51 protein-coding genes and 1 tRNA gene (1 of these 52 only partly in view) are annotated in these 56237 nt (G+C 71.5%); 12 read left to right on the top strand and 40 right to left on the bottom strand.

Annotated features, from left to right (window positions below):
• Window positions 1–424: the 3' portion of a hypothetical protein gene (locus ACOWU6_RS02680; RefSeq protein ID WP_421074628.1), read on the top strand. It extends 689 nt beyond the left edge of the window; 424 of the gene's 1113 nt are visible here — the last part of the coding sequence; its start codon lies off the left edge, out of view; the stop codon is at window positions 422–424.
• 28 nt (window positions 425–452) lie between these two features.
• The gene (locus tag ACOWU6_RS02675) at window positions 453–1235 is read left to right on the top strand and encodes a DUF429 domain-containing protein (protein WP_421074627.1); all 783 of its coding nucleotides are present in this window, start codon (window positions 453–455) and stop codon (window positions 1233–1235) included.
• On the opposite strand, the gene ACOWU6_RS02670 is transcribed toward ACOWU6_RS02675, so the two are convergent.
• On the bottom strand, window positions 1136–2707 hold the full coding sequence (locus ACOWU6_RS02670) for a DUF222 domain-containing protein (RefSeq protein ID WP_421074626.1): 1572 nt from the start codon (window positions 2705–2707) through the stop codon (window positions 1136–1138). The two genes, ACOWU6_RS02675 and ACOWU6_RS02670, sit on opposite strands and share 100 nt — an antisense overlap.
• Before the next feature lie 385 nt (window positions 2708–3092).
• Between ACOWU6_RS02670 and ACOWU6_RS02665 the strand changes: the two genes are divergently transcribed.
• Entirely contained in the window at window positions 3093–4262 is a 1170-nt protein-coding gene (locus ACOWU6_RS02665) for an RtcB family protein (protein WP_421074625.1), read from the top strand.
• Window positions 4263–4292: 30 nt separating this feature from the next.
• On the opposite strand, the gene ACOWU6_RS02660 is transcribed toward ACOWU6_RS02665, so the two are convergent.
• Window positions 4293–5330: a LacI family DNA-binding transcriptional regulator gene (locus ACOWU6_RS02660; RefSeq protein ID WP_421074624.1), complete on the bottom strand. Its 1038-nt coding sequence runs from the start codon at window positions 5328–5330 to the stop codon at window positions 4293–4295.
• On the bottom strand, window positions 5309–7333 hold the full coding sequence (locus ACOWU6_RS02655) for an aldo/keto reductase (RefSeq protein ID WP_421074623.1): 2025 nt from the start codon (window positions 7331–7333) through the stop codon (window positions 5309–5311). Before ACOWU6_RS02655 ends, ACOWU6_RS02660 begins: the two co-directional genes overlap by 22 nt.
• A 189-nt stretch (window positions 7334–7522) precedes the next feature.
• Between ACOWU6_RS02655 and ACOWU6_RS02650 the strand changes: the two genes are divergently transcribed.
• The 4 genes from ACOWU6_RS02650 to ACOWU6_RS02635 are packed head-to-tail and all read left to right on the top strand — an operon-like array spanning window position 7523 to window position 9745.
• Window positions 7523–7855, top strand: a complete 333-nt coding sequence (locus tag ACOWU6_RS02650) for a PadR family transcriptional regulator (protein WP_421074622.1) — start codon at window positions 7523–7525, stop codon at window positions 7853–7855.
• A 2-nt stretch (window positions 7856–7857) separates the two neighbouring features.
• Window positions 7858–8223: a DUF1048 domain-containing protein gene (locus ACOWU6_RS02645; RefSeq protein ID WP_282978956.1), complete on the top strand. Its 366-nt coding sequence runs from the start codon at window positions 7858–7860 to the stop codon at window positions 8221–8223.
• Window positions 8220–8987 (top strand): ABC transporter ATP-binding protein, encoded by a 768-nt coding sequence (locus ACOWU6_RS02640; protein ID WP_421074621.1) that lies wholly within the window; start codon window positions 8220–8222, stop codon window positions 8985–8987. The genes ACOWU6_RS02645 and ACOWU6_RS02640 overlap by 4 nt, the downstream gene beginning before the upstream one ends.
• Window positions 8984–9745, top strand: coding sequence for an ABC transporter permease (locus tag ACOWU6_RS02635; protein ID WP_271173098.1), 762 nt, complete (start codon window positions 8984–8986; stop codon window positions 9743–9745). Before ACOWU6_RS02640 ends, ACOWU6_RS02635 begins: the two co-directional genes overlap by 4 nt.
• Before the next feature lie 75 nt (window positions 9746–9820).
• Here the strand turns inward: ACOWU6_RS02635 and ACOWU6_RS02630 are convergent, their stop codons facing one another.
• The 3 genes from ACOWU6_RS02630 to ACOWU6_RS02620 are packed head-to-tail and all read right to left on the bottom strand — an operon-like array spanning window position 9821 to window position 11426.
• Entirely contained in the window at window positions 9821–10360 is a 540-nt protein-coding gene (locus ACOWU6_RS02630) for a YaeQ family protein (protein WP_271173099.1), read from the bottom strand.
• Window positions 10361–10393: 33 nt separating this feature from the next.
• The gene (locus ACOWU6_RS02625) at window positions 10394–10723 is read right to left on the bottom strand and encodes a branched-chain amino acid transporter permease (RefSeq protein ID WP_421074620.1); all 330 of its coding nucleotides are present in this window, start codon (window positions 10721–10723) and stop codon (window positions 10394–10396) included.
• On the bottom strand, window positions 10716–11426 hold the full coding sequence (locus tag ACOWU6_RS02620) for an AzlC family ABC transporter permease (protein ID WP_421074619.1): 711 nt from the start codon (window positions 11424–11426) through the stop codon (window positions 10716–10718). Before ACOWU6_RS02620 ends, ACOWU6_RS02625 begins: the two co-directional genes overlap by 8 nt.
• A gap of 62 nt (window positions 11427–11488) precedes the next feature.
• Here ACOWU6_RS02620 and ACOWU6_RS02615 point away from each other — a divergent pair, with 62 nt between their 5' ends.
• The gene (locus ACOWU6_RS02615; RefSeq protein WP_421074618.1) at window positions 11489–11941 is read left to right on the top strand and encodes an Lrp/AsnC family transcriptional regulator; all 453 of its coding nucleotides are present in this window, start codon (window positions 11489–11491) and stop codon (window positions 11939–11941) included.
• 6 nt (window positions 11942–11947) lie between these two features.
• On the opposite strand, the gene ACOWU6_RS02610 is transcribed toward ACOWU6_RS02615, so the two are convergent.
• The 8 genes from ACOWU6_RS02610 to ACOWU6_RS02575 form a co-directional block, all read right to left on the bottom strand.
• A complete protein-coding gene (locus ACOWU6_RS02610) occupies window positions 11948–13270 on the bottom strand; it encodes a DUF3500 domain-containing protein (RefSeq protein WP_421074617.1) in 1323 nt (440 codons plus the stop codon).
• Between the two features lie 70 nt (window positions 13271–13340).
• Complete coding sequence (locus ACOWU6_RS02605) at window positions 13341–14879, bottom strand: molybdopterin-dependent oxidoreductase (protein WP_421074616.1); 1539 nt, start codon at window positions 14877–14879, stop codon at window positions 13341–13343.
• Between the two features lie 75 nt (window positions 14880–14954).
• Complete coding sequence (locus tag ACOWU6_RS02600; RefSeq protein WP_271173104.1) at window positions 14955–15968, bottom strand: LacI family DNA-binding transcriptional regulator; 1014 nt, start codon at window positions 15966–15968, stop codon at window positions 14955–14957.
• Window positions 15969–16046: 78 nt separating this feature from the next.
• Window positions 16047–17264: an endo-1,4-beta-xylanase gene (locus ACOWU6_RS02595; protein ID WP_421074615.1), complete on the bottom strand. Its 1218-nt coding sequence runs from the start codon at window positions 17262–17264 to the stop codon at window positions 16047–16049.
• The gene (locus ACOWU6_RS02590; RefSeq protein WP_271173106.1) at window positions 17261–17944 is read right to left on the bottom strand and encodes a hypothetical protein; all 684 of its coding nucleotides are present in this window, start codon (window positions 17942–17944) and stop codon (window positions 17261–17263) included. Before ACOWU6_RS02590 ends, ACOWU6_RS02595 begins: the two co-directional genes overlap by 4 nt.
• Before the next feature lie 3 nt (window positions 17945–17947).
• The gene (locus ACOWU6_RS02585; RefSeq protein WP_416383275.1) at window positions 17948–18862 is read right to left on the bottom strand and encodes a carbohydrate ABC transporter permease; all 915 of its coding nucleotides are present in this window, start codon (window positions 18860–18862) and stop codon (window positions 17948–17950) included.
• A complete protein-coding gene (locus ACOWU6_RS02580) occupies window positions 18856–19881 on the bottom strand; it encodes an ABC transporter permease (protein WP_421074614.1) in 1026 nt (341 codons plus the stop codon). Before ACOWU6_RS02580 ends, ACOWU6_RS02585 begins: the two co-directional genes overlap by 7 nt.
• Window positions 19882–19943: 62 nt before the next feature.
• On the bottom strand, window positions 19944–21617 hold the full coding sequence (locus ACOWU6_RS02575) for an extracellular solute-binding protein (protein WP_421074613.1): 1674 nt from the start codon (window positions 21615–21617) through the stop codon (window positions 19944–19946).
• A gap of 194 nt (window positions 21618–21811) precedes the next feature.
• Here ACOWU6_RS02575 and ACOWU6_RS02570 point away from each other — a divergent pair, with 194 nt between their 5' ends.
• A complete protein-coding gene (locus ACOWU6_RS02570; RefSeq protein ID WP_421074612.1) occupies window positions 21812–22606 on the top strand; it encodes a DNA/RNA non-specific endonuclease in 795 nt (264 codons plus the stop codon).
• 8 nt (window positions 22607–22614) lie between these two features.
• Here ACOWU6_RS02570 and ACOWU6_RS02565 read toward each other — a convergent pair whose 3' ends face one another.
• Genes ACOWU6_RS02565 through ACOWU6_RS02540 form a run of 6 tightly spaced genes read right to left on the bottom strand, consistent with a single transcriptional unit; the run spans window position 22615 to window position 27765 of the window.
• Complete coding sequence (locus ACOWU6_RS02565; protein WP_421074611.1) at window positions 22615–23835, bottom strand: aspartate transaminase; 1221 nt, start codon at window positions 23833–23835, stop codon at window positions 22615–22617.
• On the bottom strand, window positions 23832–24518 hold the full coding sequence (locus tag ACOWU6_RS02560; RefSeq protein ID WP_421074610.1) for a 4-carboxy-4-hydroxy-2-oxoadipate aldolase/oxaloacetate decarboxylase: 687 nt from the start codon (window positions 24516–24518) through the stop codon (window positions 23832–23834). Before ACOWU6_RS02560 ends, ACOWU6_RS02565 begins: the two co-directional genes overlap by 4 nt.
• Before the next feature lie 10 nt (window positions 24519–24528).
• A complete protein-coding gene (locus ACOWU6_RS02555) occupies window positions 24529–25290 on the bottom strand; it encodes an SDR family oxidoreductase (protein ID WP_421074609.1) in 762 nt (253 codons plus the stop codon).
• On the bottom strand, window positions 25287–26285 hold the full coding sequence (locus ACOWU6_RS02550; protein WP_421074608.1) for a biotin-dependent carboxyltransferase family protein: 999 nt from the start codon (window positions 26283–26285) through the stop codon (window positions 25287–25289). The genes ACOWU6_RS02555 and ACOWU6_RS02550 overlap by 4 nt, the downstream gene beginning before the upstream one ends.
• Entirely contained in the window at window positions 26282–26992 is a 711-nt protein-coding gene (locus tag ACOWU6_RS02545; protein ID WP_421074607.1) for a 5-oxoprolinase subunit B family protein, read from the bottom strand. The genes ACOWU6_RS02550 and ACOWU6_RS02545 overlap by 4 nt, the downstream gene beginning before the upstream one ends.
• On the bottom strand, window positions 26989–27765 hold the full coding sequence (locus ACOWU6_RS02540; RefSeq protein WP_421074606.1) for a LamB/YcsF family protein: 777 nt from the start codon (window positions 27763–27765) through the stop codon (window positions 26989–26991). The genes ACOWU6_RS02545 and ACOWU6_RS02540 overlap by 4 nt, the downstream gene beginning before the upstream one ends.
• Window positions 27766–27972: 207 nt before the next feature.
• On the opposite strand from ACOWU6_RS02540, the gene ACOWU6_RS02535 reads away from it, so the two are divergent.
• On the top strand, window positions 27973–28986 hold the full coding sequence (locus ACOWU6_RS02535) for a LacI family DNA-binding transcriptional regulator (RefSeq protein ID WP_421074605.1): 1014 nt from the start codon (window positions 27973–27975) through the stop codon (window positions 28984–28986).
• Window positions 28987–29034: 48 nt separating this feature from the next.
• Here the strand turns inward: ACOWU6_RS02535 and ACOWU6_RS02530 are convergent, their stop codons facing one another.
• The 5 genes from ACOWU6_RS02530 to ACOWU6_RS02510 all read right to left on the bottom strand — a co-directional run bounded on the left by ACOWU6_RS02530 (window position 29035) and on the right by ACOWU6_RS02510 (window position 35439).
• Window positions 29035–30378, bottom strand: coding sequence for an MFS transporter (locus tag ACOWU6_RS02530; protein ID WP_421074604.1), 1344 nt, complete (start codon window positions 30376–30378; stop codon window positions 29035–29037).
• Between the two features lie 462 nt (window positions 30379–30840).
• A tRNA-Ser gene (locus ACOWU6_RS02525) sits at window positions 30841–30931 on the bottom strand.
• A gap of 45 nt (window positions 30932–30976) precedes the next feature.
• Window positions 30977–32017, bottom strand: coding sequence for an alpha-hydroxy acid oxidase (locus ACOWU6_RS02520; protein WP_421074603.1), 1041 nt, complete (start codon window positions 32015–32017; stop codon window positions 30977–30979).
• Between the two features lie 40 nt (window positions 32018–32057).
• Window positions 32058–34208, bottom strand: coding sequence for an alpha-galactosidase (locus ACOWU6_RS02515; RefSeq protein WP_421074602.1), 2151 nt, complete (start codon window positions 34206–34208; stop codon window positions 32058–32060).
• Between the two features lie 79 nt (window positions 34209–34287).
• Entirely contained in the window at window positions 34288–35439 is a 1152-nt protein-coding gene (locus ACOWU6_RS02510; protein ID WP_421074601.1) for an ROK family protein, read from the bottom strand.
• Window positions 35440–35552: 113 nt separating this feature from the next.
• Here ACOWU6_RS02510 and ACOWU6_RS02505 point away from each other — a divergent pair, with 113 nt between their 5' ends.
• On the top strand, window positions 35553–37664 hold the full coding sequence (locus ACOWU6_RS02505; RefSeq protein ID WP_421074600.1) for a glycoside hydrolase family 36 protein: 2112 nt from the start codon (window positions 35553–35555) through the stop codon (window positions 37662–37664).
• Between the two features lie 74 nt (window positions 37665–37738).
• On the opposite strand, the gene ACOWU6_RS02500 is transcribed toward ACOWU6_RS02505, so the two are convergent.
• The 14 genes from ACOWU6_RS02500 to ACOWU6_RS02435 form a co-directional block, all read right to left on the bottom strand.
• Window positions 37739–38632 carry an ABC transporter ATP-binding protein gene (locus ACOWU6_RS02500; RefSeq protein WP_421074599.1) on the bottom strand — a complete coding sequence of 298 codons (894 nt, stop codon included), beginning with the start codon at window positions 38630–38632 and terminating at the stop codon, window positions 37739–37741.
• The gene (locus tag ACOWU6_RS02495; protein ID WP_271173131.1) at window positions 38629–39516 is read right to left on the bottom strand and encodes an ABC transporter ATP-binding protein; all 888 of its coding nucleotides are present in this window, start codon (window positions 39514–39516) and stop codon (window positions 38629–38631) included. The genes ACOWU6_RS02500 and ACOWU6_RS02495 overlap by 4 nt, the downstream gene beginning before the upstream one ends.
• Complete coding sequence (locus ACOWU6_RS02490; protein ID WP_421074598.1) at window positions 39513–40526, bottom strand: ABC transporter permease; 1014 nt, start codon at window positions 40524–40526, stop codon at window positions 39513–39515. Before ACOWU6_RS02490 ends, ACOWU6_RS02495 begins: the two co-directional genes overlap by 4 nt.
• A 1-nt stretch (window position 40527) precedes the next feature.
• A complete protein-coding gene (locus ACOWU6_RS02485; protein WP_421074597.1) occupies window positions 40528–41517 on the bottom strand; it encodes an ABC transporter permease in 990 nt (329 codons plus the stop codon).
• 40 nt (window positions 41518–41557) lie between these two features.
• Window positions 41558–43261 carry an ABC transporter substrate-binding protein gene (locus ACOWU6_RS02480; protein ID WP_421074596.1) on the bottom strand — a complete coding sequence of 568 codons (1704 nt, stop codon included), beginning with the start codon at window positions 43259–43261 and terminating at the stop codon, window positions 41558–41560.
• 200 nt (window positions 43262–43461) lie between these two features.
• Window positions 43462–45900: a glycoside hydrolase family 2 protein gene (locus tag ACOWU6_RS02475; RefSeq protein ID WP_421074595.1), complete on the bottom strand. Its 2439-nt coding sequence runs from the start codon at window positions 45898–45900 to the stop codon at window positions 43462–43464.
• A gap of 106 nt (window positions 45901–46006) precedes the next feature.
• Window positions 46007–46654 (bottom strand): VOC family protein, encoded by a 648-nt coding sequence (locus ACOWU6_RS02470; RefSeq protein WP_421074594.1) that lies wholly within the window; start codon window positions 46652–46654, stop codon window positions 46007–46009.
• Entirely contained in the window at window positions 46651–47274 is a 624-nt protein-coding gene (locus tag ACOWU6_RS02465) for an alkylhydroperoxidase domain protein (protein WP_421074593.1), read from the bottom strand. Before ACOWU6_RS02465 ends, ACOWU6_RS02470 begins: the two co-directional genes overlap by 4 nt.
• Window positions 47271–47873: a CMD domain protein gene (locus ACOWU6_RS02460; protein ID WP_271173138.1), complete on the bottom strand. Its 603-nt coding sequence runs from the start codon at window positions 47871–47873 to the stop codon at window positions 47271–47273. The genes ACOWU6_RS02465 and ACOWU6_RS02460 overlap by 4 nt, the downstream gene beginning before the upstream one ends.
• The gene (locus ACOWU6_RS02455) at window positions 47870–48937 is read right to left on the bottom strand and encodes a putative FMN-dependent luciferase-like monooxygenase (RefSeq protein ID WP_421074592.1); all 1068 of its coding nucleotides are present in this window, start codon (window positions 48935–48937) and stop codon (window positions 47870–47872) included. The genes ACOWU6_RS02460 and ACOWU6_RS02455 overlap by 4 nt, the downstream gene beginning before the upstream one ends.
• Window positions 48934–50583, bottom strand: a complete 1650-nt coding sequence (locus ACOWU6_RS02450) for a dipeptide ABC transporter ATP-binding protein (RefSeq protein ID WP_421074591.1) — start codon at window positions 50581–50583, stop codon at window positions 48934–48936. The genes ACOWU6_RS02455 and ACOWU6_RS02450 overlap by 4 nt, the downstream gene beginning before the upstream one ends.
• On the bottom strand, window positions 50580–51419 hold the full coding sequence (locus tag ACOWU6_RS02445; RefSeq protein ID WP_271173141.1) for an ABC transporter permease: 840 nt from the start codon (window positions 51417–51419) through the stop codon (window positions 50580–50582). Before ACOWU6_RS02445 ends, ACOWU6_RS02450 begins: the two co-directional genes overlap by 4 nt.
• A complete protein-coding gene (locus tag ACOWU6_RS02440) occupies window positions 51416–52378 on the bottom strand; it encodes an ABC transporter permease (RefSeq protein WP_271173230.1) in 963 nt (320 codons plus the stop codon). Before ACOWU6_RS02440 ends, ACOWU6_RS02445 begins: the two co-directional genes overlap by 4 nt.
• Window positions 52379–52385: 7 nt before the next feature.
• Window positions 52386–54035, bottom strand: coding sequence for a TIGR04028 family ABC transporter substrate-binding protein (locus tag ACOWU6_RS02435; RefSeq protein ID WP_421074590.1), 1650 nt, complete (start codon window positions 54033–54035; stop codon window positions 52386–52388).
• A 178-nt stretch (window positions 54036–54213) separates the two neighbouring features.
• Here ACOWU6_RS02435 and radA point away from each other — a divergent pair, with 178 nt between their 5' ends.
• Complete coding sequence (gene radA / locus ACOWU6_RS02430) at window positions 54214–55572, top strand: DNA repair protein RadA (RefSeq protein WP_271173143.1); 1359 nt, start codon at window positions 54214–54216, stop codon at window positions 55570–55572.
• Window positions 55573–55594: 22 nt separating this feature from the next.
• Here the strand turns inward: radA and ACOWU6_RS02425 are convergent, their stop codons facing one another.
• Window positions 55595–56008, bottom strand: a complete 414-nt coding sequence (locus tag ACOWU6_RS02425; RefSeq protein WP_421074589.1) for a dehydrogenase — start codon at window positions 56006–56008, stop codon at window positions 55595–55597.
• Window positions 56009–56237 lie beyond the last annotated feature (229 nt).

The raw sequence follows: 56237 nt of genomic DNA, 5'->3' as shown, positions 1-56237 counted from the left end.
GCACGATGCGCTGCTCGAGACCGCGATCCCCGCGCATCCCGATTCGCTCGACGATCGTCGGCTCGGCGACGAGGCTCGCGCCATTCTCGAGGATCGCCGCCGGGCCGCGACCGAGCAGTGGAAGGAGCGCTTCGGCGAGCTGCGCTCGCAGGGCCTCGCGACGTCGCGCCTCGAGGAGGTCGCGGCCGCCGCGGCGGCGGCGGCAATCGCGGAGCTGCGATTCGACCACGCGGCCGATCTGCCCGGGAAGCTCGACGAGTTCGGTCGCGTCGTGGAGGACGGCGAGGATGCGGCCCTCATCGAGGACGTCATCGCGCGCGTCCTCGAATCGGGCGGCGAGGTCCGGGCTGTCCGACGCGAGGATCTCACCGACGGCGCCCCGCTCGCTGCGGTGCTGCGGTTCGCTGTGCCGACGCCGCGATAGGCGGCTCTGGCGCCCATAGGGTGGGGGCGTGCTCACGATCGGCGTCGACCTCGCAGCGGAGGCCCAGCGGACGGCCGCGGCCGGGATCGAGTGGACGGATGGCTCCGCTCGGCTCACGAGCCTCGCCGTCGGGATCGACGATGTGCAGATCGTCGCGCTCGCGCAGGGGGCGGACGTCGTCGCGATCGACTGCGCATTCGGCTGGCCGGCCGAGTTCGTCGCCTTCGTCTCCGCGCACGAGCGCGGTGAGATGTCGCCGCGATCGCTCTCCGGGAGGGACTGGCGCCGTCGGCTCGCCTATCGTCACACCGATCGGGCGGTGCGGGAGGTGACCGGGCGGTGGCCGCTCAGCGTCTCGACGGACCGACTCGGGATGACCGCCATGCACTGCGCGGAGCTGCTCGCCGCCTTCGAGGCGGCAGGCGAGCGCATCGACCGCTCGGGCGCGGGAAGGCTGGTCGAGGTCTACCCCGCCGCGGCCCTGCGACTCTGGGGTGTGCAGACAGCCGGCTACAAGACCCAGCCGGACGCGCGGATGCGGGCCGCGGAGTCGCTCCTCGGCCTCGCCCCGTGGCTCGACGTCGACGACGGTCAGCGCGATCTGCTCGGCCGTTCCGACGACGCACTCGACGCGCTCGCGGCGTCGCTCAACGCGCGCGCCCACGCGCTCGGGCACACCCTCCCCGTACCGGACGAGCTGCGCCCCGCGGCTCAGACCGAGGGATGGATCGCACTCCCGACCGCGCCGCTCGACTCGCTGACGAGCAGGTCGAACTCGTCCGCCTCGATCTCGGCGACCCATTCGTCGTAGAGCAGCTGCTGCCAGGCCTCATCGAACGGAGGCGCGTCCGGCAGCACATCGGGGATCGGGACGTCGACCTCGAGGTCAGCATCGATCTCGTCCTCGTCCTCGAGAGACGGCCACTCCCCCGGCGGCGCGGCGCCGGATCTCGCCCTCGGCTCCGGGAGGGACTCGAACCGTACCTGGGGTCTCGGGCGGTCGACCGAGGTCCGCCCGATCGGGCTGACCCACTCGAGCACCCCGGGGCTGATCTGGCGGACGGTCCACGGCGAGTGGTGCTTGTCGAGATGACATCCCTCGCACAGGCACTCCAGATTGCCCACGCACGTCTCCCCGCCGCGCAGATACGGGATCGTATGGTCGAGATCCGCCGTCGCCGCTCGGTTCTCGCACCCCGGGCTACGGCACGTTTCGTCCCGCGCGAGGAGGAACCGGCGCTGCGCCGCGGTGGGGGCGTATCGGTCCACCGTGAGGAGGGCTCCGGTGTCAGGACGCAGGAACACCCGGTCCCACCCCGCCGCGTGTCCGGCCAGGCGCCGCGCCGTCTCGGGGTCGACCGGACCGTGCCCGGCGACGAAGGCGGCCTCGTCGTCGAGCCCCACCAACGTCTCGACGCGAATGACGATCTGCACGTTCGCCTGGATCACGTCGAGCGCGCCGCCCTCGCGGAGCGCGTGCGCGGACGGCCGGCCCGTCAGCGCCAGGTCCATCCACAGGTCCGCCTCGATCTGCGACTGCGTGCGCGGGTCGACCTCCGCTGCCGCCTCCGGCCCGCCTTCCGCTTCCGCCGCCTTCCGCGCGCGGCGGTTCTCGGCGACGATCGCTCGGGCCATGCTCCGGATGCGGTCCCGCGCCGCGTGGACCTCGGCTGTGGAGGTGATCAGCTCGAATCTGCTCACGCCGTCTTCGAGGTCATCCACGCGGACCCGTCGACGCGCGCGTGCGGCGGCATGCCGGTCGGCGATCGGCGTCGGGCACAGTCGCTCAGCGAGCTCGATCGCGAAGGCCCGCAACTGGCCGGGCGAGGCGGTCTCGGCGAACCCGATCGCCGCCTCCTCGTACTCCTGGTCGAGCCCTTCGGGCAGCCGCTCCCCCGCCCGCCGGATCACGTCGACGTGCCGCACGGTGATCCGGCCTTCAGCCAGCGCCTGAACCGTCGCGGGGTACCGCTCGACCAGCACCTCCGCGTCTGCGAGCTTCGTCATCATCCGCGACTTCGCCTCGTGCAGCACGCCCGCGGTCTCGCTCGCCATCGAGCGGAACGGGAAGTCGTGCGACGAGGGTCCGCCCGCGCGCTCCCGCTGCACCCGAGCGATCCGTGCGGCCTCGGCAAGCGCCTCGATCTCCATCGCATCGGCCTGCGCGCGCAGTCGCCGCGAGGTCTCCAGGCGCCCGCACAGCGCGCGGGTCGACGCGATCTCGTCGTCCGTGAACTCCCACGGAACGCTCGAGAACCCGCTCGGCGACGTCGTCTTCGACATGCCTCCAGAGTACCGACCGCCTCGGACATTTCACCGAAGAATCTCGATCTGTGGATAACTCACGTGCGGACATCCGTTCGCATCGGTTCGCGATTCCGAGGCGGCCCCTTGCGCGCCGACACGGCCCGCCGGTAGGGTCGCAAGGCTGTGCCGACCGGCACACGCAGCGAGTCGAGAGGTCGACGCGATGAGCCCGCAGCGGGAGCTTCGCCAGGCGGTCCTGGGCAGCAAGCCCCAGAACCGCTCTTCGTCGACCCCTCCGGCGCCGGCCGTGTAGCAGCACCCGCTCGCATCACGCCCCGCACCGCACAGGTCCGGGGCGTCTCCTTTCCGTCACGCGGAGGAGGTCCGGGGACCAGGACCCGCGGATCGAAGGAAAGGAATCATGGAGAGGCTCTCGGAACGCCTGCTGTCGTGGGCGAGCCTGATCGACTCGCAGACCGTCGAGCAGGCGCGCACGTCCTCGCGCATGCCGTTCATCCACCCCCACGTGGCGCTCATGCCGGACGCGCATCTCGGGCTCGGCGCGACCGTCGGATCGGTCATCCCGACACGCGGCGCGATCATGCCGGCCGCGGTCGGCGTCGACATCGGCTGCGGGATGATCGCGGTGCGCACGCCGTTCACGCGCGCGAATCTCGCCTCGCGCGATCTGCGCGAGCTCCGCGAGCAGATCGAGCGCGCCATCCCGCTCTCGGCAGGGCACGACAACCGCAAGGTCGTCGCGACCGCCGAGCCGCGCGTGGCCGAGCTCGAGAAGCTCGCCGCCGAGGCGGGCTTCGATCCCGCGAAGCGGGCGAGGAGATGGCGGCTGCAGCTCGGATCGCTCGGCAGCGGCAACCACTTCATCGAGGTCTCGGTCGACGAGACGGATGCCGTGTGGATGTTCCTGCACTCCGGCTCACGCGGGGTCGGCAACCGGATCGCGCAGCATCACATCGCCGTCGCCAAGGGCCTGGCCCGGCGCGACGAGCTCGACCTGCCGCACATCGACCTGGCGTACCTCGTCGAGGGAACGGACGAGTTCGACCGCTACATCAGGGAGCTGCGGTGGGCGCAGCGGTTCGCGCTGCTCAACCGCGAGGAGATGATGGACCGCGTCGCGAATCAGCTCGGCCGCTTCCTCGACGCCGAGGTCGACGAGCTCGAGCGCATCAACTGCCACCACAACTTCACGGAGTCGGAGGTGCACTTCGGCGAGCGCGTCTGGGTGTCCCGCAAGGGAGCGATCCTGGCGGACGCCGGTCGGCCCGGGCTCATCCCGGGATCCATGGGGACCGCGTCGTACGTTGTCGAAGGCAGGGGGAACGCGCTCGCGCTGAACTCCTCGCCGCACGGCGCCGGCCGCGAGTACTCGCGGTCGGCTGCGCGCCGCACGTTCACGCGCGAGCAGCTGCGCGAGGCGATGGCCGGCATCGAGTACCGCGACACCGAGGCGTTCATCGACGAGATCCCGCAGGCGTACAAGCCGATCGATCAGGTGATGGCCGACGCGGCCGATCTCGTCTCGGTGCGGCACACGCTGCGCCAGCTCGTGAACGTGAAGGGCGACTGAGGCGAGGGCGGGGCGGCGGCCCCGCCCTCGCTACGCCGACTCGCGCAGGACGAGACGGTGCGGGACGACGCGGAAGCGGTCGACCTCGGCGTCGCCGTCGCGAAGCGCGACGGCGAGCTCGAGCGTGTGCCGCGCGACCTCGTCGAAGTCGACGGCCAGCGTCGTCAGCGTCGGCGCGACGAGCGTGCCGATCGTGAGACCGTCGACCCCGGCCACGCGGATGTCGCGCGGCACGTCGAGGCCCGCATGGCGGCAGGCCGACAGCGCGCCGAGCGCCATGAGGTCGTTGAACGCCAGAAGCGCGTCGGGAGGCGCTGCCCGCCGCACGATCTGCGCGGTGACGGCGGACGCATGCTCGGCGCTCGACGACGCCGCGTGCACGACCTCGGCCTCCACGCCGTGCTCGCGGAACGCCGCCGCCATCGCCGCGCCGCGCGCGCTGGGCTCGCGCGGCGCGGAGGCGTCGAGCACGACGGGGCGCCGCACGCCCACCGCGACGAGGTGCGCGACGAGATCGCCGATCGCGGCGACGGGGTCGAGCCGCACGCCCGCGTGCTCGGTGGTCTCGCCCGCATCCAGCTGGATGAGCGGCGTCGTCGCGAGGCCGCTCCCCCACCCGGCCGACCATTCCCCGAGATAGCCGACGACGACATCCGCCTGCTCGCGCAGCGATGCGAGGAGGCGATCCGCGTCGCTCGCGAGACCGATGTCGACGAGCATCACGTTCCATCCCTCGTCCGCCGCGAGCCGCACGACGGCCGCGGCGAGCTCGGGAGAGTACGGGTTGCGCAGGTCGTTCACGACGAGACCCAGCTGCCGCGCGCCGCCCGTCACAAGGCCTCGGCCGAAGCGCGACGGCCGATACGACAGCTCGCGCGCAGCCTCCATGACCCGCCGTTTGGTCTCGGCGCTGATGCCGCTCATGTCGTTCATGGCGCGCGTCACGGTCTGCCGCGAGACTCCGGCGGCAGCGGCCACGTCGAGGATCGTCGCGCGTCGGCGCCCGGCGGCGGACGACCCCGCGGGCGCGGGGTCGTCCGCTCCCGTCAGCTGCGAAGGTCCAGCCATGCCACCTCTTCGGCCGTGAGCTCGATGGACAGGCCCCGCATCGACGACCGGGCCTCCTCGATCGTACGCGGGCCGAAGAGGGGGAACGTCGGGAAGGGCTGCGCGAGCACGTACGCGAGCGCGATGGCGGTGGCGGGCACGCCCCGGTCGGCGCCCAGCTGCTCGGCGCGACGCAGCCGCTCGAAGTTCTCGTCGCTGTAGTAGCAGCGCACGAGCTCCGGGTCGCTGAGGTCGTCGGGGCGCGCACGCCCTGTGAAGAACCCGCGGGCCTGCGACGACCACGGCAGCAGCGGGATGCCGCGCTCGGCGAGCCAGCGCTTTGACGCGGCGTCGGTCGCGTGCACGCAGCCCTCCCACGGGACGTCGAGCGCCTCGGCGAGCCCGAAGTGGTTGCTCACCACCGTGAAGCCCTGGCGCCCGTTCGCGCGCGCGTAGGCGTTCGCCTCGTCGATGCGCGCGGGGGTCCAGTTCGAGCCGCCGTACACGCGGATGCGCCCGGCGCGGAAGTGCTCGTCCAGCACGTCGACGAACTCGCCCACCGGCACGTCGGGATTGTCGCGGTGCAGCATGTAGATGTCGGCGTAGTCCGTGCCCTGCCGCTCGAGGCTCTCGAGCAGCTGACGCGACACCGACTCAGGGTCGCAGTGCGGCGTGTGGCCGCCCTTCGTGATGACGACGACGTCCTCGCGCACCCCGCGGTTCGCGATCCACCGGCCCAGGCGCCCCTCCAGCGCGCCGTCGCCGTAGATGTACGCCGTGTCGAACGCGTTGCCTCCGTGCGCGAAGTAGTGGTCGAACATCGCCGACGCGTGGGCGAGGTCGGGCTGGTTGTCGACGCCCATGACGAGGCGCGAGACGCGCTTGCCGACGCCCGGGATCTCGCCGTACCGCATCGCCGCGTCCGAGACGACGAGCGGGCGCACGGGCGGGATGTCGGCGGTCTCCGCCTCGAAGGGGTAGCGGAGGCGGATGGCCGCACGCCAGCGGTCGAGGGTGCGCGCGGTCGCGAGGGTCTCGGCCGACGTCATCTCGGCCGCCTCGAGAGCGCCGTCGCGCAGGGCCGCGAGCGTCGCCTGCGCCTCGAGCGCGTAGGCCGGCGCCGCGTCGATCTCGATGACGCGCTCCCCCTCGTCGACGGTCGTGAGCTCGATCGTCGTCGCGCCCGTGGGCACCCAGGGCTCCGGGATGCGGATGCGCCCCTTCTCGCCGAGGATCGTGACGTCGTTCGGCGCGGTGGCCCGGACGCCGGCAGAGAGCGTCGCCGTGATGCCGCCGCGATAGGTCGCGCGCGCGACCGTCCACTCGTCGACCCCCGTGGGGCCGACGACGCCCGTCGCCGAGAGGTCGACCGGCTCCGACGCGTGCGCGCCCTCGGCCGCATCGACGATCGCGGAGACCATCGTCGCGGGGTAGCCGCCGACGTCGAGGATGCCGCCGCCGGCCACCGCCGGATCGAAGAGGCGGCCCCCACGCTGCGGGACGCGGAACGCGAACGACGCGTCGACGTGCACGACCCGGCCGATCGCGCCCTCCCGGACGAGGTCGAGCACCGCGTGGGTCTGCGGGTGGAACCGGTACATGTACGCCTCGACGAGCGGCACGCCGGCCTCGCGGGCCGCGTCGACGAGGGCCATCGACGTGCCGTGGTTCACCGAGAGCGGCTTCTCGCACAGCACGGCCTTCCCCGCGTCGAGCGCGGCGACGACGAGCGCCGGGTGCGCGGTGTGCACGGCGGAGACGTAGACCGCCGCGACACGCGGGTCGGCGAGCGCCTCCTCGTACGTGCCCGCGGTCACATCCGTCGCCCCGCGCTCCTCCGCCTCGTCGGCGAACGCGCGGGCACGGCCGCTGTCGGAGCTGCCGACGGCGACGAGGCCGCCGCCGTTCTCGGAGAGCTCGCCGAGGAACCGTCGCGCGATCTGCCCGGGGCCGAGCACCGCCCATCCGCCCGTGGTCGGTCGCGTCGAGGGGTCTGCGGAAGCCAGCTGAGGAGAGGTCACCATCGTCCTTTCGATCGGAGGCCGTGAACGTTCACGGCGTGCACCACGATAGGGACACCGTGCAGCGAGGTCAAGAGTTCCGTGAACGCTCACGGCATGTTCGGCGGAAATCGGTATTCAGTGTTGCCAAGTACCGGTACTCAGTGTTACCGTCTAGTGGTAGTCAGCAACACAGAGTAGAGGAGGTGAGCGATGGGCAATCAGATGACCGAGATGCTCAAGGGCACGCTCGAGGGCATCGTGCTCGCGCTCCTGGCCGGGCGGCCCGCGTACGGCTACGAGATCACGGCGCGGCTGCGCGAGCAGGGGTTCACGGACCTCGCCGAGGGCACCGTCTACGCCCTGCTCGTCCGGATCGAGCAGAAGGGGTTCGTCGACGTCGAGAAGGTCCCGTCGGAGAAGGGCCCGCCGCGCAAGGTGTACTCGCTCAACCCGCAGGGGCGCGAGCAGCTTGCCGAGTTCTGGAGGACGTGGAGCTTCCTCGCAGAGCGCATCGAACAGCTCCACGACGACAAGGAGAGGTGACCATGGCAGCGAAGTGGATCGAAGCCCTCACGGGCTCGCTCGAGCAGAAGAAGCAGTACCGGCAGTACAAGGCGCGGATCGAGGAGCTCCCCGAGCCGCACCGCACGGTCGCGCAGGCGGTCGACCGCTACCTCATGTACCAGGGCGGCATCACCGACGGCGACACGATGATCACGATGCTCGGCGACCTCGCCGACCTCTTCGAGCGCGCGGCGGTCGACGGGATGGCCGTGCGCGAGATCGTGGGCGACGACCCGGTCGAGTTCGCGGACGACTTCGTGCGCTCGTATCGGAGCCGTCAGTGGATCGACCGGGAGCGCGAGCGGCTCCGCAAGGCCGTCGACGACGCGACGGGAGGGCGATCATGACCGCGCCGGCCATCCGCGTGCAGGGGATCGAGAAGTCCTACAAGGACCTCGCCGTCCTGCGCGGCGTCGACTTCGAGGTGGCGCCCGGCAGCATCTTCGCGCTGCTCGGGTCGAACGGCGCGGGCAAGACGACGCTCGTGAGGATCCTCTCGACCCTGCTCGCGGCCGACGCCGGCCGCGCGCAGGTCGCGGGGCTCGACGTCGCGACGCAGGCCGGGAAGGTTCGCGAGGCGATCAGCCTCACGGGCCAGTTCGCGGCAGTCGACGAGGTGCTGACGGGCCGCGAGAACCTCGTGCTCGTGGCGCGGCTGCGTCACCTGGCGAACCCGCGCGCCGTCGCGGACGAGCTGCTCGAGCGCTTCTCGCTCACGGCCGCGGCCGACCGCAAGGCGGGCGAGTACTCGGGCGGCATGCGCCGCCGCCTCGACATCGCGATGAGCCTGATCGGCGATCCGTCGATCATCTTCCTCGACGAGCCGACCACCGGTCTCGACCCCGAGGCGCGCATCGAGGTGTGGGAGACGGTCAGGGAGCTTGCGGCCGGCGGCACGACCGTCCTGCTCACGACGCAGTATCTCGACGAGGCCGAGCAGCTCGCCGACCGCATCGCCATCCTGCACCGCGGCCGGATCATCGTGAACGGCACGCTCGCCGAGCTCAAGCGGCTGCTGCCGCCGGCCGAGGTGGAGTACATCGAGAAGCAGCCCAGCCTCGAGGACGTGTTCCTCGCGCTCGTGGGCGACACGGAAGGAGAAGCGGCATGACCGCTCATGTCCTCGCCGACACGGCCGTCCTCACCGGGCGCTCGCTGCGGCACATCGGGCGCAGCCCCGACACCATCATCACGACGGTCGTCACGCCGATCGCGCTCATGCTGCTGTTCGTCTTCGTGCTCGGCGGCGCGATCGAGACGGGAGCGGGATCGTACGTCGACTACCTGCTGCCGGGCATCCTGCTCATCACCGTGGCGTCGGGCATCGCCTACACAGCGTACCGGCTCTTCATGGATCTGCAGGGCGGCATCCTCGAGCGGTTCCAGTCGATGCCGATCGCGCGCTCGGCCGTGCTGTGGGCCCACGTGGCGACCTCGGTCGTCGCGAACCTCGTGTCGGTGCTCGTGGTCGTGCTCGTGGCCCTGCTGATGGGCTTCCGCTCGCCCGCGGGATTCGGCGCCTGGCTCGGGGTCGCCGGGATCGTCACGGTCTTCACCCTCGCCCTCACGTGGGTCGCCGTGATCGCGGGCCTGTCGGCCAAGACGGTGGATGGCGCGAGTGCGTTCTCGTACCCGCTCATCTTCCTGCCGTTCATCAGCTCGGCGTTCGTCCCCACGGAGTCGATGCCGGGGCCCGTGCGCTGGTTCGCCGAGAACCAGCCCGTGACGTCGATCGTGAACAGCATCCGGAGCCTGCTCGCGGAGCAGCCCGTGGGCGCCGACCTGTGGGTCGCGCTCGCGTGGTGCATCGGGATCCTCGTCGTCGCGTACCTCGCGTCCCTGGCCGTGTACCGTCGCCGCTTCACGTGAGGCGCGGACGCCGCCCCGACCGCACCCGAGCCCCGTCTCGTCCGACCGCATTCGGACGGGACGGGGCTCTTCGCGTCAGGCGATCGCGTGATCGTGGACGGCGGAGCTGAAGCTCGACCCGTTGAGGTCGACGTAGAGGTGGCGGTCGGAGACCGAGACGGTCATCGTGTTGCGCCGCTCGAGCACGCGCACGAGATCGTCGATGAAGCCCGGGTCGAAGCTGTGCACGACGATGTCGTCGGCCCGGTGGATCGTCTTGCCCGCGAGCGCCGCGACGACCTTCGCGGGGTCGCGATGGGTGTACACCGCGGTGCGCTCGGCGAGCTTGCTCGCGAAGTGGAGCCGCTCGGCGTCGGGCGCGCCGACCTCGATCCACGCGGTGATCGCGCCGGTGAGATCGCGCACGAGCACGGCGGGCTCATCCGTCGACGAGACCCCCTCGCCGAACGCGATCCCCTCCGCGTGCTCGAGGCAGTACGCCAGCACCCGCGTCGCCATGTAGGCGTCCGTCTCGGACGGATGGCGCGCGACGCGGAGGACGAGCTCGTCGTAGACGCCGCGGTCGACGTCCGCCAGCTGGACCGTGAAGGTGTGGATCGTCGCGCCAATGGCCATGGGGATCGAGCCTATCGGCCGCCGACCCCGCGGTCAGGCCCAGGCGGCGAGCGTCGAGGCGAGCACGGTGCACACGACCGTGCCGGCGAAGAGGCTCAGCACGGCGTTGCTGCGCCACAGGTGCAGGGCGACCGTGACCGCCAGCGCGACAAGGGGCGGCAGCGCCGACGCCATCTCCGGGCGGACGTCGTGGAGCGTGTAGACCGCCAGGATGATCATCACGCCGAGGGGCATCCGCTCGCCCACGTAGGCGAGCAGCTCGCTGTCGCGCAGCGGACGCAGGAGTGCGAAGGGCACCGCACGCAGCGCCCACGTGATGAGCCCCGAGATCGCGATCGCCGCGGCGATGTACCGCTCATCCACGGCGCGACCCCTTCCGCTCGATGAGGAACCGGCCGACGAGCGCCGCGAGGAACAGGCCCATGGCCGTGAGCAGCATGTCGTGCGGCGTCACGACCGCGGCGATGAGCGCGCAGAGCAGGGCGACCACGGCGACCGGGATGGACCGCCGGATGCGGTACGCATCGATGCTCAGGACGACGAACAGCGCCGTCACGGCGAAGTCGAGCCCCACGACCTGCGGCGGGATGAGCACGCCGAGCGCCGAGCCCGCCGCGACGCTCGCCACCCAGGAGCCGTGGAAGAGCCCCTGGATCGCGAGGATGCGCGCACCGCTCCAGCCCGCGGACTCCGGCGTCGCGGTGAGGGCATAGGCCTCGTCGGTGAGCGCGAACGTGCTGTAGGCCCGCGCGCCGCGCCCGCGCACGCGGTGCAGCGGGAAGGAGAGCGCATAGAACACGTGACGGAAGTTCACGAGCAGGGCGCTCACCGCGATCTGCGCGAGCGGCGCGGCGGCCGCGATCATCCCCACGAGGAGGAACTCGAGCGACCCGGCGAACACGAACGCCGCGATGACGGGCCCCCACCACCAGTCGAGCCCCGACTGCACGACGAGGACGCCGAGCGCGAGCCCGAGCGGGATCACCGCGAGGCAGGCCGGGGCGACCGTGCGCGCGCCGGCCCGGATGTCGCCGGTCGCGCGCGGGGAGCGGACGGATGTGGTCACACCGCAATCGTAAGGAAATCAGCGCGCACAGTGCTTGCGAGATCACGCGGCATAATCGAGTCGTGCGCAATAGACACGAGCTGGATGACATCGACCACGCAATCATCCGCGAGCTCACGGCGGACGCGCGTCTGACGAACCTCGAGCTCGCCCGCCGCGTCGGCCTCACGCCGGCCCCGTGCCTGCGCCGCGTGCAGCGCCTCGAGGCGACCGGAGTCATCCGCGGGTACCGTGCCGTGCTCGACCCGAAGGCCGCGGGGCGCGGCTTCGAGGTGATCGCGTCGATCGACATCGCCGTCAACGACGGCCAGACGATCGAGGACTTCGAGGCCGCCGCGAGCGCCGTGCCCGAGGTCTTCGAGCTGCGCCGCATGTTCGGGCAGCCCGACTACTACCTGCGCATCCTCGTCGCGGATCAGGACCAGTACGCGCTCGAGACCCTGCCGAAGCTCTCGCGCCTGCCCGCCGTCAACCGCATCACGTCGCATCAGACGATGTGGCTCGTCAAGGAGTAGGCGGGGTCAGCTCCCCTCGGCTGCCGCACCCGAGGGCGCCTCTCCGTCGGCGGGCGGCTCGCCCGACGGCATCTCTCCGCCGGGTGCGCCGCCGCCTGTGCCGCCGGTCGCCGCCTGCTGCTCGACGCTGTTCGCGTAGTCGTTCGACGGATCGCGGTAGATCGTGTGCACGTGACCCCACCCGCTGGTCGACACGCCCTCCACGTCAGCACCGGCCGAACCGCCCTGCGCCTGGAACGCGAGGTAGACGTTCGGGCCGGAGATCGAGAAGTTGATCCCGTCTCCCGTGCTCATGTCGTAGGTCGTCTCGCCCGACCAGGCGATGATCGTCTCATCGAGCGTCGCCTCGATCTCGGCCAGCTCGGTCTCCGTCGTCTCCTCGTCCGCCATGCCCGCCCAGTTCGCGATGAGCTCGAGCAGCAGCTCCTTCTGCTCGTCAGTGAGGTCCGCTCCCGAGAGACCGGCTCCGCTCTCGTACTCGCAGGTATCGCCGGGAGCGCAGAACGTCACCTCCCCCGAGGTCAGCGTGGCCTGCTGCTCCGCCGTGAGACTGTCGTAGAAGGCGAACGCGTCGGTGTAGATCGCGTCGAAGGGCTGCACCTCCTCGCCATCCTCGTTCGTGTACACCGCCGGCTGCACCCCGAGGTGCGTCGGCGCGAAGGTGATCGCGTTCTCCGAGCCGTTCAGGTCGGCGTTGATGCCGAGGTGGTGCCCGCCGAACTGCACCGCGTACGCGTCCGTGTCGGACGCGTCGCCGAAGAACGCGATGTAGTACTGGCCCAGCGACGACTCGGTCGTGCTGCTGTTCTCCAGCAGGTACTGGTCTCCGCCCATGATCGCCGTCACCGTGGCGTACGCGTCGTCGCTCAGCAGCGCCTCGAGCACCGCCATCGCGGCCTCCTGCTGCTCATCGGTCAGCTCCGCGAGGTTGAGGCCCGCGCGCTCGACGAACGTCACCGGGAAGTTCGACCAGGACGTCGTCTTCGTCTCGTCGTCGTAGTCGTACGTCACCGCCTCGACCTGCTCGTCCGACAGCGTCGCGAGGAGCGCTTCCACCGCGGCCGTCGTGTCGGCGATCGTCTCCTGCGTCGTCGTCGCATCCTCCGAGCCCGTCGAGGCCGTGATGATCGCGTCCCCTGCAGTCGAGGCGGTCGACGAGGAGGCCGTCGTCGACGACGACTCAGACGTCGTATCGGTCGCCGTCTGCGCGACGGCCGAGCAGCCCGCGAGCGCGAGCCCTCCGACGACGAGCGTCGAGGCGATCCAGAGAGGCTTGCGACGGAAGACGAGTCGGTGTCGCGGCTGGGTGAGTTGGGGGTTCTGCTCCATGCCCTCGACGGTAGGAACCCGATCTATGCGGCCTCTATGACCGATCCGTGAGCCGGATTCGACCCCGGGGTCAGCGCGCCGTGACGCGCACCGTGTGCCAGCCGGTCGCGCCGTCGGGGACGACCGGCGCGGCCTCCCCCGTCTGCACCTCGCCGTCCGCGCTCACGGCGCGGCAGCGGATGGTGTGCTCCCCGGGAGCGAGATCGGCCGCGGCGGACCACTGCACCCACGTGTCGTCGGAGATCGCCGTCGCGAGCTCGGCGTCCTGCCATGCCCCGTCGTCGATGCTCACCTCGACGCGCGCGACGCCCACATGCTGCTGCCACGCGACGCCCGCGATGACGACCCGGCCCGCCGCGACAGCGCCGCTGCGCGGCACGTCGATGCGCGACTGCAGCTTGATCGGGCCACGCTCGGACCATCCGCGATCCGTCCAGTACGCCCGCGCGCGATCGAAGCGCGTGACCTCCAGCTCGACCACCCACTTCGTCGCGGACACGTAGCCGTAGAGGCCGGGCACGACGAGCCGCGCGGGGAAGCCGTGCGCGAGCGGGAGGGGCTCGCCGTTCATCCCGACTGCGAGGATCGCGTTGCGAGCGTCGGTGAGCGCCTCGAGCGGAGTCCCCGCCGTGAAGCCGTCGACCGAGCGCGACAGCACCATGTCGGCATCGGGCTGCGGCGCCGCCCGCGCGAGGAGCTCGCGCACGGGATATCCGAGCCAGACGGCGTTGCCGATGAGGTCGCCGCCGACGGGGTTCGACACGCACGCGAGCGTCGTGACCGACTCCTCGAGCGGCAGGGCCAAGAGGTCGCCCCAGGTGAGCTCGTACGGATGGTCGACGAGGCCGTGGATGCGGAGCCTCCAGTCGGCGGGGGCGAGCTCGGGCACGACGAGGGCGGTGTCGATGCGGTAGAACGCGTCGTTCGGGGTGATCACGGGAGCGATCCCCTCGATGTCGAGGGACGCCGACGCGGGCACCGTCGCGCGCGTCGACGCGCGCGGCAGCACGAGGGCGTCGCGGATGGCCGCGACCGCGCTCCTCGCGACGCGGCTCGTCGTCGACGCGACCGCGGCCGCCGCACCCACGACCGCCGCGGACACGGTGAGCAGGAGGAAGCGCCGCCGCGAGAGCCCGTCGCCGCGCGGGCCTCCGCAGCGCGTCGGCACCAGGACGGGGAAGGCCGCCGCGGACAGGATCCCCGCGACGGCGGACGGGACCGCGGAGAGCGCGTCGGCGTCGGCCCGCGTGAGGGCGGCCGCGACCCCGACCAGTCCGACCGCGAGGAGGGCGACGGCGCCCCAGTGCGGCCGCGCGCGCTGCAGCAGCCCGGCGCCGGCGCCGACCGCGGCGAGCACGAGCGCGATGCCGACGAGCAGGGCGATCTTGTCGGCGGTGCCGAACAGCGCGATCGCGAGGTCCTTGGCCCACGGCGGCGCGAGATCGATGAGCGCCGCGCCGACGACCGCCGTCGGCCGCGACGCCGGAGCCCACCATGCGGCAATGAGCTCGCCGAGGCCGGCGCCGAGGATCACGGCGGCCGCGCCGGCTCCCGCCGCGCGTCGCCTCTGCCCGGCGTCCGCGGCGATGTCGCCCGCCCGTGTGGTCATCGCTCTCCCGCGATCGGAGCCGAGAAGCGGCTCGCTCCCATCATCGCGCGGATGCGGGCGCGGCGGGAGGGCGTCTCACGCCGGCGGAGCGGTCGACTCCCGGATGATGAGCTCGGTCCCGAGCTCGACCTTCTGCGACGCGAGGGGCTCGCCATCCGAGAGCGCGATGAGCATCTGCGTCGCGAGCGCCGCCATCTCGGCGAGGGGCTGGCGCACGGTCGTGAGCGACGGCGCGAGCCACGACGCGAGCGGCAGGTCGTCGTAGCCGACGACGGAGACGTCCTCGGGCACCCGCAGGCCGAGCTCGTGCGCGGCGCGGATGAACCCGAGTGCCTGCACGTCGGACCCCGCGAACACCGCGGTCGGCCGATCCGATCGGCGCAGGAGCTCGAGACCGTGCTCGTAGCCGCCCTCGACCTCGAACGTGCCCCAGCGGACGAGCGACGGGTCGACGTCGAGCCCGATCTCGGTGTGCGCGCTGCGGAAGCCGTCGACACGGGCGCGCGAGCACAGCACGTTCTCCGGCCCCGAGATGATGGCGACGCGGCGATGCCCGAGCTCGATGAGGTGCCGCGTCGCCGCGAGGCCGCCGCTCCAGTTGTTCGACCCCACGGTGGGCACGCCGGCGGGTGTCTCGCCGTCGGTGTCGAGCACGACGAAGGGGATCGACCGGGCCATGAGCTGCCGCTGCTGCGTGTCGTCGAGGCGCGAGAGCACGAGGAGCACGCCGCGCGTGCCGCGGGCCGTGATGCTGTCGATCCACTCCTGCGGCGGGCGGTGGGAGCCGCCGAGCTCGCTGAGCACGACGCCGACGCGACGCGGCGCCGCCGCCTTCTCGACGCCGACGATGATCTCCTGCGCCCACGAGCTGCCGAACTCGTGGAAGACGAGGTCGAGAAGCCCCGCGGTCTTCGTGGGGGATGCCGGCCCGACGGGCTTGCGGTAGTCGTGCCGCGCGAGGGCCTCCTCGACGCGGCGACGCGTCGCGGGGGCGACGTCGCTGCGCCCGTTGAGCACACGCGAGACCGTGGGCACCGAGACGCCGACCTCTCTGGCGATCGTCGCGATCGTCGCGCCGCCTCGTGGCATCCGCACCCTCCCCGCCGAGACTTCCGGAACATCCTATGCCCGAGGGTGCCGGGGCTCGCAGGCCCCGGCACCCTTGGATCAGCGCAGCTCGACCTCGGCGTCCGAGACGCCCGCGGCCGCCGAGAGCACGCCGCGCCGCCCGGCGGCGGTCACCTCGAACTCGCCCGCGAACGCCCGCAGCGGAAGCCGCCCGTCGGCGTCGGTCCGCACGGTCGTCGGCTCGAGCCACCACTCGCCGCGGACCAGGTCGCGCAGCGCGTCGTACGCGGGCTTCGGCGAGCCGTCGCGGCGGATGAGGCCGCTCGGAGCGTTCAGCCACGCCGTGGCGTCGTCGAAGCCCCAGTAGGTGATGGCCGCGACCGACGGATGCTCGACGAGCGTGCGGTAGTGCCGCACGATCTCGTCGGCCTGCCGCTCCTCCCCTTCCGGGGTCGACGGCCAATCCTCGACGACGTAGTCGTTGAGGTCGTCGATGTGCTTCGGCATGAGGTCGCCCGAGACGAGGGACGTCTCGGTCCAGTGCAGGGGCAGCCCGAAGCGCGCGAAGCGCTCGCAGATGGCGTGCACCTGCTCCTCGCCGCGGAAGCCCTGGTGCATGTGCGACTGCAGGCCGATCGCGTCGATGCGCACGCCCGCGTCGAGCACCTCCTCGATGAGCCGCTCATAGTCGGGCCCGAGATCGAAGTCGTTGAGGACGAGCACCGCGTCGGGGTTCACCGCGCGCGCCTCGTCGACGGCCATCCGGATGAACTCCACGCGGCCGTGCTTCTCGCACAGGCGCGTGATGGCGTTGCGGATGCCGTCGGGCTCGTTCTCGAAGCGGGGCATGATCACGGCCTCGTTGACGACGTCCCACGTGTCGACGAGGCCCGCGAACGCGCTCACCTCGCGGCGGATGCGGCCGCGCAGGGCCACCTCGGCCTCATCCAGCGGGAGGGCGTCGACCCAGGGCGCCTTGACCGTGTGCCAGACGAGCGGATGGCCCTTGAGCCGCACCCCGTGCCCGCTCAGCGCGCGCGCCTGCCGCGTCAGCTCGGCCTCCTTCGTCTGCCCGGGCTCCGGCTCGTAGCGCCCCCAGTAGAACTGCAGGGTCGCCGTGTCGAACAGGTCGAGCCAGCGCGCGAGCGGCCCCTCCCCCGGCACACCGGGAGCCGTGCATCCGAACCCGATCTCGTGGCGCAGCTGCGCCACGGTCACGTCGTGCTCGCGGAGGGGCTCCCCGTCGGCGCCGCGCACGAGCACGCTCGCGTCCACCTCGCGGTGGCGGTATCGGGAGGAGGTGAGGACATCGGTCATCGGGTGAATCTCGCTTTCACATCGGCTTCGACAGGACGGGAGACGCTGCGCAGGAGGAGCGCGAAGGCCCACGCGCACAGCAGGAGGACGGCTTCGGACGCGAGCGCCACGACCGCGGCCGCGACGATCGCGAGCGACGCGAACCCGAGGGTGGCGCGCCACTGGGAGAAGAGCTCGGCCGCCGCGATCCGGAGGGCGTCGCGCGTGCGGAACGAGAAGTACGCGGTCACGACGAGCAGGTGCCCCGACCAGAGCACGAGCACCGCGAGCAGCACGATCGCGACCGGACGCAGCACGGCGCCGCCGGGCGCGGCATCCGCTCCGGTCGCGTTCACGACGAGGATCGCGGCCGCCGCGAGGACGGGCGCCCACCAGAGCGCGACATCCTTCGCGTTCCGCGCGAGCCCGCGCCACAGGGCGCGCGCGGGGCGGAGGTCGGGCGCCTCCGCCCACGCGCGCTGCGCGTAGAGCGCCGCCGAGAGAGCCGGCGCGACCGGGAGGAGCGCCACGACGTAGAGCGCGGGCGAGACGCCGTCGGCGAGGCCGAGCGCCATCCACGCGAGCAGGGTCGGCGCGCCCATCAGCGCGAGGAACGCCGCGAGGACGATCCAGCGGTACACGACGGCCGTGGCCCGGGAGAGGACCCCGGTGCCCACCTCGTCGACGAGCTCGGCGGCCATCCGTCAGCCCTTCACCGAGCCGAGCATGACGCCCGAGACGAAGTAGCGCTGCACGAACGGGTACACGCAGAGGATCGGGATGACCGTGAGGATCATCGTGACCGACTGGATGTTCGCGTTGAGGTCGGCCGCGGTGCTGCCCACGGCCGCGCTCTCGCTCGCGGTCGTGGAGGCGCCCGCGATGAGGTTCCGCAGGAACAGCGTGACCGGGAAGAGCTCGTTCTTGTCGAGATACAGGAACGCGCTGAACCAGTCGTTCCAGAACGCGACCGAGTAGAACAGGATCATCGTCGCGATCACGGCTTTCGACAGCGGCAGGACGATGCGCGTGAAGATCCCGAACCATCCGAGCCCGTCGATCTGCGCGGCCTCCTCGAGCTCGTGCGGGAGGTTCTCGAAGAACGACTTCATCACGAGCAGGTTGAAAACCGAGATCGCGCCGGGCAGCACGATCGCCCACATCGTGTTCTTCATGCCGAGCGACGAGATGAGCACGTAGTTCGGCACGAGGCCGCCGTTGAAGAACATCGTGAAGACGGCGATGCCGATCAGCAGACGGCGCCCGCGGAGGTGGTGCTTCGAGAGGACGTACGCGTACGACGTCGTCAGCGCCATCGCGATCGCCGTTCCGACGACCGTGTAGAGCACGGTGTTGCCGTAGTTGCGCCAGAACATCCCGTTGCCGATCACGGCCGCGTAGGTGTCGACGTTGAAGTCGACGGGCCAGAAGCTCACCTGCCCGGCCTTGATCGCGCCCGACGAGCTGAACGACTGCGCGAGCACCGTGATGAACGGATAGAGCATCGCGAGGCACACGAGGATGAGCAGGCCCGTGTTCACGACCGTGAACACGCGGTACCCGACGGAGTCGCGATTGCCGACAGTGCGGGACGGCGCCCGCTGAGCAAGAGTCACCACAGGCTCGTTCCCACCATTCGCCGGGACAGGTAGTTCGCGCCGAGGACCATCACGAGGCCGATGAGGGCCTGGAAGAGTCCGATCGCGGCGGCGTAGCTGAGGTTGTTCGACACGAGGCCGACGCGGTACAGGTACGTCGAGATGACGTCTCCCGTCGAGTACGTCAGCGGGTTGTAGAGGAGCAGCACCTTCTCGAACCCGACGTTGAGGAACGACCCGATGTTGAGGATGAGCAGCGTGATCATCGTCGGCCGGATGCCCGGGAGCGTCACGTGCCAGATCTGCTGCAGCCGGTTCGCGCCGTCGATGCGCGCGGCCTCGTAGAGCGACTCGTCGATCGTCGTGAGCGCCGCGAGGTAGAGGATGGTCCCCCATCCGACGGTCTGCCACGCCTCGGACCCGACGTAGACGGCGCGGAACCACTCCGGCCGCTGCAGGAACGGGATGGCCTCGCCGCCCATCGCGGTGATGATCTGGTTGACCGTGCCCTGCAGCGACAGCAGCTGCATGACCATGCCGACGACGATCACGACCGACAGGAAGTGCGGCAGGTACGAGATCGACTGCACGACGCGCTTGAACGCGCGCTTGCGCACCTCGTTGAGCATGAGGGCGAGGATGATCGGCAGCGGGAAGCACACGAGGAGGGTGAGGCCGCCGAGGATGGCCGTGTTCGCGAACACCTGCCAGAAGGCCGGGTCCTTGATGAACATCTCGACGTAGCGGAAGCCCACCCACTCCTCGCCGAGGATGCTCCCACCGGGGCGGAACCGGCGGAACGCGATGACGTTGCCGATCATGGGGCCGTAGCGGAAGATCGCGAAGAAGATCAGGGGCAGCAGGGCGAGGGCGTAGAGCTGCCAGTCCCGCCGCAGCGCGGTGCGCCAGGGCGTCCGGCCGCGTCGCCCTGCGCGGCCGCGGTGCCCGCCCGCGGTCGTGATCACGCGGGTCGTCGTCGCGCCCGGCGGAGCGGAGGACGGGTCTGCGGCGAGCGCCGCACCCGTGGTCGTGGAGGTCATGTCGTCATCCCTTCGACGGGTTCCGGATCGCCGCCGCGCGCGCGGCGGCGACCCGGAGTGCGTCAGCCGTTCTGCTCCGCGAAGCGCTCGCGCGCGCCGTCGATGAGATCGACATAGGTCTGCAGGCCTGCGGCCTCCAGCTCCGCGACGTACGCGTCCCACTCGGAGAGGTCGCGGTCGCCGAGGATGAACTGCAGCGTCGCGGTGCGGACCGCGTCAGAGAGCGGCGTCGACAGGAGCGACGCCTGCTCGAGCTCGGCCTCGTCGAGCGGGGCCGGCGGGTTCGGGTCGCGCGGCGTCCGCGTCGACAGGACGGTGTCGATGTACTCGACGAACTGCGGTGCGTTGTACGACTCCTTGAGCTCTCGCGACTCGGTCGATCCCGCGAGCACGTCGTTGCCCCATCCGAGATCCTTCTTGATGTCGGTCGCGCCGTCGGGGTTGATGTTGAAGTCGTCGTACGAGAACTCGGGCTTCAGGGTGATCGTGCCGTCGGCCGCCTTGTCGTAGGTCTCTCCCTCGACGCCCCAGCGGAGCAGCTCGCGCGCCTCAGGGTTGTAGTAGAGCCAGTCGAGGAACTGCAGCGTCGCGATGAAGTTCGGCGACTCCGCGATGTCGGCGCTCAGCATGAACCCGTTCCAGAAGTTGCGCGGCTCGACGAGCATGCCCGCCTCTCCGCCCGGGGGCGCGAGCTGGACCAGCTCGTAGTCGGTCACGCCGGCCGCGTCGAGGGCCGCCGCGAACTCGTTCACCGTGCCGTTCGAGCCGGAGGCGGCGAAGACCTGGTTGTTCGCGATCTTCTCCGCGACGTTCGCCGCGCCGCCGCCCGCGTCAGCCGCCGTGAACGACTCGGTGTCGAGCAGGTCGGCCTCGACGAGCCCGTGGAAGTACTCGACCATCGAGCGGTAGCCCTCGGACGTGCCGGCGTACTCGAGCTCGCCCTTCTCCTCGTTCCAGATCGTGCCGTCGCCGAAGCCCCATCCGGCCTGCGTGCCGAACGCGTGGGCCGCGTAGTTGAGCATCGACTGGCCCTCGAAGCCGTCGGCCAGGGGCTTCGAGTCGGGGTACTTCTCCTTGATGAGCTCGAGGCCCGTGCGGAGGTCCTCCCAGGTCTCGGGCGCCGGAGCGCCGACCTCGTCGAACACGTCCTTGCGGATGATGAGCGTGAAGACCGGGACCGAAACCTCCTGCAGGCCCGGCAGCATGTAGTACTTGCCGTCGGACTGCTTGAGCCGCTCGACCATCGCGCCGAGGTCCCACTCCTCGACGTACTTCTGGAAGTTCGGCATGTACTCGACGTAGTCGCTGATGGGGAGGACGGCGCCCGACGAGACGAACGGCTCCTCCTCGCCCGTGTAGACGAGCGGGATGACTGTGGGGGCGTCGCCGGCCGAGATGAGCAGGCTGCGCTTCTCGGTCGCGTCGCTGAACGGGATGTGGGTGAGGTCGATCGAGACGCCTGTCCGCTCCTCGATGACGTCGAAGATCTGCCAGTCGTCGGTGACCGGCACCTCGGGCCAGTCGGTCCAGAGCATCGAGAGGTCGAACGACTCCGTCGCCGTGAACTGCTCGTCGGCGGCGAAGTCCTCCATCGCCCCGACCGACTGCGCATCGACGTCGACCTCGGCGGCGTCTCCGCCCTCTGCCGTGCAGGCGCTCGTCGCGACGAGGCCGGCCACCACCCCCGCTGCTGCGACTGCGCGGACCCACGTTGTCCGGCGCGTGGAACGAACCATGATTCTCCTCTTCGAGATCGGCTGCTGTGCTCGCGGCTCCGAAACTTTCGGAAGCTAGTTCGAGACTTTCTGAAGAGTAGGGCGGGCCCGAAACGTTGTCAATAGCCACAATTAGCGCGAGGGACGAGCCCGCCTCGAACGTCCGGCGTGACGCAGGCGTCGACAGTGTCCGAGGTTCGCGCGAGACTGCTCGCGTGACCTCAGACGGCTATGCGTCCGACTTCCTCGACATCGATCTCCCCCTTCCCGCGCCCGACCCGGCCCGCGCCATCCGCGAGCTGGCCTATCCGCGGTTCTCCGTCCTCCTCGACACCGATCGCCGGCTGGCCGCGGTCACCGCCGTGAACATCGACGGCGCTCAGCTGCAGGATCTGCGCCGCAGCGGCGAGTGGCGCCTCGATCCGCGTGTGCCCGAGCGCGAGCAGACCGGGCCCGCGGTGTATGCCGGCAACGACCTCGATCGCGGGCACCTCGTCCGCCGCCGAGACCCGGGCTGGGGATCGGTGAACGACGCGCGCGCCGCGATGGAGGCGACGTTCTTCTACACGAACGCCGCGCCGCAGGCCGCGGGCTTCAACCAGTCGAAGGAGCTCTGGCTCGGCCTCGAGGACCACGTGCTCGCGTACGCCGAGACGACCGATCAGCGGCTGTCGGTCTTCACCGCCCCGGTGCTCGATGGCGACGACCCGCCCTATCGCGGCATCCAGGTGCCGCTACGCTTCTGGAAGATCGCCGCGTGGCGCACGGACAGCGGGCTCGCGGCGGCCGGTTTCGTGCTCGATCAGACGGACCTCGTCGACACGAGCGGCGGCCGGTTCGCGACGCCGCCGCTCGGCGCATTCCGCACGTTCCAGGTGCCGATCGCCGACATCGCCGAGCTCGCGGAGCTCGACCTCGGGGTGCTGCCGACGGTCGACGTGCTCGACCGCCCCGAGGTGCGGACGAGCGGATGGCGCGCGCTGGGCTCGAGGGCGGACGTCATCGTGTGAGACGGCGCTCAGCGGAGCGCTCGCACCGCCTCCGCGATTCCCTCGACGGCTTCGGCGATGGTCCGCAGGTCGGTCGCGAACGAGATCCGGAAGAACGGCGACTGGCCATATGCCGACCCCTGGATCACCGCGACGCCCGCCCGGTCGAGCAGGTACAGGGTGACGTCCTGGTCGTCGGACAGGATGCGTCCGTCCGGTGCGATGCAACCGATGATCCCGGCGCAGTCGACGTAGAGGTAGAACGCGCCGTCCGGGACGACGGGGAGGAGACCGTCGATCGCCCGGATGCCCGCCACGGCGGCGTCGCGGCGCTCGGCGTAGCGGGGAACCGAATCGGCGATGAAGTCCTGCGGCCCTTCGAGCGCGGCAGCCGCAGCCGCCTGGCTGATCGACGACGGGCACGAGGACGTCTGCGACTGGAGCGTGTTGATCGCGCCGATGAGGGCGGGATCGCCGGCCGCGTAGCCCAGACGCCAGCCGGTCATCGCGTACGACTTGGAGACGCCCGACACGACCAGCACACGGTGCCGCAGATCGGGTGCGACGGCCGCGAGGCTCGGCGCGGGCGCCCCGGTGAACGAGATCTCGCTGTAGATCTCGTCGGAGAGAACGGACACCGCGGGATGGCGGCGGAGCACGTCGGCGAGCGCGGCGAGCTCCTGCTCGGTGTAGATCGCGCCGCTCGGATTGCCGGGGCTGTTCAGGATGACCCAGGTCGTGCGGGCGGTGATCGCCGATTCGAGCGCGTCCGCGGTGAGCTTGTATCTGCCCTCTGCCGAGGTCGCCACGATGACCGGCGTGCCGTCGTTCGCGCGGACCATGTCGGGGTAGGAGACCCAGTAGGGAGCAGGGATCAGCACCTCGTCGCCGACGTCCAGCGTCGCCATCAGGGCGAGGAAGATGACCTGCTTCCCTCCCCCGCCGACGGTGATCTCGGCGTCCGCGTACTCGATGCCGTGCGTGCGCCGCAGCGATCCTCGGATCGCCTCCCGCAGGCGAGGCGTCCCGTTCACGGCGGTGTACTTCGTCTCACCCGCCTCGATCGCGGCGATCGCGGCCTGCTTCACGTGCTCCGGAGTGTCGAAGTCCGGTTCGCCGACTGTGAGATCGAGGATCCGGCGCCCCTCGGCCTTGAGCGCACGCACGCGCGCTGCCGCCGCCGTGCTCGGCGAGGGCTTGATGCGGTCGAGGCGCGCGGCCGCCCGGAACGACGAGGCAGCGGCGCTCACGGTGCGACCTCGATATCGGTCGTGAGCCCCTTGGCCTTCAGCACCTCGGCGAGGTTGCACAGCTCGATCGTCGTGCCTCCGGCCCAGTACTTCTCGATCAGGGACGCCTCGTGCGCATCGCGCGCCGCCGACAGCTCCGCCGCCTCTCGGACCTCCTCGCGGCGGACGACGACGACGCCGTCGGCGTCGCCCTTGACGACGTCGCCCGGACGGATGAGCTCGCCGCCGAACACGACCGGCTGGTTCAGGGCGCCGAGGGTCTCCTTCACGGTGCCCTTGATCGACACGCTGCCCGAGAACACGGGCAGTCCGAGCTCGCGAAGCTCTCGCGTGTCGCGCACGCCGGCGTCCGTGACGAGCGCGGCAATCCCCTTCGCCTTGCAGGCGTTGCCCAGCACGTCTCCGAACATCCCCGCTTCGGCGTACTCGCCCGCAGAGACGATGAGGACGTCTCCCGGCTGCGCGTAGTGGATCGCGACCTGCAGCATGAGGTTGTCGCGCGGGGCGCACACGACGGTGAAAGCCGAGCCGACGAAGGAGGTGTCCGGATCGATCGGCTTGATCCGTGCATCGAGCGCGCCGCGCCGCCCCTGCGCTTCGTGGATGGTGGCCGCAGTGAACTGGCCGAGCCGTTCGACGTCGGACGCCTCGGCCCGCTCGATCCTCGTGGTGACGTGAACCATGTCGCTGTCCTTACTCCGCGTCCTGTTCGCGGCGATCGAAGGTGAGGCCTCCCGGCACCTGGAAGGTCGGCATGAGCTCGAGAAGGCCGACGTTGACGTGCGACGGCGCGTCGATCGCGAACTCGATGGCGGCGACGACGTCGTCGACCGTGAGCGACTCGTAGCCCTCGTAGTAGGTCGCCCACGCCTCCGCGTCCGTCTCCGGCGTGCCGCCGAGGTTGCGCGAGAAGATCTCGGTCTCGATGCGGCCGGGGCTGAGCTCGGTCACCCGCACGCGCCGGCCGAGCGCGTCATTGCGGAGTTGACGCGAGAGCTGATGCACGGCGGCCTTGGTCGCGTGGTAGGCGGTGTGGCCGAAGAAGTTGTAGTGCCCCGCGATCGAGGAGATGTTGAGGACGTGGCCGCGGTCGCGCTCCACCATCCCGGGGTAGAGCAGACGCAGGATCTGCATGACCGCCGTGAGGTTCACCTCGATGAGGTCGTCCAGATCCTCGGCCGAAGCGCTCAGGATGTTCCCCGGTCGACTCACGCCCGCGCTGTTGAGCACGATGTCGGCCTCGATCCCGGCGAGTGCGCGCGTGAGCGCCGCGGTGTCCCGGACGTCGAGCGCGTGGGTGATCACCCCCTTCTCGGCAAGCGCCTCGAGTCGCGACTCGTCGCGCGCGACGGCGTGCACGGTCAGCCCCTTCGCGAGGAAGAGGTCGATCGCGCCACGGCCGACGCCGCTGGTCGCACCGGTGACGAGCGCGACGCGGTAGTCGGAGAAAGTCATGAGAGAGTCCTTCCGGTGGTGGCGGTTGAGAGCGCGTCCAGCGCCGAGAACACGGACTGGACGCGAAGACGGAGTGCTTCCAGCTCGACGCGGTCGGCGCGTGCCCTCGCCGCCGCGCCCGACGTCGACATCCTGCGGAATCGCACACGCTGACCCGGCCGCACCTGGGCGAGCAGGTCGAGCGATCCGGGTGTCACGACAGCGAGCACGGGATAGCCGGCGGTGACGCCGCGCCCCCGATGGAGGACGAGGAGCTCGTCCCCGGGCGGCACCTCGACGGCGCCGACGGGCACGCCGCGCGAGAGCACCTCGCCCCCGGCCGTGCGCTCGGGGAGGGGGCCGGTCATCCGGAGTCCGATGTGGTTGCTCGTCGGCGTGACGAGATAGGGCTGGTCGAACAGGCGCCCCGCTGTGCCCGCGAAATCCGCGATGTCCGGGCCATCCGTGACGTCGATGACGAATCCCGTCGGCAGGCGCGGCACGTCGAGGCAGTACAGCTCGGCGGCGAAATGCTGGTTGAAGATCACCGGCGTCGACCGCCGGACGGCGATCGCCTGCCCTGCCGCGACCCGCCCGCCGAATCCGAGGACCGAGTCGGGTGCGCAGCTGCCGAGCAGTCGCGGGACGTCGAATGACCCGCGCACTGCGACGTACGCGCGCAGCCCGCCCTGGAGGTCGCGCAGGGCGACCGTCTCACCCGCGCGGACGGAGACGGGCTGGTTCGAGGGCCGGCCGACGCCGTCCACCGTGAGGTGCCCGTCGGCGCCCGTGACCGCGAGGAGGATATCGACATCGGGTACGAACTCGACGTCGAGCGCGGTGAGCTCCAGGAGCGGCTCGTCATCGGAGTTGCCGACGAGGATGTTGGCGATGCGAGCCGACCTCTGGTCGAGCGCGCCGTTGACCGGGACGCCATAGCGAGGGCCGCGACGGCGGCCGAGGTCGGTCACCTGGGTCGAGCCCGCCTCGATGAACGTCAGCGCTCCCGCACTCATCGCGCCTCCATGCGCGTGCCGAGCAGCGAGGCGTACTCATCCGCCTCGATCGGCCGGAAGCGGATCACGTCTCCCGGCTCGTAGGGCACGAACGGCTCGGCGTCGAGGTCGAGAACCGTCAGCGGCGTCCTCCCGATGAGCGGCCACCCGCCCGGGGCCGCGGCGGGTGTGATCGTCGCCTGGCGTCCTGCGACCGAGACGACCCCCTGAGGCACGTGGGGTCGCGGGCTCGCGAGACGGGGCACCGGGCGTGGGAACGGCGGCCCGTCGAGCATCGGCGATCCCCCCGGCGCTCCCAGGCAGCGCACGACATAGGCGGGCTCGCTGTGGAGGCGAACCACCTCGTCCACGCTCAGGCCCTGCGCATCGGCGACGTCGCGGAGGTCGAGCTCGCCCGCGAGGTCGTACAGCACCGGCACGTCGAACTCGCGCGGCCTCTGGCTGAGCGGGCGGTCGACGTCGATCTGCTCGGCCGCCTGAGCGAGATAGTCGCGCAGCCCGTCGAGGGAGACGTCGATCGGGTCGATCTCGACGAGCACCGCGTCGTAGGTCGGGATGACGCATGCGACGCCCGGGACGCGCGAGGCGTCGAGGAAGCGCGCGAGATGGTGGACGAGCCGCCAGCCTGCCTCGCGGTCGGGCAGAGCGCTCGCGACGCGGAGAGCGGATGTCCCGCTCGGCGAGATCACCACGAGCGGATTCGTCACGACGGCTCCAGCCAGTCCGCGAGCGGGGCGATCTCGACACCGGCGGCCTCGAGGCCGCGGCGGATCTGCTGCGCGAGCGCGACCGCTCCCGCGGTGTCGCCGTGGACGAGCACTGTGTCGCACGCGATGGGGATGGGCACGCCGTTGCGGCTCTCGATGACGCCGTCGACGACCATCCGCACGGTGCGGCGGCGGATCTCCTCTGCGTCGTGGATCACCGCGCCGGGCTCGCTGCGCCGCACGAGCGTGCCGTCATCCTCGTACGCGCGGTCGGCGATCCCGACGATGCCCACGCGCAGCCCCGCCGCACGCGCCGCGTCGGCGAGCATGCCGTCCTGCGCGAGAATGATGAGCTCGGGGTCGAGGCGCCGCGCGGCCGCCGTGACGGCGTCGGCGTAGTCCTCACGCACCGCGACGAGGTTGCCGAGGCGACCGTGGGGCGCGACGTGGGCGACGGGTGCACCGTGGAATGCGGCGAACGCCTGCAGGGCGCCGATCTGGTAGAGCACGTCGGCACGCACCTCGTCGGCCGTGAGCCCCATGTCACGGCGCCCGAACCCCTGCCGGTCGGGGAAGGAGGGATGCGCCCCGATGCCGACCCCGCGCCGCACGCAGGAGCGCACGGTCTCGTCCATGATCTGCGGGTCGCCGGCGTGGAAGCCGCAGGCGATGTTCGCCGACGTGAGGATGTCGAGCAGAGCGGCATCGTCGCCCATCCGCCAGGCGCCGAAGCCCTCGCCGAGATCTGCGACCAGATCGATCCTCCGGGTCATCGTCAGCTCCTCTCCTCTTCGATCCGCTGGCGTGCCCAGGCTAGAACCGTGGAAATCCGATGCGAAGAGAATGTGCGATCCTTGTGCCGCTCTCGCCGCACCGCCCCTGTCAAGTCAATGAGGGAGAACCAAGAGATGGCACATTCGTTGCCATGTTCCCTGCCTCGTGCCGCACCCGATCGTGCCGGTCTCGGATACCATCGACCCATGGTCATCCCCGCCCGTCGCATCCAGCGTCGCGTCACGCTGACCGAGATCGCCGAGGCCTGCGGGGTCGCGCCCTCCACGGTGTCGCGCGCGTTCTCGAACCCGAATCGGGTGAGCGCCGGGATGTACGAGCGCATCACCGCGAAGGCGCGGGAGATGGGCTACACGTCGGCGCTTCTTCCCGCCGCGGACAACAGGATGGCGCGAGGCACGATCGCCCTCGTCCTCCCGAACCTCACCAACCCCTTCAACCTCGACGTGACGCGCGGAGCGCAGGCGCAGATCCGCGCCGCGAGCTACCTCCATCTCCTCGTCAGCACCGAGGAGTCGCTGCCCATGGAGGAGCAGTGGCTGCGCGAGATGGCGCGGACGGTGGACGGGATCGTCGTCTCCTCCCCGCGGATCGACGACGACGCGCTTCGCGCCGTCGCCCAGATCACGCCCACGGTCATGATCAACCGCGCGGCACCGGGCCTCTCCGGCGTCGTCATCGACACCCCGGCGGGGCTCGGTCAGGCGGTGCACTACCTCAACTCGCTGGGCCACGATCGCATCGCCTATGTGCGCGGCCCCCACGGGTCCTGGACCGACGAGATCCGCTTCGAGGCGATCTCCGCCGCGGCCGCGGAACGGGAGGTCGAGCTCGTGGTCGTGGGCCGCTACCAGCCGACGCTCGCGAACGGAGCGGCGGCCGCCGATGCCGTCGTCCTCACCGGCGCCACCGCGTGCATCTTCTTCAACGACGTGCTCGCCATCGGCGCGCTCGATCGCCTGCACCGCCTGGGTGTGTCGGTTCCCGAGGATCTCAGCATCGTCGGCTGCGACGACATCTTCGGCTCCTCGTTCTCCCATCCGCCGCTGACGACCGTGACCTCGCCCGGCGAGAGCGCGGGTCGGGCGGCCGTCGACATGCTCATCGGCCGCCTCTCCACTCGGGATCGGTCCGATCGCGTCGACCACATCTCGGCGCATCTCACCGTGCGCGCGTCGACCGGTCCCCGACAGCGCGACTGACCCCTCAGGTCGCGGAGAGCGGGCTGAGGGGTCGGTCGCATCCGGGCCCTACGAGACGGACCGCGGGAGCACAATCGCGGCCGTGACGACCTCCTTCTCGCGCTCGCTCTGCTGCAGGTCGTCGATCTCGTCGAGGGTATGGCCACGCGTCTCCTTGGCCGTCGCCGCGGAGATCGTCGCGACGAGCATAAGGCCGATCGCGAGCAGGGCCGGCCCCACCCATCCGGTCAGGTCCGCCCCCGCAAGCGCCGTCGACGCGACGGGGCCGATGGCGCCGGCGATCGCGAAGCCGATCTGCGTCCCGGCCGCGAGGCCCGACACCCGAACACGGTGCGGGAACATCTCGGCGAAGAAGGCGGGCCACGCCGCGTTCGCGGTCGAGTAGAAGAGGCCGTTGCAGAGGATGCCGAGCACGAAGATCAGGGGCCAGTTGCCCTGCGTGATCGCCCACAGGTAGGGGGCGGTCGTGATGCCGGCGCCGACCGCGCCGATGATGAACACGGTGCGCCGTCCGATGCGGTCGGCGAGCAGGCCGGCCAGAGGGGTGTACAGGATGGCGAGGAAGCTCGCGCAGACCGGAACCCACAGCATCGTGGGCTTGTCGAGCTCGTAGCCGACCGTCGCGAAGGAGACCGAGAAGGAGGCGAAGAGGTAGCTGACGCCCGCGATCATCGCGCAGGCCGCGATGCGGATGATGGTGACCCAGTGGAACCGCGTTGCCTGGCTGAGGGGAGACAGCTGGACCTTGATGGCCTGCGTCTCGAGGAACGCGGGCGGCTCCTCGAGGCTGCGGCGGATGATGTAGGCGACGACCACGACGACCGCCGACAGCCAGAACGGGACGCGCCACGCCCACGCGAGCAGCTGCTCCTGCGGAAGGGCCGCGAACGGGATGAACACGGCGGTCGCCAGCAGCCCACCGGACGCGGACCCGCTCGTCACGAAGCTCGTGGTGAACGCCCGACGGCGTTCGGGCGCGTGCTCGAGGCTCATCGTGATCGCGCTCGCCTGCTCGCCGGACACCGAGAGCCCCTGGAGGATGCGGATGACCGTCAGGAGGATCGGCGCGAGCACTCCGATCTGCTCGTACGTGGGCAGGCATCCGATCAGGAACGTGCACGCGCCGATCCCGAACAGCGTGATCATCATCACGAACTTCCGCCCGAAGCGGTCGCCAATGGGGCCGAGGATGAAGGCGCCGAGCGGACGCACCACGAATCCGATCGCGAACGTGGCCATGCTCAGCAGCACCTTGATGCCATCCGGCAGGTCCTCGGGGAAGAAGAGCACATTCAGAACCAGCGCTGCGGCGGTTCCGTAGACCGCGAAGTCGTAGTACTCGAGGGTCGTGCCGACCCAGGACGCGATCGCGGCCTTCGCCGGCGTCTTCATGTGTGATGCAGTGTTCGTCATTTCGCCTCCATCGGCGGGATCTCGGTGAAGGTCGGCGATCGGGTGTCATTCGCCGTTCACCCGGACAGGGGGTGCTGCAGTTCAGCTCTCGTGAGGGGCGACGAGGTGCTGCTCGCACTGTAGGAACGGGAGAACGACAGGAACAAGCAATGTGCCGTCGATGTGCCAGACGATCGCCGATGACCCGCGGAATCCTCGCACGGAGGGCCCGAGGAGCTCGCGCTCTGTGCCACGCGCTTTGCCATCGCTCATCCGCCAGGCCGGGCGGGACGAATCCCCTCAAGGCCGAGCATCTGCAGCACTGCTCGGCCTTGCGCTTGTCAAAGACGAGCAGCACTTGGCCGCTTCATCATCCGGACGGAGTCGGTGGCGTCGTCGAGGATCGAGCGGATCACCGCGTTCTACAACGACGAAACCCCCTCGCGAGGAGGGGGTTTCGGGTGGCGGTGACGGTGGGATTTGAACCCACGGTAGGGGGTTACCCTACACAACTTTTCGAGAGTTGCACCTTCGGCCGCTCGGACACGTCACCGCGGACAAGCTTAGGACAACTGCGCCCCAGACGCGAATCGAGCGTTCACCATCCCGTCACCCGGGCGAGTCGCGCCGCGCTCGCCTCGGCGCCCGTCGCGACCCCGGCCTGGAGCAGCGCGAGCCGCAGCTCGTCGGCCATCCCGTCGAGGAGCCGCGCGACCCCATCCGCTCCGTCCGCCGCGAGCGCCCACCAGGCCGGACGCCCGACGAAGACGGCCCGCGCACCGAGAGCCAGGGCCGCCAGCACGTGACGCCCGTCGCGGATGCCGCTGTCGACGGACACCTCGGCGTCCGCGCCGACCGCTTCGACCACCTCGCCGAGCGCCTCGACCGCCGCGACCGAGCCGGCCAGGCGCCGGTGCCCGTGCGTCGAGACGACGACGCCGGCCGCGCCGGCGTCGACCGCACGACGCGCGTCGTCGCCGCGCAGCACGCCCTTCACGACGACCGGCAGGCCGGTCACGTCGCGCAGTCGGGCGATGTCATCGAGGCCCGGATTGCGCGCCGGGCGGTCGCCGAGCAGCGCGCGCTCGTCGGCCGTGAGGTTCGCGAGCCGTGCGCGGGCCGGCCCCTCCGGCCAGTTCACCGGCTCGACGTGCGGCTCGACGCGCAGCGCCGTGAGCTCGACGGTGAGCAGGATCGCCGCGGCCCCGGCCTCCGCCGCGCGCTCGGCGAGCGCCCAGGTCAGAGCGGGCTCGGCGAGCAGGTACGTCTGGAACCACCACGGCGCCCCCTGCTCGGCGATACGCGCGAACGGGATCGCCGTGTTCGTCGAGACGCCGATCAGGGTGCCCGACGCCGCGGCCGCGCGCGCCATCTCGATCTCGCCGTCGGGATGCGCCGCGACCTGCTGCGCCATCGGCGCGACGAGGATCGGATGGTCGACCGGCGTTCCGAGAACGGTCGTCGCGACCTGCGCATCCAGCTCGCCGCGGAGGGCCGCCGGACGAAACCGCACGGCATCCCAGCGATCCGCCTCGGCCTCGCTCGAGCCATCCGCCGTCGCCGCGACGTAGTCGAACACGTGCGCGGGGAGCAGCGCCCGCGCACGCTCTCGCAGCCGCTCGATCTCCGCACGGGTCATCCGCTCACCGTACCCGCGACGCGCGCTCCACCCGCGCGCCTCACGCGACCGCGGTCGCCTCGAGCACGAGCGCCGACGCGGGGGCGAGCAGCGGCGTGCGCACGCCGACCGTCGACAGCAGCGAGCCCGGCAGCGTCACCGAGCCCTCCGCGATCCACGGCACCGGCCGCATGTCGAGCAGGTGGCCCGTCGTGAGCGCGCGCACGACTTCGACGCGATAGGTCCGCGACGGGTCGAGACCCGGGAGGCGCAGTGCGGGCGGCACGGCCCACTCCCCCGTCGCCTCGCGGGTGAGCCGGTAGAGCGCGTGCGCGCGGTCCTCCGACACGACGCCCGTGAGCGCGGCCCCCTCATCGGCGACGGTGTCGTGCAGCAGCTCGCCCGTGTGCATGAGGGAGCGGAGGCGCTTGTACTCCGCGATCCACTCGGCGAGCTGCGCGCGCTCGTCGGCCGTGAAGCGCGTGATGTCGGTCTCGATGCCCGCCGAGGCGAAGAGCGTCGTCGCGATCCGGAACCGCAGGTCGGTGACGCGGTCGGTCGTGTGCGCCTGCGTCGGGCCGACGTGGCTGCCGATGAGCTCGGGCGGCAGGATCAGCTCGGTCCAGCGCTGGATGCGCGTGCGCTCGAGCGGGTCGTTCGTGTCCGACGCCCACACGCGATCGGTCCGCTCGAGGATGCCGAGGTCGACGCGCGCGCCGCCCGACGAGCACGACTCGATCTCGACGTGCGGATGGCGTCGGCGCAGCTCGTCGAGGAGCGCGTACACCGCGCGCGTCTGCGCGTCGACGCCCGCGCGCCCCGCGTGCACGGCCTCGAGCAGGTCGCGGTTGTGATCCCACTTGAGGTACTCGATCGGGTACTCCTCGAGGAGGGCCCCGAGGGTCGCGAGCAGCCACTCGGCAACCTCGGGGCGCGCGACGTCGAGCACGTGCTGGTGACGCCAGGTGCGCGTCGCGCGATCGGATGGCGCGAGCACCCACTCGGGGTGCGCGCGAGCGAGATCGGAGTCGGGGTTGACCATCTCGGGCTCGACCCACAGCCCGAAGCCCATGCCGCGAGCGCGCACGTGGTCGACGAGCGCGTGCAGGCCCTCGGGCCAGACGGCCGGATCGACCGCCCAGTCGCCGAGCCCCGCACCGTCGCTGCGCCGAGCCAGGAACCAGCCGTCGTCGAGGACGAACCGCTCGACGCCGACCTCGGCAGCGGCATCCGCGAGCGCGATGAGCGGCTCGAGCTCGTGGTCGAAGTAGACCGCCTCCCATGTGTTGAGCACGACCGGTCGCGGCGTGCGCGGATGGCCGGGGCGCGCGCGCAGGGAGCGGTGGAAGCGCGAGGAGATCCCGTCGAGCCCGCGGTCGCTCCACGCGAACCAGGCGGTCGGCGCGGCGAACGCCTCGCCCGCCGAGAGCACGATCTCCCCCGTGCGGAGCAGCTCGCCCGCTCCGAGCACGTTCCGCCCCTCGGCGAGGCGGTCGGTGCGGTACACCGCGTCGCCGCTCCAGGCCAGGTGCACGGCCCACGCCTCGCCCGTGCGGTCGTCGAAGCCGGGCGTCCCCACGACGGTCAGCGTCGGAGCGTCGTGCCCGGTCCGCCCGCGGCGCGAGTCACGGGCGTGCGAGCCCATCGCGACCGGGCGGCGCTGCGGCGAGCGCTCGCGCGTCCAGCGGCCGGCGAGGTCGAGCAGCTCGCTCGCTCGCGCGGGAACCGGCAGCGTCGCGTCGAGGGCCGACAGCTGGACGACGGCGTCGCCCGCGTTCTCGACGCGGTGGTCGACGCGCAGGATGCCCGCGGCGTCGAACCGCAGGGAGCTCTCGAGCACGAGGCCGTCGGCGTGCGCGCGCAGCGCGAAGCCGCGGTCATCGCTCTCGACCGACTCCACGCGCCACCCCGGCAGGAGCGGCGCGCCGTCGACCGTGCCCGCGATGCCCGGGCGCCCCTGCCATCCGTCGCGCTCGGTCGGGAGCACCGTGAGCGGCCACGCCTCGTCGAGCGCGCTCGCCGTGATCTGACGTGCGGACGCCGCGTCCAGCGCGGCGAGCGCGGCCCCGTCCACCGCTCCCGGATCCGCGCCCCAGTGGAGGACCTCGGGAAGATCCTCGCCGCGGAACGCCACGATGAGCGCCGCGCCCGCGGCGCGGAACAGCGTGGTCGTGCGCGGGGGTGCGCTCACGGGAGCTGAGGTGATGGTCATGCGGGCCTCCGTCTCGACGGCATCGTCAGAGACCAGGTTCCCGCGCGGGGGTCACTTTGTCAAATGCTGAAACAAACGCTCACGCGAGAAGCGCGCGGATGGCCAGCCCGGCCCCCGCGCGCGCCCACTCCGAGAAGTCCCACGTCCGCACGTCGAGATCGACCGGAGCGGCGTCCTTGTCGAGCCTCTCGTCAAGCGCGGCGCGCAGGGCGTCGCCCGCGAGCTCGACCACGGCGATGCCGTCTCCTGTGACGACGACCTTCTGGGGGTCGACGAGGCTCGCCACCGTCGCGATCATGACGCCGAGCGCGCGACCCGCGTCGGCGAACGCCGCGAGCGCGAGCTCGTCGCCCGCGCGCGCGGCCTCGACGACACCCTCGTACTCGACACCCGGGCGTCGGTAGGCGTTCACGATCGCGCTGTTCACGAGCAGGCTCGATGCGCAGCCGCGATGGCCGAGTCCGCACCGGGGCCCCGCCTCGTCGACGATGAGGTGGCTGATCTGGCCCGCGCGATTGTGCGCGCCGTCGACCGGCCGGCCGTTCACGACGAGCCCGCAGCCGATGCCCGCGCCGACCGTGATGAGCACCATGTCGTCGATGCCCGCGCCCGCCCCGAACCAGTGCTCGGTCGCCGTGAGCGCCTGCACGTCGTTCTCCACGGAGCACGGAAGCCCGGTCGCGTCGCGCACGAGCGCCCCGAGCGGCACGTCGGTCCAGTCGAGGAAGAACGACCGCTCGACGAGCGCTCCGTCCGCGCCCTGGCTCACGCGGCCCGCGATCGCGATCCCCACCGACGTCAGCGTCGGGTAGTCCGCCGCGTATCCGCGCGCCACGTCGGCGATCTCGGCGACGACATCCGCGGGCTCGCGCGACGCGAGCGGACGCTCGGTGCTCTCGACCGCGGACGCCGAGAGGTCGGTGACGACCGCGTAGAGGGTGTCGCCGGTGAGCTTGATCCCGAGGAAGTGGCGAGCCGACGCGCGCAGATGCAGCATCTCGGACGGGCGCCCCGTCTGCGCCATGAGGCGCGTGCCGCCCTCCGTGAGCAGCCCGGCGTCGACGAGGGAGCGCGTAATGCGGGTGAGACTCGCGCGGGAGAGGTGGAGGCGGCGCGCGATCTCCGCGCGCGGGAGCTCGCCGTGGATGAGCACCTCGAGAAGCGCCGCCCGCATCGCCGGCGACATCTCGCCGATCTCGCCGCCCGCGAGCGCCGTGTCCTCGACGTCCATGTTTGTCACCCTTCTGAACATACTCGCTTGTGCTCGGCCACGCGCGCTGGAAAGATCACAGTACACACGCGGCCGCGCCCCGCCGCGACACCCGAGATCACGGAGGATCCGTCGTGCCCGAGACCCTGCACTGGCGCGCCGAGCGCGTCCACGTCGCCCTCGCCCTGCCCGAGGACGCGCCCGTCTCGGTGCTCGCGATCCGGCCATCCGGATCCCCCGCGCCCGCTCCCGTGCTGCCCGAGGGGCACGGCGAGCAGCCTCTCGTCGAGCTGTCGGCGTTCGGCCACGGCCGGTTCCCCGGCAGCTTCCGCCACGTCGACACGGTGATCGGGCGCGCGTTGCGCTACGTCGGCCACGAGGAGTCGGAGCAGGACGGATGGCGCGAGCTGCGCGTGCGCCAGGAGGACGCGTCGCGGGGGCTCCGCGTCACGAGCGTGCTCGCGGCGCATGCGTCCGCACCCGCGCTGCGGGCGTGGACCGAGGTCGCGGTCGACGGCGACCTCGTCGTCGACTTCGTGTCGAGCTTCGCGACGGGCTCCTTCCTCGCCGACGCGCGCACGGCATCCGTCGACGACATCGTCGTCGCGCACGCCGACAGCGACTGGATCGCCGAGAGCAGGTGGCGCGTGCAGCCGCTGCGCGAGGCGGGCCTCGTCGACGTGGGCCGCGCCGCGCACAACCACCAGGCGCCCCGCACGCGCCTCGCGCTCGGGAACCGCGGGTCGTGGTCGAGCGGCGAGAAGGCGCCCACGGGGGTCATCGCGTCCGCACGCGGCGACTACGCACTCGCGTGGCAGATCGAGCACAACGGGCCGTGGGTCGCCGAGCTCGGCGAGAACGGGCACGGCGCCTACCTGCTGCTGTCCGGCCCGACGGACCAGGAGCACCAGTGGTCCGTGAAGCTGCGCGACGGGGAGACGTTCACCTCCGCACCGGTGTCGATCGCGGTCGCCGAGGGCGGCGTGGAGGCGGCGCTGCAGGCGCTCACCGACCAGCGCCGCGCCATCCGCCGCCCGCGCGACGCCGACGATGCGCTGCCCCTCGTCTTCAACGACTACATGAACACGCTCATGGGCGACCCGACGACCGAGAAGCTCCTGCCGCTCATCGACGCCGCGGCCGAGGCCGGAGCCGACACGTTCTGCATCGACGCCGGCTGGTACGCCGACGGGCACTGGTGGGACGGCGTCGGCGCGTGGGAGCCGTCGGCCGCGCGCTTCCCGGGCGGCATCGGCGAGGCGACCGCGTACATCCGCTCGCGCGGGATGACCCCCGGCCTGTGGCTCGAGCCCGAGGTGATCGGCGTGCGGTCGCCGCTCGCGCAGACGCTGCCCGACGCCGCGTTCTTCTCGCGCGGCGGCGTGCGCATCGCCGAGCACGGGCGGCACCTGCTCGATCTGCGACACCCCGCCGCCCGCGCGCACCTCGACGCGGTCGTCGACCGCCTCGTCGGGGAGTACGGCGTCGCGTTCATCAAGATGGACGAGAACACGATGACGGGCCCCGGCACCGACCGCGACGGCCTCGCGCCCGGGCACGGACTGCTCGAGCACGCGCGCGCCGTTCTCGACTGGATCGACGGCGTGCAGGCGCGCCATCCGGATCTCCTCATCGAGAACTGCGCGTCGGGCGCCATGCGGATGGACTACGCGATGCTCTCGCGCCTGCACCTGCAGTCGACGTCTGACCAGCAGGACCCCGTGGCGTACGCGTCGATCGCCGCGGCGGCGCCCGCATCCATCCTCCCCGAGCAGGCCGGCAACTGGGCCTACCCGCAGGCCGGGATGACCGATGAGGAGCGCACGTTCGCGCTGGTGAACGGAGTGCTCGGCCGCATGTACCTGTCGGGCTACCTCAACCGGATGGCCCCGCACGAGCGCGCGGCGGTCCGCGATGCGGTCGCGGCGCACAAGGCCGTGCTCGGCGACATCCGGTCGCGCCGGCCGATCTGGCCGCTCGGCCTCCCGGCGTGGGAGGACGACTGGGTCGCCCTCGGCCTCGCGCTCGACGGCCACGCCTACGTCTCGGTGTGGCGGCGGCGCGGCGACGCGTCGGCGCGGCTGTCGCTGCCCTGGGCGCGCGGACGCGCCCTCGAGGTCGCGCCGTTCTTCCCGTCGAGCGAGGGCGGATGGTCGTGGACCTGGGATGCCGAGAGCGGCATCCTCGAGACGACGGCCCCGACGTCCGAGCCCTCCGCGCGCGTCCTCGAGGTCTGGATCGCGTAGCACCCCTCTGCATGTCTCGCTTCCCGCGGCCATCCGGTCCGGAAAGCCAGGGAAAGCGAGACATGCTGGCGGGGTCAGGCCGCGCTGGCGGGAGCGGTGCGCGCGCCCTCCCACTCCCCCGTGAAGTGGTTGAAGCACACGGAGTTGTCGAGCTTCGCCCGGTCGGGCGCCGCCTCGCCGCTCACGACCTTGCCCACGCGCTCGGGGTCGGGCGCGGCCATCGCGAGCAGGCGCGTGTAGTCGTGCTGCGGGTCGAGGATGACCGCGTCGGCCGGGCCGCGCTCCACGACGCGCCCCTTGTACAGCACGAGGATCTCGTCGGAGAAGTGGCGTGCGGTCGCGAGGTCATGCGTGATGTAGAGCACCGCGAGGTCGTCCTCGCGCTGCAGCCGGCCGAGGAGGTTCAGCACCCCGAGCCGGATCGACACGTCGAGCATCGACACCGGCTCGTCGGCGAGCACGACCTGCGCCCCGGGCGCGAGCGCCCGCGCGATCGCCACGCGCTGCCGCTGTCCGCCCGAGAGCTCGTGCGGGCGACGCGATGCGAAGGACGCATCGAGGTTCACGCGCTCGAGCATCTCGATCACGCGCTCGTGCGTCTCGTCGGCACCGCGCGTGCGCCGGTGGATCCGCAGCGGCCGCGCGATGTGATGCTCGATCGAGTGGAACGGGTTGAGCGATGCGAACGGATCCTGGAAGACCATCTGCACGTGGCGCCGGTACTCGGCGGGGGCGACCGGACGGCCATCCGCCTGCCGCACGTCGATCTCGCCCGACGTCGGGTGCTCGAGCTTCGAGAGGATCCGCGCGATCGTCGACTTGCCCGACCCCGACTCCCCCACGAGCGCGACCGTGCGTCCGGGCACGAGCTCGAACGAGACCCGGTCGACCGCGCGGAACCGCCTGCGGCGCAGGCCCTCCCGCACGCTGAACTCCTTCACGAGGTCCGTGACGCGCACCGTGGTCATGCTCGAGCCTCCGCTCCGTCGGCGACCGGCGACTCGTCGACGCCGGATCGGATGAACGCCCCGCGCGACCCGCTGAGGCTGGGGAACGAGCCGAGGAGCTTCCTCGTGTACTCGTGGTGAGGATCGCGGTACATGTCGTCGGCCGCGCGCAGCTCGACGATCTCGCCGCGCAGCATGACCGCGATGCGGTCGCTGATCTCGAGCAGCAGCGGCAGGTCGTGCGTGATGAAGATCACCGCGAAGCCCAGCTCGTCGCGCAGGCGGACGATCTCGCGCAGGATGTCGCGCTGCACGACCACGTCGAGCGCCGTCGTGGGCTCGTCCATGATCATGACCTGGGGCTCGAGGATCATCGCCATCGCGATCATGACCCGCTGGCGCATGCCGCCGGAGAGCTCGTGCGGGAACGACGTCAGGCGCGACGGATCCACGCCCACGCGGCGCAGGACGTCCGCCGCGCGCTCGCGCCGCTCGGCCTTCGACATCCGCGGTCGGTGCGCGACGAGCACGTCCTCGAGCTGCGCGCGGATGCTGATGACCGGGTTGAGCGCGTTCATCGCGCCCTGGAACACCATGGAGAGCTTCGACCAGCGGAAGGCGCGCAGCTCCTCGTCGGCGAGGGCGAGCAGATCGACGTCGCCGCCCTCGCGATCGTGGAAGACGATGCTGCCGCTCGCGATGCGGGCCGGCGGCTTGTGCAGCCGGTTCACGGCATACGCGAGGGTCGTCTTGCCGCAGCCCGACTCGCCCGCGAGGCCGAGGATCTCCCCCGCCGCGAGCTCGAACGACGCGCCCTTCACCGCCGTCACGGGCTGCTCCACCTCGTACACGACCGAGAGGTCGTCGATGGTGAGGACGGGCCGGCGCGCTGTCGTCGCGCTCATGCCGCACGCTCCTTCCTGCGGGCCTCACGGCGCGCGCGACGCTCGCGACGCGCGTGGAGGCGCACGTTCTTGAGCTTGGGGTTGATGATCTCGTCGATCGAGAAGTTCACGAGCGACAGGCCCATCCCGAACAGCGCGATGACGAGGCCCGGCGGAACGAACCACCACCAGGCGCCCAGCGGCAGGGCGAACCCGTTCTGCGCGTAAAAGAGCATGGTGCCGAGCGTCGACGAGTTCGAAGCGCCCAGGCCGAGGAACGACAGGCCGGCCTCGCCGAGGATCGCCGCGATGACGGCGAAGACGAACTGCGACGCGAGCACGGGCAGGAGGTTCGGGAGGATCTCGACCGCGATCACGCGCCACGCCCGCTCGCCGGCCACCTTCGACGCCGCGACGTAGTCGCGACTGCGGATGGACAGGGTCTGCGCCCGCAGGACGCGCGCCGACCCCGCCCAGCTCGTCACGGCGAGGACGACCGCGATCGTCCAGAGGCCGCGCGCCTCGGCGGGCACGAAGCCCGAGATGACGATCACGAGCGGGAGGCCGGGGATGACGAGGAACACGTTCGAGAAGAGCGAGAAGGCCTCGTCGGCGAAGCCGCCGATGTACGCGCCGAGGATGCCGAAGAAGGCCGACAGCACGGTCGCCAGCACGCCGACGATGAGGCCGATCTCGAGCGACCCGCGCGTCGCGATCGCGAGCTGGGCGAAGACGTCCTGGCCGGTCTGGGTCGTGCCGAGGAGGAACTCCGCCGACGGCGGCGCGAGCCCGATGTCGCGGATGGCGCTCGGGTCGCCCACGAAGAAGGGGGCGATGAGGCCGAACAGGGTGATGCCGCCGATGAGCGCGAGCCCGAGCGCGAGCCAGGGCGTCATCGTGGGGAGCATCTGCCGCAGCGCCGAGCGCGAGCGGCGCACGCGGTCGGCGCGCTGCTCGCGCGCGGTGCGCGAGACGATCGCCTCGGTCGCCTCGGCGACGGAGGGCTCTGTCCTGGGGGCGATGTTGGTCATGTCAGCTCCGGGCCCGCGTGCGGGGGTCGATGAGGCCGTAGAAGAGGTCCACGACGAGGTTCGCGCCGAGCACCGCGAGGGTGATGAAGAGGAACAGCCCCTGCATGAGCGCGTAGTCGTTGTTCGTGACCGCCGACAGGAGCTTCGATCCGATCCCGGGGTACGAGAACACCTGCTCGGTGACGACGGACCCGCCGACGACGAACCCGAGCGAGATCGCGAAGCCCGCGATCGACGGCAGCACGGCGTTGCGCGCGGCATAGCCGCGCAGGATGCGCGACGCCGGCAGGCCCTTCGCGTGGGCCGTGAGGATGTAGTCCTCCGAGAGCGTCGAGACCATCATGTTGCGCATGCCCAGCAGCCATCCGCCCAGAGAGGCGATGACGATCGTCAGCGCCGGCAGGAAGCCGTAGTAGATGGCTGAGCCGATGAACTCGGCGTTCCACCCCGGGTTGAGCGCCACGTCGTACCCGCCCTGCGAGGGGAACATCCCGAGCAGGGTCGCGAAGAAGTAGACGAGGATGAGCGCGAGCCAGAAGTAGGGCACCGCTGCCAGCAGGGTGGTCGCCGGCACGAGGGAGTCGAGCCACGTGCCGGGCTTCCAGCCGACGAGGGCGCCGAGCCCGACGCCGATGACGAACGAGAGCACCGTCGCGATGCCGATGAGGGCGATCGTCCACGGCAGGGACTGCCCGATGACCTCCGTGACCGGCGCCGGGAAGTAGGTCACCGACAGGCCGAGGTCGCCGCGCAGCACGTTCACGAGGTAGCTCCCGTACTGCACGATGAGCGGATCCGACGTGTTGCCGCCGAGGAGGAGCTCGTAGGCCGCCCGGGTCTCCGCCGTCACCGTGCCGCCGCGCTGCTGGAGCTTGGCGAGCAGGATGTCGACGGGGTTGCCCGGGAGCAGCCTCGGGATGAGGAAGTTGAGCGTCAGCGCCGCCCACAGGGCGACGAGGTAGAAGCCCAGCTTGCGCAGGAAATAGCTCATGAGGTCGCGCCTCCCGTCTCGAACTCCTCCTCGGCCACGGTCACTTGCCCGTCGGCTCGAGGGCCTTGAAGACCTCGGCGTTGTCGGGCGCCGCCCACACGGCCGGGAACGCGTACAGGTCGTCCTCGGTCGGCCATCCGCTGAACTTCTCGACGTTGTACTCGCTCGTCGTGCCGCCGGTCAGGATCGGGATGTAGGGCATGTCCTCGACGATCGCCGCCTGGATGACGTCGAACTGCTCCTGCCGCGTCGCGGTGTCGTCCGGGTTCGTGCGCTTGAGGACGGCGAGCGCCTCGTCGACGGCCGGGTCGCTGAAGCGCGCCACGTTGACGGGAGCCGCCTGGCCGACCTCGGCCGTGTTCGCCGAGGAGAGGAAGTTGTTGTAGAGGTAGTACGGGTCGCTCACCGCGCCCTGGCCGAGCGAGTCGATCGCGAGCTGGTACGTGCCCTTGCTCTTCTTGTCGGTCCACTCGTTCCACGAGGACTGCGAGGCCGAGAGGCCGATGCCGGCCGCCTTCAGCTGCTGCGACATCGTGTCGATCGCCGTGATGTAGTCGGTCCAGCCCGTCACGACCTCGACGGTGAGCTCGAGCTTGACGCCGTCCTTCGCGTAGATGCCGTCCGAGCCCTTCTCGTAGCCGGCGCCGGTGAGGATCTCGTCGACCTTGTCGAGGTCGGCCTTCGCGGGCGCGACCTTCTCCTCGATCTCCCCCGAGATGAACTGCTCCTGCGCCGGAAGCAGGGCGAACGTCGGCGACATCTCGCTCGCCGTGCCCTGGAACGCGAGGGCGTTGAGCTGGTCGCGGTCCATGGCGTAGTAGATGGCCTGACGGACGGCCGGATCGGTCTGCGGGCCCTCGCAGCCGAGGTCGGCGTTCGAGCACGACAGGAGCGCCATCTGGTTCATGGGCACCGTGATCGCCTCGTAGCCGGGGTAGTTCTCCGACACGTTCTCGATGTCGGGCACGGGGCCCGTCTGCCAGTCGATCGTGCCCGCGGCGAGCGCGTCGGCGCCGGCCGTGTTGCCCGACAGCGACAGGTAGCGCACGTTCTTCACGGCGGGAGCGCCGCCCCAGTAGTCCTCGTTGGCCGAGAGCGTGAACGCCTGCGGCTTGAACTCGCCGAGGACGTACGGCCCCGTGCCGACCGGCTCGGCCATGACGTCGGTCGTGGGGTCGACGTCGCCCCACAGGTGCTCGGGCACGATGAAGGTCTTGCCGAGCACGTCCGGGCCGGTGACGAACGCGGGCTCGGGGAACGCGATCGAGACGTGCGTCGCGTCGACCTTGGTGACCTCGCCGTTGAAGCCGCCCGTGTTGAGCGCCGGGTTGTCGCGGATGAGCTCGAAGGTGAAGACGACGTCGTCGGCGTCGAACGCCTCGCCGTCGGTCCAGGTCACGCCGTCGCGGAGGGTGATGTCGAGCTGCGTGCCGTCCTCGTTCCAGGCGTACTCGGTCGCGAGCAGCGGCACGTAGTCGTTCGTGTTCGCGTTGGTGACGAAGAACAGGGATTCGTAGATCGTGCCGAGGCCGCCGATCCTCGAGGGCGAGAACGGGTTGAAGTTGATCTGGTAGTCGCCGGACTGGCCGGTGTAGGCGACGAGGGTGTCGGCGGAGCCGGAGCCGCCGTTGGAGCCCGAGGCGCCGCCCGAGGGCGCGCAGGCGGTGAGGGCGAGGCCGAGGGCGGCGGCCCCTGCGGCGAGCGCCAGGGAGGCGCGGCGTCCGCGTGCTGTGCGAAGAAACATCGTTGTCCTTTCCTCACGCCGCGGCGGAGGCCGTCGGCGTCGACGAGCCCTGGAGACCAGGGTTCCGGGAGGCGGGCTCCCGTTGCGACCATTGTTACGCACTGAAACGAACTCGGTCAAGGGTGTTTCGTAACGAATGGAACAAAGAGCCCGCCCACGCCGCGGAGCTGCGGCGTGGGCGGGCGAGGGATGGCGCGGTGTCAGGCCCTGAGGTCTCCCGCGTGACGGAGGACGAGCGGAGCGGTGAACGCCGACGGGTCGACATCCTCGGGCGCTCCGGTCACGGTGAAGACGTGCTCCTCGCCGGGGAGCAGGCTCACGAGCCCCGTGTCGACGGCGGCATCGCGGTGGCCGCGATCGGCCAGGAGGAAGACGTCGCGCACGTACGAGCGGGCCGTCACGCGCACCCGCACCGCGCCATCCGCCCGCTCGGCGCGCACCTCGAGCGGCGCGCGATCGAGCGACTGCTCCACCACCTCGGCGAAGTCGTGCAGCGCGCGCCCGAAGCCGGGCGCATCGACGACGAGCACCTCGCCGGTCGGCTCGTCCGCTGCCGCGACCTCGGCCGGCAGGGCGACCGTGGCGGCGCCGCGCGCCCCGACCTCGGCGGCGACGACGACCTCGGCCCGCACGGCGCCGTCGAACGCGAGCCGGCGCACGACGAGCTCGCCGCTCCATGCCTCGTCGGCGTCGTTGAGGAGCACCGCCGCGAGCCCGTCTTCGGCCGGCTGGATCGTGGCGAACCGCGGCTCATACACGGCCTTGAGCGCGTACCAGAGCGGCTTGCGCCGCTCGGCGAAGTCGACGGCCGCCCACGAGATGACGGGCCAGTCGTCGTTCAGCTGCCACACGATCGTCCCGGTGTTGTACGGCGCGAGCGACCGGAAGTACGAGATGCCGAACCGCAGCGCCGCCGCCTGGTTCAGCTGCGTCGTCCAGTGCCAGTCGTCGATCGTCTTCGGGGCCGGCAGGTGCGGCCCGTACCCGCGCTCGAGGTTGATGTTGCCCTGCCACGCCTTCTGGTGCACAAGCATCTGCGCGCCCTGGGGGTCGAGCGGCGCGTCGTGCACGACATCCGTGAGCGTCGTCCACGCGGGCGGGCCCTGGAACCCGAACTCGGCGACGAAGCGCGGCTTCCACTCGCGGTACGCGGCGTAGTCCTTGGTGTTCCACACGTCCCAGATGTGCACGGTGCCGTACTGGTCGAGGTTCGGGCTGAGGTACGACGAGAACGAGTACGGGCTGCCCGCGGAGTAGAAGCGCGTCGGGTCGAGCTCCGCGAGGAGCGCGGTGAACATCCGGCGGTAGTACGCCTCGCCCCACGTGAGTCCGCCGAGCTTCGAGCGCCACCCCCAGTCGGCGTAGGCGACGATGTTCTCGTTGTTGCCGTTCCAGATGACGAGCGACGGATGGGGCGAGAGGCGCGTGATGGCCTCGCGCGCCTCGGCCTCGATCTCGCGGGAGAGCCACTCCTCCTCGGCGTACGCGGCGCACGCGAGGAGGAAGTCCTGCCAGACGAGCACACCCTGCTCATCGCAGAGGTCGTAGAAGTCGTCGGACTCGTAGATCCCGCCGCCCCACACGCGCAGGAGGTTCATGTTGGCCTCGGTGGCGTCGGCGATGCGGCGCGCGTACCGGTCCCGGTCGACCTCGGTGAGGAACGCGTGATCGGGGATCCAGTTCGCTCCGCGCACGTGGATGAGCCGGCCGTTCACGTGGAGAGCGAACGGGCTGCCGTCCTCATCGGGAGCGATGTCGACGTGCACGGTGCGGAAGCCGACCCGCCCCTGCCACGCGTCGACATCCGCGATGCGCACGGCGACGTCGTAGAGCGGCTGCGCGCCGTGGCCGCGGGGCCACCACAGGTCGGCGTCGGGCACCTCGACGCGGACGCGTGCGGAGGTCTCCCCCGGCGCGACCTCGACCTGCTCGACGCGGTCGGCGATCTCGACCTCGACCCGCAGCGGGCCACGGCGGAGACCGTCGGCCCGCTCGATCGCGACGTGGGCCTCGAGCACGCCGGTCGTGCCCTCGACGTCGACGAGCGGGCGCACGGACGCGATGCGCGCGGTCGACCACGTCTCGATCCGGATCGGCTTCCAGATGCCCGACGCCGCGACGTCGATGCCCCAGTCCCACCCGAAGCTGCTGCCCATCTTGCGCAGCGCGTTGTAGGGATGGTGGTTCACGTGCGGGCGCGCCCCGTGCCGCTCCGAGCGCTCGTGCGCGGCGGGCACGGGCGCGTCGAAGTCGATCCGGAGCGCGTTCTCGCCCTCGACGAGCGCGGCGCCGATGTCGAAGCGGTAGCTGCGGTGCTGGTTCTCGGTGCGGCCGATCTCGACGCCGTTGAGCGTGATCGTCGCGAGCGTGTCGAGACCCTCGGCGACGAGGTCGCGGCGCTCCGAGCCGTCCTCATGCCACCGGAACGTCGTCTCGAAGCGCCAGTCGACATCGCCGATCCACTGCTGCGTCGTCTCGTTGTCGCCGTCGAACGGCTCGTCGATGAGACCCGCGCGCAGCAGATCGAGGTGCACCGACCCCGGAACGGTCGCGGGGATGGCCCGGCCGGCGACGCCCTCGGGCGCGGGGCCGGAGAGGGCGGTCACGGTCCAGGATTCGGACAGCGGGATGACGGTCATGCGGCTCCTTCGCCTCGGGCGCCCACTCGGCGGAGCGCTGTACTTAGTTCCATAGTCTTACAAACTATGGCGCACAACGCGACAGGGAAACCCGGCGGACCACCCGCTACAGAACGACCACGCGCCCGTCGTCGCGGCGCAGCGTGAGGCGATAGCCGGCGGGAGCGCCCTCCTCGACCTCCGCGACGCCATCGCCCAGGCCGAGGGCGTCGAGCTCACGGCGCAGGGGCCCGGGGTCGGGCTCGACGCGGACGAGCGACACGAGCTCGATCGCGGGGACGGCCGACAGTCCGGGCTGCGCGGTCGCGCCCCAGTCGATGAGGAACGGCACGTCCAGCCGGACGTCCTCGCCGCGCGTGAGGCGCCATTCGAGGAGCTCCCCGTCGGGTGTGCGCCGCGACAGCGGCTCGATCGGGCCCGGGTCGTACCCCCGCTCGCGCGCCGCGGCGACCGTCGCGTCGAGGTCGTCGGGGTGCACGGCGTACGTCTGCACGCTCGGCGCGGTGAGGCCCGCGATGCCGAACTTCGTCGGGAGCGCGGCGTCCTTCCGATCGGGGTCGGGGCCGATGAGCTCGATGTACTGCGGGCCGCGCTCTCCGGCGACCGTGAGGGCGACGAGCGCGTTCGCGGTGCCCGTGGGATGCACGCCGCCGGGCGCGGCGCTCACCCCGGTCTCCTGCGCGAACCACCGCACGAGCGCGACAAGATCGGGTCCTGCGATCACGACGTGGTCGAGGAGCCGCGGGATGCTCATGCGCCGCTGCGACGTCGGGCCGGCACCTCGGGCTCGCCGAGCGACAGCATGAGCCGGTTCGCCCAGTTGAAGAACGCGGCGCCGTTGATCACATCGACGATCTCGGCGTCGTCGAGGCCGGCCTCGCGGAGGCGGGCGACGTCGTCGCCGCCGAACGCGAGCGGCGTCTCGGCGAGCGCGACCGACGACGCGACGATCGCGTTCCAGGTGTCGTCGCCGAGGTCGGCGCCGACGCCCTCGTCGAGGAGGCGCTGCACGTCGTCCTCCCGACCCGACTCGCGCGTCGCCGCTGCCGCGTGCACGTGCGCGCAGAACACGCAGCCGTTGTGCCGCGACGTGGCGGCCGCCGCGAGCTCGCGCTCGGCTTGGCCGACGCCGCTCGAGACGTTGAAGAAGATGTCGAGGTCGGTCAGCGTGCGGGCCCTGAGCGCCTCGGGATCGCGCGCGAGCAGCCTGAAGTACGGCATCTTCGCGCGCGCCGGCTCGATGAGCGCCTCGCGCTGCGCGTCGGTCAGCTCGTCCTCGGCGACGGGCAGAAGCCACGGCACCCAGCCGAGGCCCTGCTGCGTGAACGCCTCGGGGCGGGCGAGGTCGGGGTACGCGGTGACGAGCTCGCTCATGCGACGCTCCCTTCTGCGGGGTGGGCGGCCAGGACGCGCAGGCCCCAGGCCGCGCGGAGCTGGAAGGACAGGAAGGCGACGAGCTGCGAGAGCGTGACGATGTCGTCTGCGCTCCAGCCCGCGTCGACGAGCGCCTGGAGCGCCTCCGGCCGCGCCTCGCGGGGGCGGAAGACGAGCAGGTGCGCGTGCGTGAGCGCGGCGGCGAGCCGCTCGCCGAGTGCGCCGGCGTCGGCCGTCCAGACGAGCCCCTCGCGGCTCTCGCCCGCGAGACCGGGCTCGCGGTAGACCCCGTACGGACCCGTCGTCGCGCCGCTCGCGGCGGCCGCGTCGACCGGTGCGACGAGCTCGGGCGCCTCGTCGCCGAGCACATCGGCGTAGAAGTCGGTCGCGGCGTCGAAGCCGTGCAGGCGGGCGACGAAGGCGGCGACCGCGTACCGCTCCGAGAGCGGGAACGTGCCGGGGTCGGCGGGCTCGAGGAGCGCCTCGAAGCTGCGCTGCGCGTTCTCGCGCGCCTGGGGGCGCTGGTCTCGGATGGCCGACAGCGCGCTGCCCGGGGCGACGCCCGCGAGCAGATCGATGATGTCCGCGTTCTGGCTCATGAGGCTCCTTCGGTTGCGGGGACGAGCGGATGGTGCGCGGTGCGCAGCGACGACGCCGCGCCGGCGCCGGTCGCGTACCCGAGCCGCGGGGCGACCTCGGTCGCCAGCAGCTCGAGGGAGCGGAGCGCGAGCTCGTGGGGCGCCGCGACCGAGTGCACCTGGAACGACACATCGGTCGCGGCGGAGATCGCCGCGTCGGCCGCGAGCGTCGCGACGACCTCGTCGACCGTGCCGATGTGGGTGTCGGTGATGCGCACGAGCTCGTCGATCCCGAGCCGGTCGGCGTCGAGGCCGAACATGGTCTCGGCGAGCCGGCGCAGGCCATCCTGCGCGAGCTCGAGCACGTGCGTGCGGTTCTCGGGGTCGACGACCACCGCCGTGCGCGACGCGAGGACGCGCGCGGGCGCGCCGTCGGGAAGCGCGTCTCGGTACGCCTCGATGATCGGCAGCTGCACCGTGTGCAGCGGCGCGTCCGTCGCTCCCTCGGGGCGCGGCTGCGTGCGCGAGAGCATGAGCCCGTCGCCGCGCTCGCCGGCACGGCGCCCTCCGTCGACCGAGAACGTCGCCTGCCACAGGCGCCGCGCGAGATCGCCGCCGTCGGGGTACATGCGCGACGCGGTGCCGCGGATGCCGCGCCCCTCGAGCGCATCGAGGAAGACCGCGAAGTGGTCGGCGAAGATCTCCCGACGGCGCGCGGCGTCCTGCCCGAACGCGGCGAACGACGACGGAGTGCCGCCCGAGGCGACGCCGAGCTGCACGCGCCCGTCGCTCAGACGGTCGAGCACGGCCGCGTCCTCGGCCGCGCGCACCGGGTCGTCGATCGGCAGGGTGAGGACGGCCGTGCCGAGGCCGATGCGCGTCGTGCGCTCGGCTGCCGCCGCGAGGAGCACGAACGGCGAAGGGAGCCCGCCCTCGTGCTCGCCGAAGTGGTGCTGCGCGATCCACGCCGACGCGAAGCCGGACTCCTCGGCCTGCGCGATCTGCTCGAGTGCGAACCGGTAGCGGTCCGCGGCCGGCGCCTCCTCGAGAAGGCGCGAGAAGAAACCCAGACGCGGGCCGGTCATCGTGCTCCCTCCTGCGCGTGCCCGTCGGCCTCGCGGAACGTCGTCCCGGGGATCGCGGCGAGCAGCTGCCGTGTGTACGGGTCCTGCGGGTCGTCGAACACCTGCTGGGCCGTGCCGTGCTCGACCTGCCGGCCCCGCTGCAGCACCGACACGGTGTCGGCGATCTGCCGCACGACAGCGAGGTCGTGCGAGATGAAGACGTAGGTGAGCCCGAGCTCGCTCTGCAGGCGCGCGAGCAGGCGCAGGATCTGCGCCTGCACGGTCACGTCGAGCGCCGAGACGGCCTCGTCGAGCACGACGAGCTCCGGCTCGAGGATGAGCGCCCTGGCGATCGCGATGCGCTGCCGCTGCCCGCCCGAGAGCTCGCGCGGCCGGCGGCGTCCGATCTCCGGCGCGAGCGAGACGAGCTCGAGGTGGTGCGCGACGCGGTCCGCGCGCTCCGCCCGGTCGCCCAGGCCGAAGTTCTCGAGCGGCTCGGCGAGGATGCTCGCGATGGTCTGGCGCGGATCGAGCGAGCCGTACGGGTTCTGGTAGACGAGCTGGGTCGTGCGGCGGAACTCCCGCGCCGACCGCAGCGCGGTCACGTCGACGTCGCCCACGCGGATGGTCCCCGCCGTCGGGCGGTTGAAGCCGGCGATGCTGCGCCCCGTGGTCGTCTTGCCCGACCCGGACTCGCCGACGAGCGCGTGCGTCGTCCCCTTCGGGATCGCGAACGACACGTCGTCGACGGCGACGAGCGGCGCCCGCCCCGCCCCGCGGGCGAACTCCTGGCGGAGACCGGCCACCTCGACGAGCGGACGCGCTCCGGGGTCGACCGCGGGCGGCGTGCGCTCGACGACCTGCGCGAGCGACGGCGCGTCGGCGAGCAGCGTGCGCGTGTACGGCGACTGCGGCGCCGTGAGCACGGCTGCCGACGGCCCCTCCTCCTGCACCTCTCCCCCGCGCATGACGACGATGTCGTCGGAGCGGTCGGCCGCGACGGCGAGGTCGTGCGTGATGAAGAGGATGCCCGTTCCGGTCTCCTCGCGGAGACGGTCGAGGAGGTCGAGGACGGTGCGCTGGACGGTCACGTCGAGCGCACTCGTCGGCTCGTCGGCGATCACGAGCTCGGGCTCGAGCGCGAGCGCGGCGGCGATTAGCACGCGCTGGCGCATCCCGCCCGACAGCTCGTGCGGGTACTGGCGCGCACGCGCCTCGGGATCGTCGATGTCGACGCGCTCGAGAAGGTCGAGCACGCGCGCCTCGATCTTGCGACGATCGCGCCAGCCGTGGATCCGCAGCGCCTCGCCGACGCTCGCGCCGATCGTCGCGACGGGGTTGAGCGAGTTGCCCGGGTCCTGCGGGATGAGCCCGATGCAGCGGCCGCGGAGATGGCGCCACCGACGCTCGCTCAGCCCGACGAGCTCGGTGGGGCCCTCCGACCGCTCGGCGAGGCGGATGCTCCCGCGCGAGACGTGCCCGTTCGAGGCGAGCAGGCCGATCACCGACTGGGCGACGGTCGTCTTGCCCGAGCCCGACTCGCCGACGAGGGCCGTGACCCTGCCGGCCTCGACATCGAACGAGACGCCGCGGACGGCGTCGACCGGGCCGTGCGCCGTGCGGTACTGCACGGCGAGGTCGCGGATGGACAGCAGCGGTTCGGTCATGCCGGCTCGCCTCCTCGGATGGCCTGGCTCAGCCGGTTCGTCGCGAGCACGACCGCGACGACGACGGCGCCCGGCAGGACGGTCAGCCACCACGCGGTCGCGACGTAGTCGCGGCCCTCTGCGATGAGGAGACCCCATTCGGGCGTGGGCGGCGGGGCGCCGTACCCGAGGAAGCCGAGGGTCGAGATCTGCAGGATGGCCGAGCCGAGCTGGAGCGCGGCGAGGGCGATCACGGGCGTGAGCGAGTTGGGCAGGATGTGCCGCCACAGCACGCTGAGGAAGGTCCCGCCCGAGCCGTACGCGGCCTCGACGAACTCGCTCACGCGCACGCTCACGACCTCCGACCGCGCAAGGCGCGCGAACACGGCGATCGAGGTCACGCCGACGGCGATCGCGGCGTTCGTCGTGCCGAAGCCGAGCAGGATGACGACGCTCAGCGAGAGCAGGAGCGCGGGGATGGCGAGCAGCACGTCGACGATGCGCATGAGCACCTCGTCGACGACGCCGCCGGTCGCGCCGGCAGTGACGCCGAGGGCGGTGCCGACGACGAGGCCGACGAGCACCGCGATGAGCGCGCCGCTGATCGACTGGGAGGCGCCGTGCACGACGCGCGCGAAGACATCCCGCCCCGTGGCGTCGGTGCCGAACCAGTGCGCGGCGCTCGGCGCCTGCAGCGACGGTGCGACCGTGTCGGTCGGGCTGATGCCCGTGAAGAGGCCGGGCGCGATCGCCCAGGCGAGCGCGACGACGAGGACGACGACGGGGATGATGAAGCCGGGGCGCGCGAGCGACCGGCCGAGGCCGCGGCGCGCGCGGCCGGGGGCGATGGCGGTCATCGGACGGCTCCCTTCCGCGCGGGGCGCGCCGACGCGCGCGTGCGCAGCCGCGCATCGAGCACGGGGTACAGCAGGTCGACGACGAGGTTGATGACGACGAACGTGACCGTCGAGATGACGACGACCGCGAGGAGGACGGGGGTGTCGCGGTTCGCGACGGCCTGCGCCGTGATCTGGCCGATGCCGTTGCGGGCGAACACGGTCTCGGTGACGACCGCGCCGCCGACGAGCTCGCCGAACAGCAGCCCCGCCATCGTGAGGGTCGGCAGGAGCGCGTTGCGGGCGACGTTGCGCCAGAGCAGCCACGACGTGCTCGCCCCGCGTGCGCGGACCACCGCCACGAACGGGCGCTCGCGCACCTCGTCGATGCTGCGCATGAGCACCTGCGCGAGGGGCGCGGCGATCGGGATGGCGAGGGTCGCGACAGGCAGGATGAGCGACTGGACGGGGTCGGCGCCGATCGCGGGGATGAGCCGGAGCTGGAACGAGAAGATCTGGATGAGGATGATGCCCACCCAGAAGACCGGCAGCGAGACGAAGAACGGCGGGATCGAGCGGAACGCGCGACGCAGCCACCGCCATCCGCCGTACGTCGCCGTGAACGCGATCGTGACGGCGAGGAAGATGGCCGCGCCGAGCCCGAGCACCGCGAGGGTCAGCGTCGCGGGCAGGTTCACGGCGATGAGGTCGGACACGGCGGCGCCGCTCTGCACCGAGAAACCGAAGTCGCCGCGGAGGAAGCCCGCGGCCGACTCGAGGTAGCGCACGACGAGCGGGCGGTCCACGCCGTACGCGGCGCGGATCTGCTCGAGCTGCTCGGGCGTGAGGCCGAGGTCGGGGTTGCCGTACCGGGCGAGCACGGCGTCGCCGGGCAGGGCCGCGAGGAGCACGTACGCCGCCGTGTAGGCGAGCACGAGCACCAGCAGCGCCTGCCCGGCGCGTCGCAGGACGTAGGTCAGCAAGGGACTACTTGCTGAGCCACGTGTCGTAGAACAGCGGACGCCCGACCGACTCGGTGCGGAAGCCCTGCACGGCGTCGACGTAGCCGAACACCTGCGGCTCCTCGAAGATCGGCAGGATGTAGGCCTGCTCGGCCATCCGCTGCTGCGCCGCGGCCGACGCCTCGGCGCGGCCCTCCTCGGTGGGGCTCGAGGCGATCTCCTGCAGGAGCGCGTCGAGCTCCTCGTCGCCGACCGAGCCGTCGGGGTAGCCGTTCAGCAGCGTGTTGCGGTTGCCCGAGTGGTACTGCGACTTCAGGACGTCGAAGTCGGCGCGGCCGACCATCGAGTGGTACACCTGCAGCGTGCCGACCTCGCCGCGAGCGGCGTCCTGCGCTGCCTGGTCTCCCGGCAGGAGGTTCACCTCGACGCCGAGCTCGCCCAACTGCTGCTGGATGAGCGTGACGACCTCCTTCGAGCGCGGCTGCGGCAGCGCCTCGTTGAACGTGAGGCTGAGCTTCTCGCCGTCCTTCTCGCGGACGCCGTCGGAGCCGAGCTCCCAACCGGCCTCGTCGAGCAGGTCGGCGGCCTTCTCGGGGTCGTACTCGTAGTACTCCGAGGTGTCGGTGTAGCCGAGCGCGGTCTCGGCGAGCGCGCCGGTCGCGAGCGGGTAGCTGTCCGTGAAGAGCGTCTCGACGATCTCCTCGCGGTCGATGCCCGCGATGAGCGCCTGGCGCACGCGGATGTCCTCGAGGAGCGGGTCGCGGGAGCGGAAGCTCAGGCCGTTGTTGACGCCGTTCGTCGCGGCGGCGTGCAGCGAGAGGCCGTCCGCGGCGAACTGCGGCTCGTCGGGCGCCTCGATCTGACGGGCGATGTGCGCCTGCTGAGCCGTCACGGTGCCGACGCGCACGCTGTCCTCGGGCACGACGAGGTAGTCGATGCCGTCGAGGTACGCGCGGCCCTGGTGCTCGAGCGACGGCGGCGCCCAGTCGTAGTCCTCGCGCGCCTCGAGCGAGATCTCGGTGCCGATCTCCTCGTCGGCGACGACGAAGGGGCCGCTGCCGATGATCTCGGTCGCGTTGCCCGGGCCGAACTCCTCGCCCGTGCGCTCGAGCGTCTCGTTCGAGAGCAGGCCCGAGTTGATCGTCGAGACCGCCTGCGCGAAGCCGGGCGAGGGCGCCGTGAAGTGGAACTTCACCGTGCGCTCGTCGACGACCTCTCCGCGGTCGTAGTTGTTGATGGCCTCCGACACGGTGAGGGCGCGGTCGGGGTCGCCCTTTCCGAAGAGGTCGATGTTGCGCACGACGTTCTCGGCGTCGAGCGGCGAACCGTCGGAGTACGTCACGCCCTCGCGCAGGGTGAAGGTGTACTCGGTCGCGTCCTCGTTGACCTCCCAGTCCTCCGCGATCCACGGCTCGAGCTCGAGCGTCTCGGGGTTCTGGTACAGCAGGCGGTCGGTGATGTTGTTGATGATGCCGCCGTTGGGGTAGAAGCCTCCGGCCGGCGGGTAGAGGGTGAGCCACGTCTGCGGCTCGAGGTACGTGAGCGTGCCGCCCTGCTGGGGCTCGCCAGAGCCGGCGGACTCCGTGGGGGCCGTGCCGCCCGAGCAGCCGGCGAGAAGCGCTGCTGCCGTGACGACGGATGCCGCGGCGAGCGCGGCGCGGGGGAATCGGGACATGGGAGTCTCCTCGGGACAGGGCAAGGGCATCGGCTCGGGGGCCGATGGATCCAGTCCACCACAGGCGGAGCCGATGGGCGCTGACGCGCTTCATGCAGCGTAAAGTCTGCCGATCCGGTAGGGATTCCCGCACGCGCCGATCGATCGGATGTCGGTGCCCCCTCGTACGCTGAGGAGCATGGTCTCGAAGCGCCCCGCCCCGCCCGCCTACGTCTGCAGCGAGTGCGGCTGGACGAGCCCCAAGTGGGTCGGGCGCTGCGGCGAGTGCCAGCAGTGGAACACCGTGTCCGAGGCGGCGGCGCCCGCCGACGCGGGCCGCCGCGTCGCGCCGATGATCCCCACCGCGTCCGCGCGCCCGATCACGTCGATCAGCACGGCCGAGACGCCGCGCCGCGCGAGCGGCGTCGGCGAGTTCGACCGCGTGCTCGGCGGCGGCATCGTGCCGGGCGCGGCCATCCTGCTCTCCGGTGAGCCCGGCGTCGGCAAGTCGACCCTGCTGCTCGAGGTCGCGGCGCAGTCGGCGCGCGAGGGGCGCCGCGTGCTCTACGTGAGTGCCGAGGAGTCGCCCGGGCAGGTGCGACTGCGCGCCGAGCGGACCCGTGCGCTGCACGACGAGCTGTTCCTCGCGAGCGAGACCGATCTCGCGCGGATCCTCGGGCACATCGACGCGGTCCAGCCCGCGCTCGTCATCATCGACTCGGTGCAGACGATCTCGTCGTCCCTGTCGGACGGCGCGGCGGGCATGCCGGGGCAGGTGCGCGAGGTCGCGTCGACGCTCATCCGCGTCGCGAAGGAGCGCGACCTCCCCGTCATCCTCGTCGGGCACGTCACGAAGGACGGCCAGGTCGCCGGTCCGCGCCTCCTCGAGCACCTCGTCGACGTCGTGTGCCACTTCGAGGGCGACCGGCAGACGAGCCTGCGGTTCATCCGCGCGCTCAAGAACCGCTTCGGCGCGGCCGACGAGGTCGGCTGCTTCGAGATGGCGGGCGACGGCATCGTCGAGGTGCCCGATCCCAGTGCGCTGTTCCTCTCGCAGGGCAGCCCCGAGCCCGGCACGTGCATCTCGATCGCCCTCGAGGGGCGGCGGGCGCTCCCCGTCGAGGTGCAGGCGCTCACCGTCCCGACGTCGGCGAACAACCCGCGCCGCGTCGTCCACGGCGTCGATCCGTCGCGCGTGGCGATGGTGCTCGCCGTGCTCGAGCGCCGCGCGGGCATCAAGACGAGCGAGCTCGACGTGTACGTGTCGACCGTCGGCGGTGTGAAGTTCACCGAGCCCGCCGCCGATCTCGCGATCGCGATCGCCGTGGCCGGGTCGGTGCGGAACCATGCGATCGCCCGCAACGTGGCCGCCGTCGGCGAGCTCAGCCTCGCGGGCGACGTGCGCCCGGTCACGCAGGGCGCGCAGCGACGTGCCGAGGCGGCGCGTCTCGGCTACACGCGCGTGGTCGACGACCGCTCGGGCAAGCTCACGTCGGCGCTCAACGACATGCGGTCGCTGCACCTCGTCCCGCAGCACACGGGATTCGCCGACTTCTGATCAGGCGCGCCGCGCCACCCGCTCAGGCCTCGAGAGCCGCGAGCAGGTCGTCGGGGGTGGCCTGCATGGGGTGCGGGCCCGCGATGTCGAGGAAGACCGACGTGATCGTGCGGCGGTGCTGCGTGAGGAACGCGCGCAGCCAGGCGGGCGAGTAGACGCCGACCGCGGGCGGCAGGTTCGCGGGCTTGTGCCGGGCGTCGCTGAAGAGCAGCAGCGCGACCTGGCCCGTGCTCGCGTCGCGGTACGTCCACACCTCGCCGCCGTCGAGCGGATCGTCCTTCTGCCCGGGCGAGAGCAGCGGCACGACGGTGTTGCCGTTGCGGAGGGCGAGGGCGACCGCGGCCATGTCCTGCTTCTCGAGCGCCTGCGCGAGCGCCTCGGAGCGGAACGCCGTGGGGTCGGCCGCGACGGACTTCTTGCGCTTCGAGGAGGCCATGCCCTCCACCCTACGGAGCCGCGCGGTGAGGAGGGAAAATGAGGGGCCCCTCGCCTCCGGGGTTCCGGGAGGTGAGGGGCCCTGATCCCTCCGATATTCGATGCCGCCGTGCTGGGGACACGATGTGCGGCGAGCTGCTGGGGACAGCTCTGGGATCATCTTCGGAGTCACGTACGACTTTACGCGGCGCGCTTCGTCCTGTATGTCCCCCTTTCGGGGGACAGCGCGC

The organism is Microbacterium sp. SA156 (assembly GCF_049065455.1).
Taxonomy (GTDB): domain Bacteria; phylum Actinomycetota; class Actinomycetes; order Actinomycetales; family Microbacteriaceae; genus Microbacterium; species Microbacterium barkeri.
Note: the sequence above shows the minus strand (reverse complement) of the source record. Positions and strands in the feature narration are given on the sequence as shown.

What these genes read in the sequence shown, in the direction of transcription:
- ACOWU6_RS02465 (WP_421074593.1), bottom strand. Translation starts at nt 47,274, where the DNA reads ATGAGCGAGCTCGTCACCGCGTACCCCGACCTCGCCCGCCCCGAGGCG.
- ACOWU6_RS02500 (WP_421074599.1), bottom strand. Translation starts at nt 38,632, where the DNA reads ATGACCACGGTGCGCGTCACGGACCTCGTGAAGGAGTTCAGCGTGCGG.
- ACOWU6_RS02470 (WP_421074594.1), bottom strand. Translation starts at nt 46,654, where the DNA reads ATGAGCATCCCGCGGCTCCTCGACCACGTCGTGATCGCAGGACCCGAT.
- ACOWU6_RS02630 (WP_271173099.1), bottom strand. Translation starts at nt 10,360, where the DNA reads ATGGCCATTGGCGCGACGATCCACACCTTCACGGTCCAGCTGGCGGAC.
- ACOWU6_RS02605 (WP_421074616.1), bottom strand. Translation starts at nt 14,879, where the DNA reads ATGACCACACGGGCGGGCGACATCGCCGCGGACGCCGGGCAGAGGCGA.
- ACOWU6_RS02590 (WP_271173106.1), bottom strand. Translation starts at nt 17,944, where the DNA reads ATGGCCGCCGAGCTCGTCGACGAGGTGGGCACCGGGGTCCTCTCCCGG.
- ACOWU6_RS02555 (WP_421074609.1), bottom strand. Translation starts at nt 25,290, where the DNA reads ATGACTTTCTCCGACTACCGCGTCGCGCTCGTCACCGGTGCGACCAGC.
- ACOWU6_RS02425 (WP_421074589.1), bottom strand. Translation starts at nt 56,008, where the DNA reads ATGGCCTCCTCGAAGCGCAAGAAGTCCGTCGCGGCCGACCCCACGGCG.
- ACOWU6_RS02475 (WP_421074595.1), bottom strand. Translation starts at nt 45,900, where the DNA reads ATGACCGTCATCCCGCTGTCCGAATCCTGGACCGTGACCGCCCTCTCC.
- ACOWU6_RS02535 (WP_421074605.1), top strand. Translation starts at nt 27,973, where the DNA reads ATGGTCATCCCCGCCCGTCGCATCCAGCGTCGCGTCACGCTGACCGAG.
- ACOWU6_RS02550 (WP_421074608.1), bottom strand. Translation starts at nt 26,285, where the DNA reads ATGAGTGCGGGAGCGCTGACGTTCATCGAGGCGGGCTCGACCCAGGTG.
- ACOWU6_RS02610 (WP_421074617.1), bottom strand. Translation starts at nt 13,270, where the DNA reads ATGGAGCAGAACCCCCAACTCACCCAGCCGCGACACCGACTCGTCTTC.
- ACOWU6_RS02655 (WP_421074623.1), bottom strand. Translation starts at nt 7,333, where the DNA reads ATGGTGACCTCTCCTCAGCTGGCTTCCGCAGACCCCTCGACGCGACCG.
- ACOWU6_RS02595 (WP_421074615.1), bottom strand. Translation starts at nt 17,264, where the DNA reads ATGACCGATGTCCTCACCTCCTCCCGATACCGCCACCGCGAGGTGGAC.
- ACOWU6_RS02450 (WP_421074591.1), bottom strand. Translation starts at nt 50,583, where the DNA reads ATGACCGAACCGCTGCTGTCCATCCGCGACCTCGCCGTGCAGTACCGC.
- ACOWU6_RS02445 (WP_271173141.1), bottom strand. Translation starts at nt 51,419, where the DNA reads ATGACCGCCATCGCCCCCGGCCGCGCGCGCCGCGGCCTCGGCCGGTCG.
- ACOWU6_RS02575 (WP_421074613.1), bottom strand. Translation starts at nt 21,617, where the DNA reads ATGGTTCGTTCCACGCGCCGGACAACGTGGGTCCGCGCAGTCGCAGCA.
- ACOWU6_RS02510 (WP_421074601.1), bottom strand. Translation starts at nt 35,439, where the DNA reads ATGGACGTCGAGGACACGGCGCTCGCGGGCGGCGAGATCGGCGAGATG.
- ACOWU6_RS02670 (WP_421074626.1), bottom strand. Translation starts at nt 2,707, where the DNA reads ATGTCGAAGACGACGTCGCCGAGCGGGTTCTCGAGCGTTCCGTGGGAG.
- ACOWU6_RS02460 (WP_271173138.1), bottom strand. Translation starts at nt 47,873, where the DNA reads ATGAGCCAGAACGCGGACATCATCGATCTGCTCGCGGGCGTCGCCCCG.
- ACOWU6_RS02455 (WP_421074592.1), bottom strand. Translation starts at nt 48,937, where the DNA reads ATGACCGGCCCGCGTCTGGGTTTCTTCTCGCGCCTTCTCGAGGAGGCG.
- ACOWU6_RS02560 (WP_421074610.1), bottom strand. Translation starts at nt 24,518, where the DNA reads ATGGTTCACGTCACCACGAGGATCGAGCGGGCCGAGGCGTCCGACGTC.
- ACOWU6_RS02635 (WP_271173098.1), top strand. Translation starts at nt 8,984, where the DNA reads ATGACCGCTCATGTCCTCGCCGACACGGCCGTCCTCACCGGGCGCTCG.
- ACOWU6_RS02495 (WP_271173131.1), bottom strand. Translation starts at nt 39,516, where the DNA reads ATGAGCGCGACGACAGCGCGCCGGCCCGTCCTCACCATCGACGACCTC.
- ACOWU6_RS02530 (WP_421074604.1), bottom strand. Translation starts at nt 30,378, where the DNA reads ATGAAGACGCCGGCGAAGGCCGCGATCGCGTCCTGGGTCGGCACGACC.
- ACOWU6_RS02435 (WP_421074590.1), bottom strand. Translation starts at nt 54,035, where the DNA reads ATGTCCCGATTCCCCCGCGCCGCGCTCGCCGCGGCATCCGTCGTCACG.
- ACOWU6_RS02485 (WP_421074597.1), bottom strand. Translation starts at nt 41,517, where the DNA reads ATGAGCTATTTCCTGCGCAAGCTGGGCTTCTACCTCGTCGCCCTGTGG.
- ACOWU6_RS02480 (WP_421074596.1), bottom strand. Translation starts at nt 43,261, where the DNA reads ATGTTTCTTCGCACAGCACGCGGACGCCGCGCCTCCCTGGCGCTCGCC.
- ACOWU6_RS02650 (WP_421074622.1), top strand. Translation starts at nt 7,523, where the DNA reads ATGGGCAATCAGATGACCGAGATGCTCAAGGGCACGCTCGAGGGCATC.
- ACOWU6_RS02640 (WP_421074621.1), top strand. Translation starts at nt 8,220, where the DNA reads ATGACCGCGCCGGCCATCCGCGTGCAGGGGATCGAGAAGTCCTACAAG.
- radA (WP_271173143.1), top strand. Translation starts at nt 54,214, where the DNA reads ATGGTCTCGAAGCGCCCCGCCCCGCCCGCCTACGTCTGCAGCGAGTGC.
- ACOWU6_RS02540 (WP_421074606.1), bottom strand. Translation starts at nt 27,765, where the DNA reads ATGACCCGGAGGATCGATCTGGTCGCAGATCTCGGCGAGGGCTTCGGC.
- ACOWU6_RS02600 (WP_271173104.1), bottom strand. Translation starts at nt 15,968, where the DNA reads ATGCCACGAGGCGGCGCGACGATCGCGACGATCGCCAGAGAGGTCGGC.
- ACOWU6_RS02580 (WP_421074614.1), bottom strand. Translation starts at nt 19,881, where the DNA reads ATGACCTCCACGACCACGGGTGCGGCGCTCGCCGCAGACCCGTCCTCC.
- ACOWU6_RS02515 (WP_421074602.1), bottom strand. Translation starts at nt 34,208, where the DNA reads ATGACCATCACCTCAGCTCCCGTGAGCGCACCCCCGCGCACGACCACG.
- ACOWU6_RS02665 (WP_421074625.1), top strand. Translation starts at nt 3,093, where the DNA reads ATGGAGAGGCTCTCGGAACGCCTGCTGTCGTGGGCGAGCCTGATCGAC.
- ACOWU6_RS02660 (WP_421074624.1), bottom strand. Translation starts at nt 5,330, where the DNA reads ATGGCTGGACCTTCGCAGCTGACGGGAGCGGACGACCCCGCGCCCGCG.
- ACOWU6_RS02520 (WP_421074603.1), bottom strand. Translation starts at nt 32,017, where the DNA reads ATGACCCGTGCGGAGATCGAGCGGCTGCGAGAGCGTGCGCGGGCGCTG.
- ACOWU6_RS02645 (WP_282978956.1), top strand. Translation starts at nt 7,858, where the DNA reads ATGGCAGCGAAGTGGATCGAAGCCCTCACGGGCTCGCTCGAGCAGAAG.
- ACOWU6_RS02490 (WP_421074598.1), bottom strand. Translation starts at nt 40,526, where the DNA reads ATGACCAACATCGCCCCCAGGACAGAGCCCTCCGTCGCCGAGGCGACC.